The sequence below is a fragment of the Pseudomonas sp. R3.Fl genome, from assembly GCF_023516765.1.
Lineage (GTDB): Bacteria > Pseudomonadota > Gammaproteobacteria > Pseudomonadales > Pseudomonadaceae > Pseudomonas > Pseudomonas citronellolis.
Genome location: NZ_JAMGSO010000001.1, coordinates 7,229,723 through 7,286,152, shown reverse-complemented (window position 1 = coordinate 7,286,152; position 56,430 = coordinate 7,229,723). Strand labels below are relative to the sequence as shown.

The 56,430-nt window shown below is 67.0% G+C and carries 50 protein-coding genes (1 of these 50 running past the window's edge); 24 read left to right on the top strand and 26 right to left on the bottom strand.

Features of this window, described 5'->3' with window-relative positions:
• The 3 genes from M8R19_RS32155 to tpx all read right to left on the bottom strand — a co-directional run.
• Positions 1–157, bottom strand: the 5' portion of a protein-coding gene (locus M8R19_RS32155) for an MdtB/MuxB family multidrug efflux RND transporter permease subunit (protein WP_249920024.1). 2,969 nt of this gene lie to the left of the window's left edge; 157 of the gene's 3,126 nt are visible here — the first part of the coding sequence; the start codon lies at positions 155–157; its stop codon lies off the left edge, out of view.
• Positions 154–1,464, bottom strand: coding sequence for an MdtA/MuxA family multidrug efflux RND transporter periplasmic adaptor subunit (locus M8R19_RS32150; protein WP_074980909.1), 1,311 nt, complete (start codon positions 1,462–1,464; stop codon positions 154–156). Before M8R19_RS32150 ends, M8R19_RS32155 begins: the two co-directional genes overlap by 4 nt.
• Positions 1,465–1,784: 320 nt before the next feature.
• Positions 1,785–2,285 (bottom strand): thiol peroxidase, encoded by a 501-nt coding sequence (gene tpx / locus M8R19_RS32145; RefSeq protein ID WP_009621821.1) that lies wholly within the window; start codon positions 2,283–2,285, stop codon positions 1,785–1,787.
• A 1,343-nt stretch (positions 2,286–3,628) separates the two neighbouring features.
• Between tpx and M8R19_RS32140 the strand changes: the two genes are divergently transcribed.
• On the top strand, positions 3,629–4,102 hold the full coding sequence (locus M8R19_RS32140) for a thermonuclease family protein (RefSeq protein ID WP_249920023.1): 474 nt from the start codon (positions 3,629–3,631) through the stop codon (positions 4,100–4,102).
• A 51-nt stretch (positions 4,103–4,153) separates the two neighbouring features.
• Here the strand turns inward: M8R19_RS32140 and M8R19_RS32135 are convergent, their stop codons facing one another.
• Positions 4,154–4,762 carry an FMN-dependent NADH-azoreductase gene (locus M8R19_RS32135; RefSeq protein ID WP_009621819.1) on the bottom strand — a complete coding sequence of 203 codons (609 nt, stop codon included), beginning with the start codon at positions 4,760–4,762 and terminating at the stop codon, positions 4,154–4,156.
• Between the two features lie 114 nt (positions 4,763–4,876).
• On the opposite strand from M8R19_RS32135, the gene M8R19_RS32130 reads away from it, so the two are divergent.
• Positions 4,877–5,782: a LysR substrate-binding domain-containing protein gene (locus tag M8R19_RS32130; RefSeq protein WP_249920022.1), complete on the top strand. Its 906-nt coding sequence runs from the start codon at positions 4,877–4,879 to the stop codon at positions 5,780–5,782.
• Positions 5,783–5,788: 6 nt separating this feature from the next.
• Here M8R19_RS32130 and M8R19_RS32125 read toward each other — a convergent pair whose 3' ends face one another.
• The 3 genes from M8R19_RS32125 to M8R19_RS32115 all read right to left on the bottom strand — a co-directional run bounded on the left by M8R19_RS32125 (position 5,789) and on the right by M8R19_RS32115 (position 7,883).
• Positions 5,789–6,475, bottom strand: a complete 687-nt coding sequence (locus tag M8R19_RS32125) for a DUF1294 domain-containing protein (protein ID WP_181926013.1) — start codon at positions 6,473–6,475, stop codon at positions 5,789–5,791.
• A gap of 16 nt (positions 6,476–6,491) precedes the next feature.
• Positions 6,492–7,322, bottom strand: coding sequence for an undecaprenyl-diphosphate phosphatase (locus tag M8R19_RS32120; RefSeq protein WP_074980912.1), 831 nt, complete (start codon positions 7,320–7,322; stop codon positions 6,492–6,494).
• Positions 7,323–7,535: 213 nt separating this feature from the next.
• Complete coding sequence (locus tag M8R19_RS32115) at positions 7,536–7,883, bottom strand: hypothetical protein (protein WP_135499776.1); 348 nt, start codon at positions 7,881–7,883, stop codon at positions 7,536–7,538.
• 47 nt (positions 7,884–7,930) lie between these two features.
• Between M8R19_RS32115 and fapA the strand changes: the two genes are divergently transcribed.
• The 6 genes from fapA (at position 7,931) to fapF (ending at position 12,878) form a co-directional block, all read left to right on the top strand.
• A complete protein-coding gene (gene fapA, locus M8R19_RS32110) occupies positions 7,931–8,377 on the top strand; it encodes a functional amyloid chaperone FapA (protein WP_074980913.1) in 447 nt (148 codons plus the stop codon).
• Between the two features lies 1 nt (position 8,378).
• Complete coding sequence (gene fapB / locus M8R19_RS32105) at positions 8,379–8,954, top strand: fibril amyloid subunit FapB (protein WP_116424435.1); 576 nt, start codon at positions 8,379–8,381, stop codon at positions 8,952–8,954.
• Between the two features lie 52 nt (positions 8,955–9,006).
• Positions 9,007–10,029 (top strand): amyloid-like fimbrin subunit FapC, encoded by a 1,023-nt coding sequence (gene fapC, locus M8R19_RS32100; RefSeq protein WP_116424434.1) that lies wholly within the window; start codon positions 9,007–9,009, stop codon positions 10,027–10,029.
• Between the two features lie 75 nt (positions 10,030–10,104).
• Complete coding sequence (gene fapD / locus M8R19_RS32095; protein WP_074980916.1) at positions 10,105–10,785, top strand: fibril amyloid maturation endopeptidase FapD; 681 nt, start codon at positions 10,105–10,107, stop codon at positions 10,783–10,785.
• Positions 10,786–10,828: 43 nt separating this feature from the next.
• Entirely contained in the window at positions 10,829–11,563 is a 735-nt protein-coding gene (gene fapE, locus M8R19_RS32090; protein ID WP_074980917.1) for a fibril amyloid subunit FapE, read from the top strand.
• A gap of 55 nt (positions 11,564–11,618) precedes the next feature.
• A complete protein-coding gene (fapF, locus tag M8R19_RS32085) occupies positions 11,619–12,878 on the top strand; it encodes a fibril amyloid transporter FapF (protein WP_249920021.1) in 1,260 nt (419 codons plus the stop codon).
• A 54-nt stretch (positions 12,879–12,932) separates the two neighbouring features.
• On the opposite strand, the gene M8R19_RS32080 is transcribed toward fapF, so the two are convergent.
• The 3 genes from M8R19_RS32080 to M8R19_RS32070 all read right to left on the bottom strand — a co-directional run bounded on the left by M8R19_RS32080 (position 12,933) and on the right by M8R19_RS32070 (position 15,500).
• Complete coding sequence (locus M8R19_RS32080) at positions 12,933–14,270, bottom strand: sigma-54 dependent transcriptional regulator (protein WP_249920020.1); 1,338 nt, start codon at positions 14,268–14,270, stop codon at positions 12,933–12,935.
• Positions 14,271–14,528: 258 nt separating this feature from the next.
• Complete coding sequence (locus tag M8R19_RS32075; protein ID WP_074980918.1) at positions 14,529–14,963, bottom strand: carboxymuconolactone decarboxylase family protein; 435 nt, start codon at positions 14,961–14,963, stop codon at positions 14,529–14,531.
• A gap of 108 nt (positions 14,964–15,071) precedes the next feature.
• Complete coding sequence (locus M8R19_RS32070) at positions 15,072–15,500, bottom strand: Lrp/AsnC family transcriptional regulator (RefSeq protein ID WP_064583129.1); 429 nt, start codon at positions 15,498–15,500, stop codon at positions 15,072–15,074.
• A 265-nt stretch (positions 15,501–15,765) separates the two neighbouring features.
• Between M8R19_RS32070 and M8R19_RS32065 the strand changes: the two genes are divergently transcribed.
• Together M8R19_RS32065 and M8R19_RS32060 are read left to right on the top strand one after the other, a co-directional pair.
• Positions 15,766–17,448 carry a flavin monoamine oxidase family protein gene (locus M8R19_RS32065; RefSeq protein ID WP_249920019.1) on the top strand — a complete coding sequence of 561 codons (1,683 nt, stop codon included), beginning with the start codon at positions 15,766–15,768 and terminating at the stop codon, positions 17,446–17,448.
• 16 nt (positions 17,449–17,464) lie between these two features.
• The gene (locus M8R19_RS32060; RefSeq protein WP_249920018.1) at positions 17,465–18,253 is read left to right on the top strand and encodes a carbon-nitrogen hydrolase family protein; all 789 of its coding nucleotides are present in this window, start codon (positions 17,465–17,467) and stop codon (positions 18,251–18,253) included.
• Positions 18,254–19,180: 927 nt separating this feature from the next.
• Here the strand turns inward: M8R19_RS32060 and fusA are convergent.
• A complete protein-coding gene (gene fusA / locus M8R19_RS32055; RefSeq protein ID WP_116424429.1) occupies positions 19,181–21,289 on the bottom strand; it encodes an elongation factor G in 2,109 nt (702 codons plus the stop codon).
• A 251-nt stretch (positions 21,290–21,540) separates the two neighbouring features.
• Here fusA and M8R19_RS32050 point away from each other — a divergent pair, with 251 nt between their 5' ends.
• The 3 genes from M8R19_RS32050 (at position 21,541) to M8R19_RS32040 (ending at position 25,551) form a co-directional block, all read left to right on the top strand.
• Positions 21,541–22,044: a sigma-70 family RNA polymerase sigma factor gene (locus M8R19_RS32050; RefSeq protein ID WP_249920017.1), complete on the top strand. Its 504-nt coding sequence runs from the start codon at positions 21,541–21,543 to the stop codon at positions 22,042–22,044.
• A complete protein-coding gene (locus M8R19_RS32045; RefSeq protein WP_249920016.1) occupies positions 22,044–23,018 on the top strand; it encodes a FecR domain-containing protein in 975 nt (324 codons plus the stop codon). Before M8R19_RS32050 ends, M8R19_RS32045 begins: the two co-directional genes overlap by 1 nt.
• A gap of 124 nt (positions 23,019–23,142) precedes the next feature.
• Positions 23,143–25,551: a TonB-dependent receptor gene (locus M8R19_RS32040; protein ID WP_116424427.1), complete on the top strand. Its 2,409-nt coding sequence runs from the start codon at positions 23,143–23,145 to the stop codon at positions 25,549–25,551.
• 36 nt (positions 25,552–25,587) lie between these two features.
• Here M8R19_RS32040 and M8R19_RS32035 read toward each other — a convergent pair whose 3' ends face one another.
• Together M8R19_RS32035 and M8R19_RS32030 are read right to left on the bottom strand one after the other, a co-directional pair.
• Positions 25,588–27,078 (bottom strand): AbgT family transporter, encoded by a 1,491-nt coding sequence (locus M8R19_RS32035; protein WP_249920015.1) that lies wholly within the window; start codon positions 27,076–27,078, stop codon positions 25,588–25,590.
• Positions 27,079–27,207: 129 nt separating this feature from the next.
• Positions 27,208–28,368, bottom strand: coding sequence for a M20 metallopeptidase family protein (locus M8R19_RS32030; protein ID WP_249920014.1), 1,161 nt, complete (start codon positions 28,366–28,368; stop codon positions 27,208–27,210).
• 135 nt (positions 28,369–28,503) lie between these two features.
• Between M8R19_RS32030 and M8R19_RS32025 the strand changes: the two genes are divergently transcribed.
• Both M8R19_RS32025 and M8R19_RS32020 read left to right on the top strand, forming a co-directional pair.
• A complete protein-coding gene (locus tag M8R19_RS32025) occupies positions 28,504–29,391 on the top strand; it encodes a LysR family transcriptional regulator (protein ID WP_249920013.1) in 888 nt (295 codons plus the stop codon).
• 445 nt (positions 29,392–29,836) lie between these two features.
• Complete coding sequence (locus M8R19_RS32020; protein ID WP_249920260.1) at positions 29,837–30,496, top strand: DsbA family oxidoreductase; 660 nt, start codon at positions 29,837–29,839, stop codon at positions 30,494–30,496.
• Between the two features lie 349 nt (positions 30,497–30,845).
• Here the strand turns inward: M8R19_RS32020 and M8R19_RS32015 are convergent, their stop codons facing one another.
• From M8R19_RS32015 to M8R19_RS32000, 4 genes are all read right to left on the bottom strand, one after another.
• Positions 30,846–31,181, bottom strand: a complete 336-nt coding sequence (locus tag M8R19_RS32015; protein WP_009620390.1) for a ribonuclease E inhibitor RraB — start codon at positions 31,179–31,181, stop codon at positions 30,846–30,848.
• 150 nt (positions 31,182–31,331) lie between these two features.
• On the bottom strand, positions 31,332–33,590 hold the full coding sequence (locus tag M8R19_RS32010) for a xanthine dehydrogenase family protein molybdopterin-binding subunit (protein ID WP_249920012.1): 2,259 nt from the start codon (positions 33,588–33,590) through the stop codon (positions 31,332–31,334).
• Positions 33,591–33,601: 11 nt separating this feature from the next.
• Positions 33,602–34,060: a (2Fe-2S)-binding protein gene (locus M8R19_RS32005; RefSeq protein ID WP_043272645.1), complete on the bottom strand. Its 459-nt coding sequence runs from the start codon at positions 34,058–34,060 to the stop codon at positions 33,602–33,604.
• A 753-nt stretch (positions 34,061–34,813) separates the two neighbouring features.
• Positions 34,814–35,833 carry a zinc-dependent alcohol dehydrogenase family protein gene (locus M8R19_RS32000; RefSeq protein ID WP_074986385.1) on the bottom strand — a complete coding sequence of 340 codons (1,020 nt, stop codon included), beginning with the start codon at positions 35,831–35,833 and terminating at the stop codon, positions 34,814–34,816.
• Between the two features lie 293 nt (positions 35,834–36,126).
• Between M8R19_RS32000 and M8R19_RS31995 the strand changes: the two genes are divergently transcribed.
• A complete protein-coding gene (locus M8R19_RS31995) occupies positions 36,127–37,044 on the top strand; it encodes a LysR family transcriptional regulator (RefSeq protein WP_074986388.1) in 918 nt (305 codons plus the stop codon).
• A 73-nt stretch (positions 37,045–37,117) separates the two neighbouring features.
• Positions 37,118–37,684 carry a TetR/AcrR family transcriptional regulator gene (locus M8R19_RS31990; protein ID WP_249920011.1) on the top strand — a complete coding sequence of 189 codons (567 nt, stop codon included), beginning with the start codon at positions 37,118–37,120 and terminating at the stop codon, positions 37,682–37,684.
• Positions 37,685–38,130: 446 nt separating this feature from the next.
• Here M8R19_RS31990 and M8R19_RS31985 read toward each other — a convergent pair whose 3' ends face one another.
• On the bottom strand, positions 38,131–38,925 hold the full coding sequence (locus tag M8R19_RS31985; protein ID WP_074986394.1) for an SDR family NAD(P)-dependent oxidoreductase: 795 nt from the start codon (positions 38,923–38,925) through the stop codon (positions 38,131–38,133).
• 80 nt (positions 38,926–39,005) lie between these two features.
• On the opposite strand from M8R19_RS31985, the gene M8R19_RS33615 reads away from it, so the two are divergent.
• A complete protein-coding gene (locus M8R19_RS33615) occupies positions 39,006–39,392 on the top strand; it encodes a PSPA7_2676 family Cys-rich small protein (protein WP_502943041.1) in 387 nt (128 codons plus the stop codon).
• A 44-nt stretch (positions 39,393–39,436) separates the two neighbouring features.
• On the opposite strand, the gene peaD is transcribed toward M8R19_RS33615, so the two are convergent.
• The 5 genes from peaD to ccsA form a co-directional block, all read right to left on the bottom strand.
• Positions 39,437–40,558, bottom strand: a complete 1,122-nt coding sequence (gene peaD / locus M8R19_RS31980) for a quinohemoprotein amine dehydrogenase subunit beta (RefSeq protein WP_249920010.1) — start codon at positions 40,556–40,558, stop codon at positions 39,437–39,439.
• 29 nt (positions 40,559–40,587) lie between these two features.
• Entirely contained in the window at positions 40,588–40,911 is a 324-nt protein-coding gene (gene qhpC, locus M8R19_RS31975) for a quinohemoprotein amine dehydrogenase subunit gamma (RefSeq protein WP_009620363.1), read from the bottom strand.
• A 1-nt stretch (position 40,912) separates the two neighbouring features.
• The gene (gene peaB / locus M8R19_RS31970; RefSeq protein WP_249920009.1) at positions 40,913–42,343 is read right to left on the bottom strand and encodes a quinohemoprotein amine dehydrogenase maturation protein; all 1,431 of its coding nucleotides are present in this window, start codon (positions 42,341–42,343) and stop codon (positions 40,913–40,915) included.
• A gap of 77 nt (positions 42,344–42,420) precedes the next feature.
• On the bottom strand, positions 42,421–43,944 hold the full coding sequence (gene peaA, locus M8R19_RS31965) for a quinohemoprotein amine dehydrogenase subunit alpha (protein WP_502943080.1): 1,524 nt from the start codon (positions 43,942–43,944) through the stop codon (positions 42,421–42,423).
• A 244-nt stretch (positions 43,945–44,188) separates the two neighbouring features.
• The gene (ccsA, locus tag M8R19_RS31960; RefSeq protein ID WP_249920007.1) at positions 44,189–46,378 is read right to left on the bottom strand and encodes a cytochrome c biogenesis protein CcsA; all 2,190 of its coding nucleotides are present in this window, start codon (positions 46,376–46,378) and stop codon (positions 44,189–44,191) included.
• Positions 46,379–46,755: 377 nt separating this feature from the next.
• On the opposite strand from ccsA, the gene M8R19_RS31955 reads away from it, so the two are divergent.
• Both M8R19_RS31955 and M8R19_RS31950 read left to right on the top strand, forming a co-directional pair.
• The gene (locus M8R19_RS31955) at positions 46,756–48,432 is read left to right on the top strand and encodes an MFS transporter (RefSeq protein ID WP_009620356.1); all 1,677 of its coding nucleotides are present in this window, start codon (positions 46,756–46,758) and stop codon (positions 48,430–48,432) included.
• A gap of 209 nt (positions 48,433–48,641) precedes the next feature.
• Positions 48,642–50,135, top strand: a complete 1,494-nt coding sequence (locus M8R19_RS31950) for an aldehyde dehydrogenase family protein (protein ID WP_061561665.1) — start codon at positions 48,642–48,644, stop codon at positions 50,133–50,135.
• 163 nt (positions 50,136–50,298) lie between these two features.
• Here the strand turns inward: M8R19_RS31950 and M8R19_RS31945 are convergent, their stop codons facing one another.
• From M8R19_RS31945 to M8R19_RS31935, 3 genes are all read right to left on the bottom strand, one after another.
• Positions 50,299–50,529, bottom strand: a complete 231-nt coding sequence (locus M8R19_RS31945) for a DUF7683 domain-containing protein (protein WP_009620352.1) — start codon at positions 50,527–50,529, stop codon at positions 50,299–50,301.
• Entirely contained in the window at positions 50,526–51,806 is a 1,281-nt protein-coding gene (locus M8R19_RS31940; RefSeq protein WP_249920006.1) for a colicin E3/pyocin S6 family cytotoxin, read from the bottom strand. The genes M8R19_RS31945 and M8R19_RS31940 overlap by 4 nt, the downstream gene beginning before the upstream one ends.
• Positions 51,807–52,045: 239 nt before the next feature.
• The gene (locus tag M8R19_RS31935; RefSeq protein WP_249920005.1) at positions 52,046–52,672 is read right to left on the bottom strand and encodes a TetR/AcrR family transcriptional regulator; all 627 of its coding nucleotides are present in this window, start codon (positions 52,670–52,672) and stop codon (positions 52,046–52,048) included.
• A 95-nt stretch (positions 52,673–52,767) separates the two neighbouring features.
• On the opposite strand from M8R19_RS31935, the gene M8R19_RS31930 reads away from it, so the two are divergent.
• The 4 genes from M8R19_RS31930 (at position 52,768) to M8R19_RS31915 (ending at position 55,502) form a co-directional block, all read left to right on the top strand.
• Complete coding sequence (locus M8R19_RS31930) at positions 52,768–53,433, top strand: O-methyltransferase (protein ID WP_249920004.1); 666 nt, start codon at positions 52,768–52,770, stop codon at positions 53,431–53,433.
• Between the two features lie 98 nt (positions 53,434–53,531).
• The gene (locus tag M8R19_RS31925) at positions 53,532–53,999 is read left to right on the top strand and encodes a GNAT family N-acetyltransferase (RefSeq protein WP_249920003.1); all 468 of its coding nucleotides are present in this window, start codon (positions 53,532–53,534) and stop codon (positions 53,997–53,999) included.
• Between the two features lie 383 nt (positions 54,000–54,382).
• Complete coding sequence (locus M8R19_RS31920) at positions 54,383–54,673, top strand: LasR-specific antiactivator QslA (RefSeq protein WP_009620344.1); 291 nt, start codon at positions 54,383–54,385, stop codon at positions 54,671–54,673.
• A 337-nt stretch (positions 54,674–55,010) separates the two neighbouring features.
• Positions 55,011–55,502 (top strand): HIT family protein, encoded by a 492-nt coding sequence (locus M8R19_RS31915; protein ID WP_074986414.1) that lies wholly within the window; start codon positions 55,011–55,013, stop codon positions 55,500–55,502.
• Positions 55,503–56,430 lie beyond the last annotated feature (928 nt).

Genomic DNA, 56,430 nt, shown 5'->3' with positions numbered 1-56,430 from the left:
CGGGGTACAGGGTGACCACCTGGATGGTCGGGTAGTCCACCTCCGGCAGCGCCGAGATCGGCAGGAAGCGGTAGGCGATGATGCCCGACAGCAGGATCGCCACCATCAACAGCGTGGTGGCGACCGGCCGCAGGATGAACAGGCGCGACGGGTTCATTCGCTCTTACCGCTGTCCTGGGCCGGGGAGCCCGAGCCGAAGGGTTTCGGCGAGGCCGCCTCGCCCTCCTCGGTGGCGGCGGCGCGGGCCTGTTCGTCGCTGGCGACTATGTGCAGGAGGGTGCCGTCGCGCAGGCGGTCGGTGCCCTCCACCACCACGCGCTGGCCTTCCTTCAGGCCCTCGGTGATGACCACCCGCTCGTTCTCGCTGGTGCCCAGGCCGACCAGCTGGCGCTTGGCCTTGTTCCCGGCGTCGGCGATGTACACGTAGGTGCCGTCGTTGCCGCGCTGCACGGCGTTGGCCGGGATGGTCAGCACGCCATGCAGGGTTTCGGCGAGCAGGCGCACGTTGACGAACTGGTTGGGGAACAGCTTCTGGTCGGCGTTCTCGAAGGCGGCCTTGAGCTTGACCGTGCCGGTGGTGGTGTCGATCTGGTTGTCGAGGGTCTTGAGCACGCCGCTGGCGAGGGTCAGGTTCTGGTTGCGGTCCAGCGCCTCCACCGGCACCGGCTGGGAGCCGGAGAGCTGGCGGGCGACGGTGCCCAGCTGCTGCTGCGGCAGGCTGAACACCACGGAGATCGGCTTGACCTGGGTGATCACCACCAGCGGCGTGGTGTCGCCGGAGGTGACCAGGTTGCCGACGTCCACCTGGCGCAGGCCGACGCGGCCGGAGATAGGCGCGCGCACCTGGGTGAATTCGAGGTTGAGCTTGGCGTCGTCGACCTGGCCCTGGTTGGTGCGCAGGGTGCCCTCGTACTGGCGCACCAGGGCTTCCTGGGTGTCGAGGGTCTGCTTGGCGATGGAGTCTTCGGCGTACAGGCCTTTGTAGCGCGCCAGGTCGATCTGCGCGTTCTTCAGCTGCGCCTGGTTCTGCTGCAGGGTGCCCACCGCCTGGTCCAGCGCCGCCTGGAAGGGCCGCGGGTCGATCACCGCGAGGACGTCGCCGGCCTTGACCTGCTGGCCTTCCTGGAACGGCACCTTGACCAGCTGGCCACTGACCCGCGCGCGCACGTTCACCGTGTTGTAGGCAGTGACGGTGCCCAGCGCATGGTAGTGCACCGGCAGGTCGCCCTTGGCCACCGGCGCCACGCTGACGGTGATGGCCGTGCCGCCACCCTGCCCGCCCGGCCCGCGCCCGGCCATGGCCGCTCCGCGTCCGCCGCGCCCGCCGCCGGCCTGGGGCTCCGGCGCCGAACTGGTCTTGTGCAGCCACATGCTCAGCCCCACCACAGCGGCGAAGACGGCGGCGGTGATCAGCCAGGGGCGCAGCTTGCGGAGTTTCGAGGGCGTTCCATTGCTTGGAGTCATAGCGGTCATCAGGCGGCCAAAGGTTTGGATGATAACGAGGCGCAAGGCAAAGCGCCGCATCCACGACGCGGCGTCCACACTTCTATACCTTCAGGGTCGAACGATAAGCACAGCAAGGCGCCGGGCAAAGTCTCTTTACCCGCTATTTACCTTTGTTTTACCGAGAGTTACGGCGCCTGGGCGAGGTTGCGCCGCAACTGTTCACACAGCAGCAGGGCCTGGGCTGCTGCTCCCTGCACAGCGCCAAAAACGAAGATGCCGCCCGGCCATTGGGCGGGGCGGCATCCGGGGCCTGCGGCAGCCGGGGCTGCGGCGGGCGATCAGCTCAGCGCGGCGACGGCGGCGGCGTAGTCGGGCTCGTCGGCGATCTCACCGACCAGTTGGCTGTGCAGCACCTGGTCGTTCTCGTCCAGCACCACCACGGCACGGGCGGCCAGGCCGGCCAGCGGGCCGCTGGCGATGGCCACGCCGTAGTTGGCCAGGAAGTCGGCGCCACGCATGGTCGACAGGTTGACCACGTTCTCCAGGCCTTCGGCGCCGCAGAAGCGCTTCTGGGCGAACGGCAGGTCGGCGGAGATGCACAGCACCACGGTGTTGGCCAGTTTGCTGGCCTCGACGTTGAACTTGCGCACGGAGGTGGCGCAGGTGGGGGTGTCGACGCTGGGGAAGATGTTCAGCACCTTGCGCTTGCCGGCGAAGTTCTCCAGGGTCACGTCGGCCAGGTCGCCGCCGACCAGCTTGAAGGCCGGGGCCTTTTCGCCTTTCTGCGGCAGTTTGCCGTCGACGTTGATCGGGGAGCCCTTGAGGGTGACTTGAGCCATTGCGGTATTCCTTCTATCGAGGGGATGGCCCCGCCGGAGAGGCCGGCGGGGCCGGGGATTTCGGGGCCGGGCGTCATCCTAGCATGAACTTGTCCGAGCGAATCTGTCGGGAATGACTTACGCGAGGTTGAATGACTTACGCAAGGTTGTAGGAGCGAGCTTGCTCGCGAACCTTTGTTCCGCGCTCCGATCCTCACCCCTGTCATTCCCGCGAACGCGGGAACCCAGAGACTTTTGGGTTGGGCTCGGTGTAACGCGCCGCACCGAGTCTGCGGAGATTTTTTGTTTCGCCCCCTCGGGCGAGTCCCTTTTGTCAAACGCCACAAAAGGAACCAAAAAGGCTTGCCCCAACATACGGGCCCGATAAAGCCGGGCTACCCTCACGAATTCCCCCGCCACGGAGGCCCGCCCCGAGGGTACGTCCCTGTAGCCCGCGGGGCTCTCGCGACATCCATGTCGCATGACCTCCTGAGCGGGGGTTTCGTTCGGCCTTCTGAAGGGGCGTTTCGGAGTGCACGGAGGTTTCTCTGGAAATCCAGGAGCCAAAGCCAGAGCAAACGCGCTTTTGCTCTTCGTAGGAGCGAGCTTGCTCGCGAACCCCGCAGTCTCTGGGTTCCCGCGTTCGCGGGAATGACGGGGGATGGTTAGGCGTCCCAGGATGACTCAGGATTCTCCCCCCACTCCGAACAGCCCCCTCTCCCTTCAGGGCGGGGCGCGCAGCCGAGGGTTGGGGAGAGGGCGCTCTTGAACCCAGCACCTACACCACCGGGAAATCCCATTCGCGAGCAAGCTCGCTCCTACAGTTCCATGAAGGGCATCGGCGCTCCGGCCAACGGCGTATAACCGCGAACGGTTATACGCCCTACGAACCTGCCGGCTAACACTGTGTCATCCCCCCACGCCAAACGGCCCCTCTCCCTCTGGGAGAGGGCTGGGGTGAGGGGACGGACTCCGCCCACCGCCGCCCCCCTGTACTCCGCTCCCCCTCCCTAACCCTCCCCCGCAAGCGAGAGAGGGAACCGTTCGGCATGAAGCGCAATCACCAGGCTCCCTGAACCACAATGCGCAAACCGCAGGCGAACGGCTCCAGGAAAGCACGGTCGTAGGAGCAACTGTCTTGCGGGCCGCACCGGGGCGCTCTTCGTAGGATGGGTTGAGCTTGCGAAACCCATGCGGTTGCGGTGATGGGTATCGCTTCGCTCAACACCATCCTACGAAAAGCCATGCTCACTCATGCGGTAGGAGCGGACTCCGTCCGCGATCGCCCCACCAACCGCACCGGACCATTCGACGACACAGCCCCCCTGCGACGCTATCCTGCAACGACACCCTCAGGAGGCTCCATGCGACCGCTTTATCCCGCCCTGCTCCTCGCCCTCGCCCTCCCCGCCCTCGCTCAGACCGACGGCCCCTGCCAGATCACCGCCGTCACCAGCGGCGATCGCCTGACCTGCCGCCTGGCCGAGCGCAGCGTCGATGTGCGTCTGCGCGGCATCGAAGCGCCCAGGGCCGGCGAACCCTATGCCCAGGCTTCGCTGGACAACCTGCGGCGCCTGGCCGAAGGCCGCAACGCCACCCTGGTGTTGCCGCGCGAGGAAGCCGCCGGTGCGCTCAGCGCCGCGGTGTGGGTGGAGCCCGCGGACTGTCCGGGTTGCGGGCATACCCTGGATGTCGGCCGCGCGCAGCTCGCCGTGGGCATGGCGCGCTGGCGGGTGGACGATCCCCAGGGCGAGGAAGAGCGCGCCCAGTACAACTTCGAGGAACAGGAGGCGAAGGCGCGCAAGGTCGGCCTGTGGCGGCCGGCGCGCACGCCCTGAAAGCACGAAGCCCCGGCACTGCCGGGGCTTCGTCGCTCTACTCGCAGCGAATCAGGCGCTGGCGAAGGCCGAGGCGATCTCCGCGCGGGCGCCCTTGATGGCGTTGGCGCGCGGTTCCTCGCCGTAGGCCAGGCCCTCGGCGCGGATCACTTCGATGTCGGTGATGCCGAGGAAGCCCAGCACCAGCTTCAGGTAGTCCTCGTGGGCGGCGCCGCTCGGCTGGCCGGCGTGCAGGCCGCCGGCGGTGGAGACGATGATCACCTTCTTGCCGCCAGCCAGGCCCTGCGGGCCGTTCTCGGTGTAGCGGAAGGTCTTGCCGGCCACGGCGATGCGGTCGATCCAGGCCTTCAGCTGGCTGGGCACGGTGAAGTTGTACATGGGCGCGCCGATGACGATGGCGTCGGCGGCGAGGAATTCCTCGATGCTGTTCTCGCCCAGGGCGGCTTCGTGCTTCTGCGCGGCGTCGCGCAGTTCCGCCGGGGTGCCGGCGGCGACCAGGCTGGCGGCGGACAGGTGGCTGATGGCGTCGGCGGCCAGGTCACGGTAGGTCACCTGTACGCCCGGCTCGGCGGCGGCCCAGGCCTGGACCACTTCCTGGCTGAGCTGGCGGGAGGCGGAGGCGTCGCCGAGGATGCTGGAATCGATGTGCAGAAGTTTCATGGGGTGGCTCCTGTGAATGGGGGTAGAAAGCGATGGGACGGATGCTACGCATGTAGCCAATGAGCGATAAGTCGGCAAAAATGCGATGAATCGTCCCACCAGCAGGACAATCCCATGCAGGACCTCAACGATCTCTTCTATTTCGCCAAGGTGGTGGAAGCCGGTGGCTTCGCCGCCGCGGGCCGCGAACTGGGGCTGCCGAAGTCGCGGTTGTCGCGGCGCATCGCCGAACTGGAGGCGCGCCTGAACGCGCGCCTGCTGCAGCGCACCACGCGCAAGCTGGCGCTCACCGACATCGGTGAGCGCTACTACCGGCACTGCCAGGCGATGCTGGTGGAGGCGGAGATGGCCGACGAGGTGGTCGCCCAGCTCAGCGCCGAGCCCCGCGGGCGGGTGCGCCTGTCCTGCCCGGTGGCGATGGCCGAGACGTCGCTCAACGCCATGCTGCCGGGCTTTCTCGCCGGCTATCCGCAGGTCAACCTGGAGCTGCTGCTGACCAACAGGCGCGTCGACCTGGTCAACGAAGGCGTGGACGTGGCGCTGCGCGTGCGCGCCCCCGGCGACGAGGACCCGTCGCTGGTCACCCGCCGCCTGCGCCCGGCCGCGGCAGTGCTGGTGGCCACACCGGAGCTGCTGCGCGGCCGCCGGTTGCAGGGCCCGGACGACCTGGCCGGGCTGCCGGTGCTGGGCGCTATCGGCAACGACCGCAAGGTGCACCTGCAGTTGCACGGCCCCGGCGGCGAAGTCCGCGAACTGGCCCTGGAGGCGCGCCTGGCCGCGGAAGACTTCAACCTGCGCAAGAACGTGGCGCTGGCCGGCCTGGGCATCACCACCCTGCCCCTCTATTACTGCCTGGAAGAACTGGCCAGCGGCCAACTGGTGCGGGTGCTGCCCGACTGGCAGGAACCGGCGGCCTTCCTCCAGGCGGTGTACCCGCACCGGCGCGGGCTGCTGCCGGCGGTACGGGCGCTGATCGATTACCTGGCCGAGGGCTTCGGCCGCAGCGACGAACCGCTATAAGGCGGCTCAGAACGCCGGCAGTACCCGCGCCAGCAGCACACCACCGAACAGGCGGTCCAGCCAGAACACCTGGTGCAGCAGCACTATCGCCCAGAACACCAACTGGTAGCTGGGCTTGCGCGTCTTGTGGCGCAGCAGGCGCTGGGCCAGGAAGGCGCCTGGCCAGCCGCCCAGCAGTTCCAGCAGGTGCAGGGTCTGTTCCGGCGTGCGCCAGGCGCCCTGCTCGGCGCTGCGTTTGTCGCGCCAGTAGGCGAAGAAGGCGACCAGGCTGAACAGCGGGTAGGCCAGCAGCCACCAGGGTGCGGCGCCGGCGAGCAGCAGGCGGCCGGCGCCGACCGCAGGCAACAGCAGCAAGGCGGCGAGCCAGCCCAGCGCCCTGCCCCAGCCGTTCGGCCGGGACGGCTCGGCGATCTGCCGGCCGCTGCGGACCTTGGCGCGGGTGGCAGGCGCCGCCGGCTTGCGGCGGATCTCGGGCAGGTCCACGGCCAGCCCGGCCAGGCGCGCATGTTCGGCGCGCGGGCGGCCCTGGCGATCGGAACCTGCGACGAAGCGCACCGCATCGCCGGCCTGGGGCCGGCGGTCGCCGCGGAATGCCGAGATGTGCAGGAAGAGTTCCTCGCCGCCGGCGCGCGGGCGGATGAAACCGAAGCCCTTGTCGTCGTCCCAGCGGCTGATGACGCCGTCCTTTTCCATGTTCATCCGCGCGGCCTCAGGGAGCGGCGCTGCTCCAGTCGATCAGGCTGAACTGCCAGGTCGCCAGGATCAGCAGGCCGAAGCCGATGCGGTACCAGGCGAACATCGCGTAGCTGTGGTTGGCGATGAACTTCAGCAGCCCGCGCACGGCGATCATGGCGAAGATGAAGGAGGTGACGAAGCCCACGGCGAACACCGGCAGGTCGCTGGGCTGGAACAGGTCGCGGTACTTGTAGCCGGAATAGACGGCGGCGCCGACCATGGTCGGCATGGCCAGGAAGAAGGAGAACTCCGTGGCCGCCTTGCGCGACAGGCCGAACAGCAGGCCGCCGATGATGGTGGCGCCGGAACGCGAAGTGCCGGGGACCAGCGCCAGGCACTGGGCGCAACCGACCTTCAGGGCGTCCTTCCAGGTCATGTCGTCGACGCTCTCGGCGCGGATGCGGTGCTCGCGCTTTTCCGCCCAGAGCATGACCACCCCGCCGACCACCAGCGCCGCCGCCACCGTGATGGGGTTGAACAGGTAGTGGTGGATCAGGTCGGCGAAGGCCACGCCCAGCACCACGGCGGGGAAGAAGGCGACCAGCAGGTTGATGGTGAAACGCTGTGCGCGAGGCTGGCTGGGCAGGCCGCAGATGACCTCGAGGATCTTGCCGCGGAACTCCCAGACCACCGCCAGGATGGCGGCCAGCTGGATGATGATGTTGAAGGCCTGTGCCCGCTCACCGACGAACCCCAGCAGGTCGGCGACTATGATCTGGTGTCCGGTGCTGGACACCGGCAGGAACTCGGTCAGCCCCTCGACCACTCCCAGGACGAACGCCTGAAAGGCACTCCAAAACTCCATACTGCTTCCCCCGAAGGCGCATTTCTTTTCGTGTTCTTCTGTTTTTCCGTGCAACCGTCGAGCACCCGCTGTGGGGCCCGACGAAAGGCTGGGCATGCTACTGCATTGCGCTGCCGCGGGTCAGTGTGTAACGAAAATTTCTCGCATCCACGCCATCCAGCGTCCGGCCATGGCCGCAAGCAGGCGGTGGGATGAGACACCCGGCCCCGGCGATCATTCCCTTAACACTTCCATTCCCGTCGCTAAGCCCTTGAAATAAAACGTGCACATTCGTACCAAAAGCAGGCTTTCCTGGCCATCATGTATCACCTCTGAAACAGCCGCAGGCCGCCAAGCCTCAGGAATGACGCAGACATCGATGGCATCACGGAAAACTGTTTCAGCGCTGATACGCCTATACGCAAAGCCCCATTCCAGAGCACTTGCCCCACTTTTGGTGGGGATGGCCACCCGCCCTTCTGTCTCAACGGCGAAACAGGTTTCTCTCAGGGGTTTCTGACAGTCATTCGTAAGCCCATGAATTTCAAGCGATAAGCAAAAGCGGCACGGCTTCTGCTCCATCCCGGTACTGCTGTTTAGGGCACAGCGCACCAGAAGGGATCGCCATCATGGGGAACATCGACTCAAGGATCGTCGGACTGCTCGCCTCCCTCGCCTGCATGACCGCTGCTGCGTTGCCGTCAACGGTTCAAGCGGGTGACGGCACCATCGTCATCCAGCGCACCGTACAGCCACGGGTCGCCACCCGCCCGACCATGGTGCCCGATCCGAATCCGATCACCGTCAATCCGAACATCTCCGCCCAGATCAACCGCCAGGTCGGCAACGCCGAACTGGATGACGCCGAGTTCGCCCGCGTCACCAGCGGTTCGAGCCTGTCCCAGCGGATTCTCCCGGGCGGCAACCTGGTGGGCATGGACAACGGCGCCAACCAGACGCTGCAGTCCGGCAGCCTGGGTGGCGGCGGCGGCAGTGGCGCCGGCATCTCCAACTCGGTCAATCGCACCGTGCAGCAAGGCCTGTCGCCGCTGCGCATGCTGACGGGAGATCGCTGACATGAAAGCACGCCTGACCCTTCTCGCCCTGCTCTGCTGCACCAGCGCCTTCGCCGCCGACCCGCAGCTGGTGAACAACGCCAGCATCGACAACGCCGGGCGCAGCTACAACGGCGTGGCCAGCGTCAACCAGGCCGCCGGCGACGAGCAGCAACAGGCCAACGGCCGCGCCATCGCCATCGGCACCAGCGGCGGCGCCAGCACCCAGTTCCATCAGACCGTCATCACCACCGCCGACCCGAGCCAGGCCGCCAAGGCCTCGATCACCGGCAACTCATTCTCCAACGGCAGCGGCGCCCTGGGCGTGAACCAGGCCGCCGGTACCGCCAACCAACAGGTCAACGCCATGAGCATCAGCGTCACCGCGGTGCCTCAGAGCGTCGACGACAACGTGCTGTCCCAGCAGAACATCACGTTGTCCCAGAACTCCGGCCCAGCCGGTTCCACCATGGGCAGTCGGCAGGTCGTCACCAGCGACCAGGCATTCGCCGGCAGCCGGGGGGTGGTCCAGGTGAGCCAGAGTGCCGGTATCGGCAATCGCATTGCCAATACCTTGAGCATCCGGGTCGCAGATTGACCCACGCCAACAACCAGAAACACTAAGCACACTAAATGCAAGGAGATACACCATGAAACCTACAATGGCCCTCAAGCCTCTGGTTTTCGCTGTTACGGCAGTCATGGCTGTAAGTGTTTACGCAGGCAATGATCGCGGCCCCCGTCACGGCCATGATCACGACAACCACCATGGCCAACAGCAGTACGATCCGTACAAGGATCCGCGGATTCCGGCCGGTGCCAGCGCTACCGTCATCGATAGCCAGTCCAGCTACAGCAACAACGTCATCAACCAGGGGACCAAGAACACCGCAGGTGTCAGCAACTCCCTGGGCGGCGCTTCGGGCAACGTCGGGGCCAACGTCGCCGCTGGCGACATGAACCAGCAGGCCAATGCCGCTGCGCTGGCCACCGCGGATGAACAGTTCATCTTCGGTTCCGCCTATGCGGCCACCTCGGTGACCCAGACCAACACCAGCAACACTGCCTGGAACTTCTCCACCGCCAACAACGCCGCTCTGAACAGCTCGGCCAACGGCGCCTCGGGCAACGTCGGCATCAACATCGCCGCCGGCAACTACAACCAACAGAAAAACGACATGGCCGCCGCCGTTTCCGGTGGGCGCCTGGCCGGTGCCAGCAGCGGCGCCAGCCAGACCTCCAGCGGCAACAACGTAGCCAACCTGGGCATCGCCACCTTCGACACCAAGACCCTCAAGTCCAGCTTCTACGCTCATGGCACCTATCAGGGCCATGGCTCGGGCGTAGTGCTGGATGACCCGGAGAAAGGTGGTCATCACGGCGGCTATGACAACAAAGGCAAGGGCCACGACAAGGTGGACAAGGATCCGCTGTACTTCAGCGAGTCGGGCACCATCGATCTGCGTGGCCAGGCTACCTATCAGGTCCTGGTTCCCACCGGCTGGAAGGACCCGGTCGTGAACAACGCCTCCATCAACAACTCGCTCAACGGCGTGTCGGGTAACGTAGGTGTGAACGTTGCTGCCGGCGTCGGCAACCAACAGAGCAACTCGCTGTCCATCGCCGCCGGTTGCCAGGCTTGCGTAAGCACTGGCGCAGTCACTGGCTTCTAAGCGACACCGTGCTGTACCTGGAGGCTCCGGCAACGGAGCCTCCCCTTTCTCAGCGCTGGCATAGGCGTCACGATCATGCGCACGCTCGCTTTCCTGCTCCTCGCACTCTGCTCCGGCCTGCTCCAGGCCGCGCAGCTGCCCTTCGCCATACTGCCCGGGGGCACGCTGGCCTATAAGCATGTGGAGAGCATCCGCGAACGTCGCTTCAGCAACCTGGTGGAGCAGAAGACCGACTTCAGCTGCGGCGCCGCCGCCCTGGCCACCATCCTGCGCACCGGCTACAACCTCGACGTCGACGAGGAGTTCGTCATCCGCGGCATGCTGGTCAAGGCCGACCCCCAACTGGTGCGTACCCAGGGCTTCTCCATGCTGGACATGAAGACCTACCTGGAAAGCATCGGCATGCGGGCCCGCGGCTACCGCATCCCGGTCTCCTCCCTGGAGAAGCTGACCATTCCAGTGATCGTGCTGCTGGACGTGCGTGGCTACAAGCATTTCGTCGTGCTGCAGCGCACGCACAACGGCTACGTCTACGTGGGCGACCCCGTGCTCGGCCACAAGCGCTACACGGAAGAAGATTTTCTCAAGGGCTGGAACGGCATCATCTTCGCCATCATCGGCCCCGGCTACGACAGGGCCAACGCCCTGATGAGCCCGCCGGAACCCCTGACCGCGAAGAACCGCCTCGATACCTTCCGCCCCGTCAAGGACGCGGAGCTCATGGATTTCGGATTCATCCAGAGCGACTTCCTGTGAGCCAAACGATAACGAGAGGTGGGATCCTCTCGGGGAGCGAACGATGAGAACCATTCCGCTGCTCGCCACCGCCTGCCTGGTGGCCAGCCTGCCGATCCAGGCCTCCGAGATTTTCCGGCCGATCGAGCTGCACGACCAGGAGCTGGCCCAATTGCGCGGCCGCTACGTCATGCCCGGGCGCATCATCAGCTTCGGCATCGTCATGAGCAGTACCTGGAAGAACGCCGTCGGCGACAACATCGGCGCCAAGGTGAGCATGCAGATCCAGGAATCCACCATCAAACCGCAGTTCTACGTCACCACCACCAAGGAAACCGGCAACGGCGGCACACCCTCGGCCGCGACCGGCAGCATCGTCGGTGGCGCGGGGCTCAACCAGACCCAGGGCGTCACCCAGAGCGCACGCTCGGCGGGTGACTACAACACCGCCTACAACAACGTCGGCATCAACGTGAGCGAAGCCGACCAGGCGCCCGCCGCAAGCAACCAGGGCACGCCCCTGAACGGCACGGTCAGCGCCAGCAACGGCGCCGGCACCGTCACCGTGTCCCCCGGCAGGGGGAACATCCAGTTGGCGATCAATGCCAACGGCCAAGGCTCGAGCCTCCAGCAACTGGGGGCCGGCGGCCTGGTGCAGGCCACCAACCTGCTGGGTAGCAGCAACCTGGTCAACAACCTTACCCAGCTGAACGTGGTCCTGCGTAACAACGCACCTTCCGTCGGAGCGCTGGATTGCAATCTCGACCAGCTCAAGGGCCTGCGATCCATGGGAATGTGATCTACGCTCAGTGGCGGAAGTAGTGCCCAAACGATAAAGATAGGGATAGCGCGCCATGCACCGATCGCTCACGCTTCGCACCGCAATCTGTGTATCCGCTTTGCTCCCCTCGGCCTTCGTCCATGCTGCGACGGAGGCCGAGGTGGAGGCTCTGAAACAGGAACTCATCGAGCTCAAGCAACGCTACGAGTCGCAACAGAAAGCGCTCATGGTGCTGGAGCAGCGGGTTCGCCAGGTAGAGGAACAGCCGGCGGCGACCCCGGCGCAGCCCAAACGCCTGGTCACTGCCACCAACAAGCCGACGCCGCCGGGCACCGGCAGTTCCTACGGCGAATCGCTCAAGGACGACAGCAACAACCCGCCCAAGAGCGTGGAGAACCTCTACGACGAGGCCAGCGGCTTCTTCGGCAACGGCGCCTTCAGCTTCGAGACGGGCCTGACCTACACCCACTACGACACCAAGCAGCTGATCCTCAACGGCTTCCTGGCGCTGGACACCATCTTCCTGGGCAACATCGGCGTGGACAACATCAAGGCCGACAACTGGACCCTGGACCTGACCGGCCGCTACAACTGGAACAACCGTTGGCAGTTCGACATCAACGTGCCCGTGGTCTACCGCGAGAGCACCTACTCCTCGGCCGGCGCCGGCAACTCCACCGCGCAGTCCACCGACGAGAAGGTCGACCGCGACCCGACCCTGGGCGACGTCAACTTCGGCATCGCCTACAAGTTCATGGACGAGACCGAGTCGCGCCCGGACGCGGTGTTCAGCCTGCGGGTCAAAGCCCCCACCGGCAAGGACCCGTACGGCATCAAGCTGGTCCGCGCGCCGGACAACGACAGCCTCAACGTGCCCGACGACCTGCCCACCGGCAACGGCGTCTGGTCCGTCACCCCGGGCATCTCGCTGGTCAAGACCGTGGACCCGGCGGTGCTGTTCGCCAGCCTGAGCTACACCCACAACTTCGAGCGCGACTTCAGCGACATCAGCCCGCAGCAGGGCACCAAGCTCGGCGGCAAGGTGGACCTGGGCGACTGGTTCCAGGTCGGCGCCGGCGTGGCCTTCGCCCTCAACGAGAAGACCAGCATGTCGTTCTCCTTCTCCGACCTGATCGCGCAGAAGAGCAAGCTCAAGCCCGACGGCGGCGACTGGCAGTCGATCACCGACAGCGACGCCAATGCCGCCTACTTCAACTGGGGCCTGACCTACGCCTGGAGCAACAACCTCACCATAGTGCCGAACCTGTCCATCGGCATCAGCCCCGATGCCCCGGACTTCAGCTTCAGCGTCAAATTCCCCTACTACTTCTGAACCCCGCATACGACAACGGCCCCTTTCGGGGCCGTTGTCGTTGCTGCGCCTTGCTCAGCGCAGCTGATGCTTGTGCAGCAGGCGGTAGAAGGTCGGCCGCGAGATGCCCAGCATGCGCGCCGCCAGGCTCAGGTTGTCGCCGTGGCGGGCCAGGGCGTCGCACATGGCCTGGCGCTCGGCGCCCAGCTTGTACTCCTCCAGGGTCACCAGCGGCACCTTGCCGGAGCCGCCGCGCTGGCGCTCCAGGCCCAGGTCGCGGGCCTCGATCTGCCTGCCCTCGGCCAGCACCAGGCCACGGCGCACACGGTTGGCCAGCTCGCGCACGTTGCCCGGCCAGGCGTGTTCGGCCATCGCCGCCAGGGCGTCGTCGCTGAAGCGCCGCGGGCGGCGGCCGGTCTCGACGCTATAAAGGTGGGCGAAATGGTTGGCCAGCAGCGCCAGGTCGCCATTGCGCTCGCGCAGCGGCAGGGTGGACACCTGCAGCACGTTCAGGCGGTAGTACAGGTCCTCGCGGAAGCCGCCGGTGCGGATGGCGTTCTCCAGGTCCAGGTGGGTGGCCGCCAGCACGCGCACGTCCACGGCGATCGGCTGGCTGCCGCCGACGCGCTCGATCTGCTTCTCCTGCAGCACCCGCAGCAGGTTGGCCTGCAGTTCCAGGGGCAGGTCGCCGATCTCGTCGAGGAACAGGGTGCCACCGTTGGCCTGCTCGAAGCGGCCGATCTTGCGCTGGTGCGCGCCGGTGAAGGCGCCCTTCTCGTGGCCGAACAGCTCGGACTGGATCAGGTGCTCGGGAATCGCCCCGCAGTTGATCGCGATGAACGGCCGGTTGGCCCGCCGCGACTGGCGGTGCAGGGTGCGCGCCACCAGCTCCTTGCCGGTGCCGCTCTCGCCACGGATCAGCACCGGCGACTCGGTGGGCGCGAACTTCGCCAGCAGGCGGCGCAGCTCCTGCATCGAACGGCTCTCGCCGAGCAGTTCGTGCTGGTGCTCCACGCTGTGGTAGGTGCCGCCGCGCCCGCGCAGGCGCGCCATGCCGAAGGCGCGGCCGAGGGTGACCTGCACCCGCGCCACGTCGAACGGCAGGGTATGGAAATCGAAGAACCATTCGCAGACGAAATCGCCCACCTCCTGGATGGGCAACGCGTCCGGGCTGAGCACCGCGATCCACTCGGTGCCGCTGCGGGTGATGAGGTCCTTCACCGACTCCGGGCGCTCCAGGTGTTGCGGATGCAGACGCAGCAGGCCGACGTCGCAGTTGCGTTCGCTCGCGACGTCGAGTCCGCAACTGTCTACCTCCCACCCTGCTGCCCGGAGCCCGGGCAATAATCGCTGGCAGTCATCGCAGGGATCGACCACCAGCAGGCGACGCCGTTTCGACGCTACTTCGAGCATGCTCCCTTCCTTGGCGCCATTTTTTTGAAAAACTTTATAAAACAGAAACTTGGCGCTCCAAGTTGTAAAGCTAGCAATATCTTGACGCGCCCATTGACCGTTTTCCTATAAGGCCGATGCCGAAACGATCTCAGCAGCCCGTTCCGGCCTATTGACTTATGCCGAAAGCCTCTGGGAAAGCCCTCCTTCATGCCCTTTCCACTCACCTCGCGTCGGAAAATCGTCTTTTCCGGATGACGAGAGCCCGCAGCCGGCCGCTCAGGGCACCATGGCCATGCCGACGCCGAAGCGGTTCCAAGCGTTGATGGTGGCGATGGCCAGGGTCAGGTCGACGATCTCGGTGTCGCTGAAGTGTTCGCGCAGGGCGTCGAACTGCGCCTGCGGGGCGTGCTTCTCGGCCAGCAGGGTGAGGCTTTCCACCCAGGCCAGCACGGCGCGCTCGCGGGCGCTGAAGAAGTTCGTCTCGCGCCAGACGCCGAGGGTCTGCAGGCGCGCCTCGCTCTCGCCGGCCTTGCGCGCGTCGTCGGCGTGCATGTTCACGCAGTAGGCGCAGCCGTTGATCTGCGAGGCGCGCAGGCGGATCAGTTCGAGCAGGCCATTGTCCAGGCCGGACTTCGCCAGCGCCTGCTCCAGGCCGAGCATGGCCTTGTAGGCGCTGGGGGACTGTCCGGCCCATTCGATACGTACACTCATGGTTCTCTCCAGTGGCGCCCGCCGGTTGCGGGAATGCAGATACCTTAGCCGCCGCGGCGGAGCCGCCGAATAGCCAATGCCGGGCAATAGCGGGAGTCCATTGCGGCCCTAGCGGTCGATGCGGGTGGAGAGAATGATCGACGACATGGTGCGCTCCACCCCGTCGAGCGCGCCGATGCGGTCGAGCAAGGCGTCCAGGTCGCGGATCGACAGGGCCTCGACGATGGCGATCATGTCGAACTGGCCGCTCACCGAGTGCAGCGTCTTCACCTCGGGAATCTTCTCCAGCGCCTGCACCACCTGATGCGACAGCTTGGGCAGCGCCGTCACCAGCACATGGGCGCGCACCAGCGACTGCGCGTAGCTGTCGGCCACCTTGATCGAATAGCCGCTGATGATGCCCTGCTGCTCCAGGCGCTCGATCCGGCTTTGCACCGTGGAGCGCGACACCCCGAGCTTGCGCGCCAGTTCGGAAACCGACTCGCGGGCATTGGCGCGCAGGAGGTTGAGCAGGGCCGCATCGGCATTTCTCGTCATTTTGTCGAATCCATTGGTTGAATTGCCTGGAATAGCTCCGTCATTTTGCAGATTGGCGGATTCATTTCAACGACCGGCTTTGCCACCATGTGCACCAGCGCCGGCCCGCCAGGGCCGGCCGACAAGCCTGGCCAGGCTTGCCCTCTCCGCGTGCCCGCCATCCATCGGAAGGCTGGCCGCGGAGCGCGTGCGGCGGTGCAAGAGACACCTGCCTGGGCAATGCTGGAACAAGGGCCAGGCACGCCAGAACCCTTGGGAGAGATAAATGCACAACAACCGCCACCCCCATACCCCCGGCAAGCAACCGGTGACCATCTTCGGCCCGGACTTCCCCTTCGCCTTCGACGACTGGCTGGAGCACCCGGCGGGCCTGGGCAGCATCCCGGCGCACAACCATGGCCAGGAAGTGGCCATCGTCGGGGCGGGCATCGCCGGGCTGGTGGCGGCCTACGAACTGATGAAGCTGGGCCTGAAGCCGGTGGTCTACGAGGCCTCGAAGCTGGGCGGCCGGCTGCGTTCGGAGCCCTTCGAGGGCGCCGAGGGCGTCATCGCAGAACTGGGCGGCATGCGCTTCCCGGTCTCCAGCACGGCCTTCTACCACTACGTGGACAAGCTGGGCCTTGAGACCAGGCCCTTCCCCAACCCGCTGACGCCGGCCTCCGGCAGCACCGTGGTGGACCTGGAAGGCACCAGCCACTACGCGGAGAAGATCGACGACCTGCCGCAGATCTTCCGCGAGGTCGCCCAGGCCTGGGCCGACGCCCTGGAGGACGGCGCGCGCTTCTCCGAGATCCAGGACGCCATCCGCGCGCGCGACACCGTCAAGCTCAAGGCGCTGTGGGACGAACTGGTGCCGCTGTGGGACGACCGCACCTTCTATGACTTCGTCGCCACCTCCAAGGCCTTCTCGCGCCTGTCCTTCCACCACCGCGAAATCTTCGGTCAGGTCGGCTTCGGCACCGGCGGCTGGGACTCGGACTTCCCCAACTCGATGCTGGAAATCTTCCGCGTGGTGATGACCAACTGCGACGACCACCAGCACCTGGTGGTCGGCGGCGTCGAGCAGGTGCCGCGCGGCATCTGGAACCACGCGCCGGAGCGCTGCGCGCACTGGCCGGCCGGCACCTCCCTGGCGAAGCTGCACAACGGCGCGCCACGCCCGGGGGTGAAGAAGATCGCCCGCGCCGCCAGCGGCAACCTGGCGGTCACCGACTACTGGGGCGACACCCGCGAATACGCCGCGGTGCTGACCACCTGCCAGAGCTGGCTGCTGACCACCCAGATCGAATGCGAGGAAGCGCTGTTCTCGCAGAAGATGTGGATGGCCCTGGACCGCACCCGCTACATGCAGTCGTCGAAGACCTTCGTCATGGTCGACCGGCCGTTCTGGAAGGACAAGGACCCGCAGACCGGCCGCGACGTCATGAGCATGACCCTCACCGACCGCCTGACCCGCGGCACCTACCTGTTCGACAACGGCGACGACAAGCCCGGGGTGATCTGCCTGTCCTACTCCTGGATGAGCGACGCCATGAAGATGCTGCCGCACCCGGTGGAGAAGCGCGTGCAGCTTGCGCTGGATGCCTTGAAGAAGGTCTACCCGAAGGTGGACATCGCCAGCCACGTGATCGGCAACCCCATCACCGTGTCCTGGGAGGCCGATCCGCATTTCCTCGGCGCCTTCAAGGGCGCCCTGCCTGGCCACTACCGCTACAACCACCGCATGTACTCGCACTTCATGCAGGATGACCTGCCCGCCGAGCAGCGCGGCATCTTCATCGCCGGCGACGATGTATCCTGGACCCCGGCCTGGGTCGAAGGCGCGGTACAGACCTCGCTGAACGCCGTGTGGGGCATCCTGCACCACTTCGGCGGCGCCACCCACCCGGACAACCCCGGCCCCGGCGACTGCTATGCCGAACTGGGCCCCGTGGCCCTGCCCGACTGACCAAGGAGGAAGCGCCATGCGCCTCGCCCTCTACCAGTGCCCCCCGGGGCCCGACGACCTCGCCGGCAACCTGCGCCGGCTGCGGGAGGCCGCGCAACGCGCGGCCGCCCAGAGCGCGGACCTGCTGGTCTGCCCGGAAATGTACGCCAGCGGCTACAACATCGGCGCCGAACGCGTCGCCGCCCTGGCCGAAGCCGCCGACGGCGCCATCGCCGAGACGGTGGCGGGGATCGCCCGGGAATTCGACGTCGGCATCCTCTACGGCTACCCGGAAAGCAACCCGGCCGGCGCGCCGTTCAACAGCGTGCAGCTGATCGACCGCCGCGGCGAGCGCCGCGCCAACTACCGCAAGACGCACCTGTACGGCGACCTCGACCGCGACCAGTTCAGCCCCTCGGACGAGCCGCCGGCGATCGTCGAGCTGGACGGCTGGAAGCTCGGCCTGCTGATCTGCTTCGACGTCGAGTTCCCCGAGGCCGTGCGCACCCTGGCCCTGGCCGGCGCCGACCTGGTGCTGGTGCCAACGGCCAACATGCACCCCTATGAGTTCGTCTGCCAGGTGCTGGTGCCCACCCGCGCCTACGAGAACCAGGTGTTCCTCGCCTACGCCAACTTCCAGGGCAGCGAAGGCGAGCTGGAATACTGCGGCCTGAGCTGCGTGGTGGCCCCGGACGGCCAGGTGATAGCCCGGGCGAAACAGGCCGGGGAACTGCTGATCGCCGATCTCGAGCCGGAACGCATAGCCATGGTCCGCGAGGGCTACAGCTACCTGCGGCTGCGCAGGCCGATGCTGTATCGGTCCTGATGGCGCGGCTGTAAGGTACGCCCCTCCCCCGTAGGAGCGGACCTTGTCCGCGATAGCCGGACGTTCCGGCGCGGATCGCGGATAAGATCCGCTCCTACGCCGCCCCACCCACACCACGCCCCTGTAGGAGCGCGCCCTGCGCGCGATTCGCAGGCAGGGCCTGCTCCTACAGTCCCCCGGGAGGCACGGCTTCTCGTAGGAGCGAGCTTGCTCGCGAACTGCATGGCACCGCGTCTGTTCGCGAGCAAGCTCGCTCCTACAAAGAGCACCCCGGCGCGGCCTGCAAACCCACCCACACCATTCCCATGCATGTAGGAGCGCGCCCTGCGCGCGATTCGCAGGCAGGGCCTGCTCCTACAGTCCTCTGGGAAGCACGGCTTCTCGTAGGAGCGAGCTTGCTCGCGAACCGCATGGCACCGCGTCTGTTCGCGAGCAAGCTCGCTCCTACGAAGAGCGCCCCGGCGCAGCCTGCAACCCGCCAGCACCACGCCCCTGTAGGAGCGCGCCCTGCGCGCGATTCGCAGGCAGGGCCTGCTCCTACAGTCCCCCGGGAAGCACAGCTTCTCGTAGGAGCGAGCTTGCTCGCGAACCGCATGGCACCGCGTCTGTTCGCGAGCAAGCTCGCTCCTACAAAGAGCACCCCGGCGCGGCCGGCAACCCGCCCGCACCACGCCCCTGTAGGAGCGCGCCCTGCGCGCGATTCGCAGGCAGGGCCTGCTCCTACAGTCCCCGGGAGGCACGGCTTCTCGTAGGAGCGAGCTTGCTCGCGAACCGCATAGCACCACGTCTGTTCGCGAGCAAGAACTGGGCGTCCCCCTCGCTCCTACAAAGAGCACCCCGGCGCGCGAATCGCAGTCACCATGAGGCACCGCATCCCGCCCCAATGAAAAACGGCGCCCTCGGGCGCCGTTCTTCACCCCCCAAACCTCACCCGTTGTTCTTCTTCACGATGGCATCGGCGATATTCGCCGGCGCCTCGGCGTACTTGGTGAACTCCATGGAATAGCTGGCGCGCCCCTGGGACATGGAACGCACGTCGGTGGCGTAGCCGAACATCTCGCCCAGCGGCACCTCGGCGCGGATCACCTTGCCCGCCGGGGTGTCTTCCATGCCCTGGATCAGGCCGCGGCGGCGGTTCAGGTCGCCCATCACGTCGCCCATGTAGTCCTCGGGGGTCACCACCTCGACCTTCATCACCGGCTCCAGCAGCACTGCGCCGCCCTTCTGCGAGAGCTGCTTGGTAGCCATGGAGGCGGCGATCTTGAAGGCCATCTCGCTGGAGTCGACGTCGTGGTACGAGCCGTCGTACACCGTGGCCTTCAGACCGATCAGCGGGTAGCCGGCGAGCACGCCGTTGTGCATCTGTTCCTCGATGCCCTTCTGGATCGCCGGAATGAACTCCCGCGGGATCACCCCGCCGACCACCTCGTTGTGGAACTCCAGGCCGTCCTTGCCCTCGTCGCCCGGCTCGAAGCGGATCCAGCAATGGCCGAACTGGCCGCGCCCGCCGGACTGGCGGACGAACTTGCCCTCGATCTCGCACTTGCGGCGGATCGCCTCGCGGTAGGCCACCTGCGGCTTGCCGATGTTGGCCTCGACGTTGAACTCGCGGCGCATGCGGTCGACGATGATGTCCAGGTGCAGCTCGCCCATGCCGGAGATGATGGTCTGCCCGGTCTCCTCGTCGGTCTTCACGCGGAACGAAGGGTCCTCCTGGGCCAGCTTGGACAGGGCGATGCCCATCTTCTCCTGGTCGGCCTTGGTCCTGGGCTCCACCGCCACCGAGATCACCGGGTCGGGGAAGTCCATGCGTTCGAGGATGATCGGCTTGTCGATGGCGCACAGGGTGTCGCCGGTGGTGACGTCCTTCATGCCGATCAGCGCGGCGATGTCGCCGGCGCGCACTTCCTTGATCTCCTCGCGCTGGTTGGCGTGCATCTGCACCATCCGCCCGACGCGCTCCTTCTTGCCCTTCACCGAGTTGAGCACCGCGTCGCCGCTGCTCAGCACACCCGAGTAGACGCGGGTGAAGGTCAGGGTGCCGACGAAGGGGTCGGTGGCGATCTTGAAGGCCAGCGAGGAGAACGGCTCGCTGTCGTCGGCGTGGCGCTCGTCGTGCTTCTCCTCGTCGTCCGGGTGGGTGCCGTTGATCGCCGGGATTTCCGAGGGCGCCGGCAGATAGTCGATCACCGCATCCAGCACCAGCGGCACGCCCTTGTTCTTGAACGAGGAACCCAGCACCGCCGGGACGATCTCGTTGGCCAGGGTGCGCTGGCGCAGGCCGGCCTTGATCTCCTCCAGGCTCAGCTCCTGGCCCTCGAGGTACTTGTTCATCAGCTCGTCGTTGGCCTCGGCGGCGGCCTCGATCATGTGCGCGCGCCACTCCTCGGCCAGCGCCTGCAGTTCGGCGGGGATGGGCTCCTCGCGGTAGCTGGTGCCCTGGTCGTCGTCGTTCCAGTAGATGGCCTTCATCTTCACCAGGTCGATCTGCCCGTTGAAGTTCTCCTCCGCGCCGATGGCCAGCTGGATCGGCACCGGGTTGTGGCCCAGGCGCCGCTTGATCTGCTCGACCACGCGCAGGAAGTCGGCGCCCTGGCGGTCCATCTTGTTCACGTAGGCCAGGCGCGGCACGTGGTACTTGTTGGCCTGGCGCCACACCGTCTCGGACTGCGGCTCGACGCCGTCGGCGCCGCTGAACACCACCACGGCGCCGTCGAGCACGCGCAGCGAGCGCTCCACCTCGATGGTGAAGTCGACGTGGCCGGGGGTGTCGATGATGTTGAAGCGGTACTTGTGCGGGTACTGCTTGGTCGAGCCCTGCCAGAAGGCGGTGGTGGCCGCCGAGGTGATGGTGATGCCGCGCTCCTGCTCCTGCACCATCCAGTCCATGGTCGCCGCCCCGTCGTGCACCTCGCCCATCTTGTGGTTGACCCCGGTGTAGAACAGGATGCGCTCGGTGGTGGTGGTCTTGCCGGCGTCCACGTGCGCGACTATGCCGATGTTGCGATAAAGCTCGATGGGCGTGGTGCGAGCCATGATGTGCTCCGTTTCTGCTGGATGACTTGAGGTTTCGACCGCGAACGGCAAAGCCGTCCGCCGAAGAAGGCAAACCCTCGAATTATGCATTCGGGACAGGCTCAAGGTAGCGCGTCTGCGCGGCAATTCCAGTGCCGATGACGGCGCCCGGCACATGCGCCGACCGGCTGCGGCATCGCGGCATTGCATCGCGCGACTGAACCGACATAAAATGAGAGTCATTCGCAAATGATCATCTGGCGCACGACACCGTGGCATTCGCCGAACCCTCCGCCGACCAGCACCTGCACACCCTCTACGAACGCCACCACGGCTGGCTGCAGCAATGGCTGCGCGGCCGCCTGGGCAACGCCTGGGATGCCGCCGACCTGGCCCAGGACACCTTCCTGCGCCTGCTGCGCCGGCCGCTGAGCGACGTCGGCGATCGCCCGCGCGCCCTGCTCACCCACATCGCCAAGGGCCTGCTGGTGGACCGCTGGCGCCGCCAGGAACTGGAACGCGCCTACCTCGAAGCCCTCTCCGCGCTGCCCGAGGAACTGGCCCCCGGCCCGGAAGCCCGCGAACTGATCCTGGAAACCCTGGAGTGCATCGATGCGGCGCTGGGCGAACTGCCCGCCCTCACCCGCGAAGCCTTCCTGCTCGCGCAGCTGGACGGCCTCACCTACCCGGCCATCGCCGAGCGCCTGGGCCTGTCCCTGGCGACCGTCAAGCGCTACATGCGCGCGGCCTTCATCGCCTGCCTGAGCTTGGCCTGATGCACGAGCAGACGCTGGACCCACGCATCCTCGGCGAAGCCGCCGACTGGCTGGTGCGCCTGGGCGAACGCCCGGCCAGCGCCGCCGACCTGCGGGCCATCGAGCAATCCATCGAGCAATGGCGCGGACGCAGCGCGCAGCACGCCGAAGCCTGGCGCCGCGCCGAAAGCCTGCTCGGCGGCCTGCAGCAGCTGCCGCCGGGCACGGGCCGGCAGAGCCTGCAACGCCTCGGCGAACGCGGCCTGAGCCGGCGGCAGATGCTCAACCGCCTGGGCCTGCTGCTGGCGGTGGCGCCCGCGGCCTGGCTGGGCGCGCGCCAGCTGCCCTGGGCCGAATGGAGCGCCGACCAGCGCACCGCCACCGGCGAGCGAAAGCGCGTGCAACTGCCCGACGGCAGCCTGCTGACGCTCAACACCGGCAGCGCCGTGGACATCCGCTTCAGCCCGCGGGAACGCCGCCTGCGCCTGCTCGACGGCGAAATCCTCGTCGCCACCCACGCCGACCCGGCGCCCGCGCCGCGGCCGTTCCTGGTGGAAAGCCGCCAGGGCCTGCTGCGCACCGCCGGCGCGCGCTTCGCCGTGCGCGACCTGGGCGAGGCGTGCCGGGTGGCCGTGCTCGAAGGCAGCGTCGCCGTGGAACCCTTCGCTACCGCCGCGCGCCGCCAGGTCGAGGCCGGTCAGCAGCTGCTGTTCAGCGCCAGCGCCCTGCAGGCCGTGCAGACGGCGGACGCCAATGCCAGCAGCTGGGAAAACGGCATGCTGCTGGCCCAGGACATGCGCCTGGACGCCCTGCTGGCCGAACTGGGCCGCTACCGCAACGGCGTGCTGCGCTGCGCGCCCCAACTGGCCGGGCTGCGCGTCAGCGGCGCCATCCCCCTGGGCAACGACGACGCCGGCCTGCGCCTGCTGGCCGACATGCTGCCGCTGAAGGTCAGCAGCCTGACGCGCTACTGGGTGACCCTGGAGCCCGCCTGAACCCCGCCGCTACGCCGCCCCAACGACCCCCGAAAATTTTTTCATCCGCCATGACACCTTTTTCCTGCTCGTCCGGTGAAGGAGGAAACACCCCATTCACTCCTCGCGCCGACAGGATCACCGCATGACCACCCGCCTCCGCCTGAAGCCCCACACCCTCGCCCTGGCCATCGGCCTCGCCCTGCAGGGCGCCACCCTGCCCGGCCTGGCCGCGGAAACCGCCAGCGTGCAACGCCAGTACGACATCGCCCCAGGACCGCTGGGCGAGGTGCTGGCCCGCTTCGCCGCCCAGGCCGGCGTGCCCCTGGCCTTCGAGGCCGCCACGTTGAACGCCCGCCACAGCGACGGCCTGAAAGGCAGCTACGACGCCGAGGACGGCCTGATGCGCCTGCTGGAAGGCAGCGGCTACCGCCTGGTGCGCAAGCCCAGCGGCTACGGCGTCGAAGCCATCGCCCGGGACGGCGAGGCCCTGGAGATGGGCGCCACCACCGTCAGCGCCGTGGCCCAGGCCCCCGGCGAACTGCCGCCGGTCTATGCCGGCGGCCAGGTGGCCCGCGGCGCCCGGCTGGGCATGCTGGGCAACCAGGACATGCAGGACGTGCCCTTCGCCTTCTCCAGCTACACCGCGCAGGCCATCAAGGACCAGCAGGCGCAGACCGTCGGCGACGTGCTGCTCAACGACGCCGCGGTGCGCCAGGGCAACGGCTACGGCAACTTCTCGCAGATCTTCGTCATCCGCGGCCTGCCGCTGAGCACCGACGACGTCTCGCTCAACGGCCTGTACGGCGTGACGCCGCGGCAGATCATCGGCACCGAGTCGCTGGAGCGCGTCGAGCTGTTCAAGGGCTCCAACGCCTTCATCAACGGCGTGACGCCCAGCGGCAGCGGCATCGGCGGCGCGGTGAACCTGCAGACCAAGCACGCCGAGGATGTCCCCACGCGCAGCCTGAGCCTGGACTACGGCAGCGACAGCCAGGTTGGCGAACACCTCGACCTGGGCCAGCGCTTCGGCGAGGACAACCGCTTCGGCGCGCGGCTCAACCTGGCCCAGCGCGAAGGCGACAGCGCCATCGACGACAACGCCCAGCGCTACAAGCTGGCCAGCGTCAACCTCGACTACCGCGGCGAACGCCTGCGCCTGAGCAGCGACTTCGGCTACCAGAAGCAGCGCATCAACCAGGGCCGCCCGGTGGTCTACGTCGGCAGCGGCGTCACCAGCATCCCCCACGCGCCCGACGCCGACAGCAACTACGGCCAGGCCTGGAGCTACTCGCAGCTGGAAGACACTTACGGCATGTTCCGCGGCGAATACGACCTGAACGACAACTGGACGGTCTACCTCTCCGGCGGCGCCAAGCACACCCGCGAGAACGGCAGCTACTCCTCGCTGACCCTGAGCGACAACGCCGGAACCGCCGGCGGCGGCACCATGGACGCCACCCACGACGAGGACAACAAGAGCGCCATGGCCGGCCTCAACGGCCGCTTCCACACCGGCCCGGTGAGCCACCAGCTGAACTTCGGCCTGGCCGGCATCTGGGCCGAGCAGCGCAGCGCCTACCGCATGGCGCTAACCAAGTACCCGGCCAACCTGTACCGCCCCGCGCAGGTCGCCAAGCCGGCCACCACCTACTCCGGCGGCGACTACAACGACCCCGGCATCGTCGGCAAGACGCGCAACCGCAGCGCCGCCGCCTCCGACACCCTGGGCTTTCTCGACGACCGCGTGCTGCTGACCCTCGGCGTGCGCCGCCAGAGCATCGGCACCGACGGCTGGAGCTACGCCGGCGTGCGCAACGCCGACTATCGAGAGTCCATCACCACGCCGGTGTACGGCATCGTGGTCAAGCCCACCGAGTACCTGTCGCTGTACGCCAACCGCATCGAAGGCCTGGCCGCCGGCCCCACCGCGCCCTCCACCGCGGTCAACGTCGGCGAGGTGTTCGCCCCGCAGCGTTCCAAGCAGATCGAAGTGGGCGCCAAGCTGGACTTCGGCAGCTACGGCGGCAACCTGGCGTTCTACCGCATCGAACAGCCCACCAGCGTCACCGACCCGGACACCAAGGTCTTCAGCGTCGACGGCGAGCAGCGCAACCGCGGCGTCGAGCTGAACCTGTTCGGCGAACCGCTGCAAGGCCTGCGTCTGCTGGCCGGCGCCACCTGGATCGACACCGAGCTGCGCAACACCGCCGGCGGCGCCAACGACAGCAACCGCGCCATCGGCGTGCCGCGCTTCCAGTACAACCTCGGCGCCGACTGGGACGTGCCCGGCCTCGACGGCCTGGCGCTCAACGGCCGCCTGCTGCGCACCGGCGGCCAGTACCTGGACCAGGCCAACAACCTGAGCATCCCGGCCTGGACCCGCGTCGACCTGGGCGCCCGCTACCGCTTCAAGGTCGAGCAACGCGACGTGATCCTGCGCGCCAACCTGGAAAACGTCGCCAACGAGGACTACTGGGCCTCCACCATCGGCGGCTACCTGACCCAGGGCGAGCCGCGCACCCTGCGGGTGTCCGCCACCGTCGACTTCTGAAGCCGCGGGCCGGGCGCGCGCTCGCCCGGCCCCCGCTCAGTCGAGGTACAGGCCCACGCCGGGGGCGATCGGCAGCCCCAGCTCCATCCAGAGGATGAGGAACAGCGTCCAGCACAGCAGGAAGCCCAGGGCCACCGGGATGGTCATCGACGCCAGGGTGCCGATCCCGGCGTCCTTCTGGTAGCGCTGCAGGAAGGCCAGGCACAGGCTGAAGTAGGGGCTCATGGGCGTGACTATGTTGGTCGAGGAATCGGCGATGCGGTACGCCGCCTGCACGAAGGCCGGCTCGAAGCCCACCAGCATCAGCATCGGCACGAAGATCGGGGCCATCAGCGACCACTGCGCCGAACCCGAGGTGATGAACAGGTTCATCAGCGTCACCAGGCCCAGGAACGCCAGCACCAGCGGGATGCCGCCGAAGCCGCTGCTGTCGAGCAGGTGCGAGCCGCCGACGGCGATCCATTCGCCCAGGTGCGTCCACTTGAACCAGGCGAGGAACTGCGAGATGGCGAAGAACAGCACCAGGGTCGGCGCCAGCTCCTTGATCGCCTCGGCCATGAAGCCGATGGCATCGCGGGCGTCGCCGATCTTCCCCACGCTGCGGCCGTAGACCCAGCCCAGGACCAGGAAGAAGATGGCGAAGACGGCCACCGCGCTGGTGAGGAACGGCGAAGGCACCAGCCCGCCCTCGGGGTTGCGCAGCGGCGAGCCGGCCGGCAGCACCGCGGCGAGGACCAGGGCGGCCAGCACCAGCGCCGCCCAGCCGGCGCGCTTCAGCCCCTTGAGCTCCCGCGCGCTGATCGGCTGGATGTCGACCACCACGCTGCCGCGGTACGGGCCGGCCAGGGGCTCGACGATGCGCTCGATGATGAAGGCGCCGATCACCGACAGCAGCACGGCGGAACAGGCGACGAAATAGTAGTTGTCGATGGGCGAGACGTAGACCGCGGGGTCGATCGTCTGCGCGGCGCTGGTGGTGATCCCGGAGAGGATCACGTCGGTCGGGGTGATCAGCAGGCTGGCATCGTAGCCCGCCCCCACCGCGACGAAGCCGGTCACCGCGCCGACCAGGGGGTTGCGCCCGGTGGCCTGGAAGATCATCGCCGACAGCGGGATGAGGATGACGAAGGCGGCGTCGGCGGCCACGTGGCTGCACATGCCGACGAGGAAGATGACGAAGGTGGTCAGGTAGCGTGGGGCCTTCATCACGCTCACCTGCATCAGCGCCCCGACCAGCCCGGTCTTGTCGGCCACGCCGATGGCCAGCAGGATGACCAGCACCGCGCCCAGCGGCGGGAAGCTGACGAAGTTCCTGACCACCGAGGTCAGTGCGAAAACCAGGCCCTCGCCAGAAACCAGACTCCTGACCGTGACCAGGTCGCCGGTCTTGGGATGGACGCCGGACACCCCGGACGCCGCCAGCGCCCAGGACAGGAGCGCGACGCCCAGGCACAGCCAGGCGAACAGGACGACCGGGTGTGGGAGCTTGTTGCCCGCCCGTTCGATGGCGTTGAAGAAACGCTGCATGGTGAATTTTCCTTTGCCAGCCGCCGGCCGCTCGGGGCGCGGCGAAGCTGGCCTGCACGGATTGCCGGATGGCCCGCCTCGGCGCCGCCGCAGGATGGCGGCGCGGCGCGGGCCCGTGAGTGCCTTCGCTCAGGGATTGGTCCCGAGGCGCCGCTCGGCGATGGCGACGAACATGCCCGCCGCGACGGGCAGGATTTCGTCGCGATAGTCGTAGTGCGGATGGTGAAGGTAGGCGCCGTCCTCGCCGTTGCCGACGAAGAAATAGCAACCCGGCACTTTCTCCAGGTAGAAAGCGAAATCTTCCGCCCCCATGGTCGGAAGCTGGTGCATGTAGCCCGCCTTGTCCGCGCCGAGGGCGTCGATGGCGGTTTCCACCACGAAGGCGGTTTCGTCGGCGTCGTTGACCAGCGCCGGGATGCGCATCGTCCGCACCAGTTCGGCGCTGGCGCCATGGGCCTGGCAGACCCGGTCGACGACGCGGCGCAGCGTCTCGTCGATCACCGCGGCGGCTTGCGGCGAGCCGTCGCGGGTGTTGATCATCAGCGTCGCCTGGCCGGGGATGACGTTCTGGCTGTTGCCGCCATGGAACTGCGTGACCGTCACCACCCCGGACTCCAGCGGCGACAGGCGGCGGCCGACCACGCCCTGCAGCGCCTGGACCACCGCCGCGCCGACGAAGATCGGGTCGATGGCCAGGTCCGGGCGCGAGGCATGGCCGCCCTTGCCGCTGATGGTGACCTCATACAGCGAGCTGCCGCCCATGCTCGGCCCGGCCTTGGCGAACACCCGGCCCAGCGGATAGCCCGGGCGGTTGTGGTAGCCGAAGATGGCCTCGACGCCCTCCAGCGCGCCCTCCTCGATCATCCGTTCGGCGCCCAGGCCGCCTTCCTCCGCGGGCTGGAACAGCAGCTTGATGCGCCCGCGAAGATGGTCGTGATTCCGGGCGAGCCGGCCGGCGGCCAGCAGCAGCGAGGCGGTGTGCCCGTCGTGGCCGCAGGCGTGCATCTTGCCCGGCGTGCGCGAGGCATAGGGCAGCTCGGTGTCCTCCAGGATCGGCAAGGCATCCATGTCGGCGCGCAGGCCGATGGTGGGGCCGGGGCGGCCGGTGTCGAGCAGCGCGACGACGCCGGTCCCGGCCACGCCGGTGCGCACTTCGTAGCCATGGCGGCGCAGGAAGGCGGCGACGAGGTCGGCGGTGGCGTGCTCTTCGTACTTGAGTTCGGGATGGCTGTGCAGTTGCTGGCGGATGGCGGTGGCCTCGGCAATCGCCTCGCCGGTGAATACGGACATCGATGATCTCCCAGAGGGGTTTCGTTGTTGTTGTTCTGCCCGGTCTGTCGGCGAGGATTGTTAGCAGTCCGCGCGCGATGCCACAATTTCATTAATTCGCAGCCACCCTTGCCTTTTATGCAAAGCACAACCGCCATGCAGCATCTAGCCCTGCGTTACTTCCTGGAAGTGGCCCGCAGCGGCTCCATCACCGAGGCCTCGGCCCGATTGCACGTCTCCGGCTCCGCGATCAGCCGGCAGATCGCCCGCCTGGAGCAGGAGCTGGGCGTCGAGCTGTTCGAACGGCGGCCGCGCGGCATGCTGCTCAGCCCGGCCGGCGAACTGCTGGCGCAGCGCGCCCGGCGCATCGCCCTGGACACCGAAAGGGCCCTGGCGGACGTGCGCGAACTGCAGGGCCCGCAGCGTGGCCTGGTGCGCCTGGCGGCCTACGAGGGCTTCGCCATCGACTGGCTGCCGCGGATACTCGCGGACTACCGCCGCACCTACCCGGGCGTGCGCTTCCACGTCTGGGTGGGCAACTCGGCGGACATCTGCGCGCGCGTCGGCGACGGCAGCGCCGACATCGGCATCACCTACAGCTATTCCGCGCCGGCCGGGGTGAAGGTGGAACGCATCGTGCGCCGGCCGATGCACGTGCTGGTGCCGCGCGACAATCCGCTGGCCACGCGGGAACAGGTCACCCTGGCCGACCTGGCGTCCGAGCCCATGGCCCTGCCGGACCAGCAGCGCACGCAACGCCAGCTGGTCGACACCGCGCTGGCCACCCAGGGGCTGTCCATGGAGCCGGTATTCACCACCAACTCCATGGCAAGCCTGAAGGCCTTCGCCCTGGCGGCCGGGACGCTGATGTTCATCAGTTCCCTGGGCAGCCGGGGCGGCAACCTGCCCGAAGGCGTGGTCGCGGTGCCGGTGGCGGACGACTCCATGCAGGCCAGCGTGCTGCAGATCGTCACGCTGCAGGGGCGCCATCTGCCTGCCGCCATCGTCGAATTCCTGGGTTGCCTCGATCGGGCGATCGAGTGAGGGCGGGTTGCCGGGGCGTGGGCGGGACAGCTAGCAAACCTCGAAAATAATTCCATTATTTTCAGTAGGCTGCATGTCATTTCTAATGTCGAATATACGATTTCCGGTAGGAATAACCTGCGCATTCGCATGATAAATTATTGAATATCAATAGCTTATGATTGATATAGAGAAATAGTCTCACGCCCAGTCACTTCCTCCGCATCCCGCCATCGCGCCGGAGCCCAGGCAGGGCAAGACCTGTAGCCTGTACCTGGGCAGCTGGAAGCATGCCTGAGTTAAAGCCATTTCTATAATATAAATATTCCTTATATATCAAATAGATAAAAATAAAACCTAAAGTCATCAGGAAGAAGTAGCTACGCCACGCCCCACCGGCACTGGATCACCCAGGGCAAAAAGGTCCATGCTTGAACACCGAAACCCCAAGGCGGAGATCGCCCGTATGCGCGAAGCCATCACCCTCGATTTCGTCTCAGACGTGGTCTGCCCCTGGTGCGCCATCGGCCTTTGCGGATTGCTCGAAGCCATCCAGCGCGTCGACGGCGAGATCGACGTCGAGCTGCGGATCAAGCCCTTCGAACTCAATGCCGACATGCCCGCCGAAGGCGTGGACCTGGTCGAGCACCTACAGCGCAAGTACGGCAGCAGCGCCGAAGACATCGCCAGCAATCACAAGCGCATCCGCGACTTCGGCGAGGAAGTCGGCTTCCACTTCGACCTGCACAAGCGCCAGCGCATCTACAACACCTTCGACGCCCACCGCCTGCTGCACTGGGCCGCCGAACAGGGCCGCGACCTTGCGCTGAAGCAGGCGCTGCTGCACGCCTACTTCGGCGAAGGGCGCAACATCAGCGACAACGAGGAACTGCTGGACCTGGCCACCAGCGTCGGCCTGGACCCGGTGCGCACCCGCGAGATCCTCGACAGCGACGCCTATGCCAGCGAAGTGATCGAGGAAGAGGAATTCTTCACCAGCCACGGCATCCGCGCCGTGCCGGCGGTGATCATCAACGGCCGCCAGCTGATCTCCGGCGCGCAATCGGCCGACTACTACGAAAAGGCCCTGCGCCAGGTGGCCGAGAAATCCGAGCCGGTGCCGTAAGCCGGCTACGCCAAGACGCTCTTCGTAGGAGCGAGGGGGACGCCTAGTTCTTGCTCGCGAACAAACCCGGTGCCATGCGGTTCGCGAGCAAGCTCGCTCCTACGAGAAGCAATGCTCGCCTGCTACGTAGGAGCGGACCTTGTCCGCGATGGCCGGACATCCCGGCGCGATTCGCGGATGAGATCCGCTCCTACGCCGCCCCACCCGCGCCATTCCCATTGTAGGAGCGCGCCCTGCGCGCGAATCGCGGGCAGGGCCCGCTCCTACAGGTAATGCCCAATCGCGGATAAGATCCCGCGCCCACAAAAAAGCCGGGGCCCTGCCCCGGCTTTTTTCACCACATCCCGCCTCAGAGCGCCGACCAGCCGTCGGTCTTGCCGCCCAGCGGTTCGGAATGCTCGGCCAGCAGTTCCTCGTAGCCGCTGATGCTCTCGTGGGTCGGCTCCATCACCGGGTAGGCCAGGACCTGCCAGGGGTTGGCCGGGTCGCCGTCGTACTCGGAATAGGCCACCTTCTGGCCGTTCTGCAGCAGGAGGATGGCGAAATCCAGCGCCGCCTGCTCTTCCGGGAAGATCACGGCGAATTCCACCTCACGCTCGAACGAAAGGTCCTCGCCGTCTTCCTGCAGGGCCCACAGGGCGTCACCGATCTCGTCGTCGGGGAAGAGTTGCTTGTCGCGGGTCATGTCACAGCTCCAGTAGAAAGGGGCATCCGGGCGGACGCCTGCCGACAAGGATACCTGCCTTGGCGCGGCCGCGCCGGAAATATCGGGTGCCGGCCGCGGAAAAGACAACGGCCCGCAGCACGAGGCAACGGGCCGCCCTCAGCACCGGCCTCAGGCCTGCAGCTGGTTGCCGATCGGCAGGTTGCGGATGCGCTTGCCGGTGGCCGCCGCCAGGGCATTGGCCAGGGCCGGCGCCGCCGGCGGCACGCCGGGCTCGCCGACGCCGGTGGGCGCCTCGCTGGACGGCACTATGTGCACCTCCACCGCCGGCATCTCGTTGATCCGCAGCACCTGGAAGTCGTGGAAGTTGGACTGCTCGACCACGCCCTCCTTGAGGGTGATGGCGCTGTGCAGGGCCATGGCCAGGCCGTAGCCGATGCCGCCTTCCATCTGCGCGCGGATCACGTCCGGGTTGATCGCCAGGCCGCAGTCCACGGCGCAGACCACGCGGTCGATGCGGAAGCTCTTGTCGGCCTTCACCGTGACTTCCACCACCTGCGCCACGAAGCTGCCGAAGGACTCGTGCACGGCGATCCCGCGGCCGCGCTTCTCGCCTTCCCCGCCGGCCTTCAGCGGCTGCTTCCAGCCGGCCTTGTCGGCCACCAGATCGAGCACGCCCAGGTGCCGCGGGTGTTTTTCCAGCAGGGCGCGGCGGAATTCGTAGGGGTCCTTGCCGGCGGCCACCGCGGCTTCGTCGATCAGCGTTTCGGTGGAATAAGCCGTGTGGGTGTGGCCCACCGAGCGCCACCACTGGGTCGGCACCTTGACCTCCGGCACCAGGGTCTGCTCCACGTGCAGGTTGGGCACCGCATAGGGCAGGTCCGCTGCGCCCTCCACCGCCACCTGGTCGATGCCGTCCTTGACCATCACCTTCTCGAAGGCCGTGCCGACCATGAACGACTGCCCCACCAGATGCTGCTCCCAGCCCACCAGGTTGCCCTGCCCATCCAGCGCCAGGCGCGCGCTGTGCAGGAAGGCCGGGCGGTAGTAGCCGCCGCGGGTGTCGTCCTCACGGGTCCAGACCATCTTCACCGGCCCCTTGTGGCCGTGCTCGCGGGCCGCCTTGGCGATCGAGACGGCCTCCAGCACATAGTCCGAGTGCGGGTTGGCGCGGCGGCCGAAGCTGCCGCCGGCGTACAGCTGGGTGATCGAGACCTTCTCCGGGGCGATGCCCAGCAACTGCCCGACCGCCATCTGGTCGCCGGTCTGCCACTGCTCGCCGTTCCAGATCTCGCAGGCGCCGTCGGAGAGCTTGACCACGCAGTTCAGCGGCTCCATGGAGGCATGGGCCAGGAATGGGAACTGGTACTGCGCCTCGATCAGCTTGGCCGGCTTGTCCAGCGCCTTGGCGATGTCGCCCTCGTTGCGCGCCACCACGCCGGGCTTGGCCGCCAGTTCCTGGTACCTGGCGAAGATTTCGGCGCTGCCCATGCGGAAGGCGTTGCTCTCGTCCCACTCCACCTGCAGGGCGTCACGCCCCTGGCGCGCCGCCCAGGTGTTCTTCGCCAGCACGGCGACGCCGGCGAAGCGCGAGTCGCTGCCCGGGAACTGCACCACCGCCACCACGCCGGGCACGGCCTTGGCCTTGCTGTCGTCGACCTTCGCCGGCACCCCGCCGAAGCGCGGCGGGTGCGCCACCACGGCCACCAGCATGTCCGGCAGGTGCACGTCCTGGGTGAAGCGCGCCTGGCCGTCGGTCTTGTCCTGGCTGTCCTTGCGCGGCAGTTTCACCTGGCCGATCAGCTTGAAGTCCTCCGGCGCCTTGAGCTTCACCTCCGCCGGCACCGGCTGTCTGGCCGCCGCCTCGGCCAGTTGGCCGAACCCGGCCTTGTGCCCGGAAGCCTTATGCTCGACCACGCCGTCGTGCACCTCGATCTGCTCGGCCGGCACCTTCCACTGCTGCGCCGCCGCTGCCACCAGCATGGCCCGGGCCGTGGCCCCGGCCTTGCGCATCTGCTCGAAGGAGTTGGCCATGGCGCTGCTGCCGCCGGTGCCCTGCAGGGTGCCGAAGGCCAGGTTGGCGTAGCGCTTGGCGTCGGCCGGGGCGCCTTCGACGCGGACCTTGCTCCAGTCGGCGTCCAGCTCCTCGGCCAGCAGGGTGGCCAGGCCGGTGTAGCTGCCCTGCCCCATTTCCACGTGCTTGGCGATCACCGTTACCGTGCCGTCCGGGGCGATACGCACGAAGGCGTTGGGCTCGAAGGCCTTGGCCGCGGCGGCCTGCGGGTCGCCGAAACGGCCCAGCAGCGGCGCGAAGTAGATGCCCAGGGCCAGGCCGCCGGCGCCACGCAGGAAATGCCGGCGGCTGACGTTGAGGATGCCGTCGCCGGCGTCTTCCGGCTCACGGCTGGCTCGTTGCTGCAGGTCTGCCATGTCGCGCCTCCTCAGGCCAGGTTCTGTGCGGCTTCGTGGATGGCCGCGCGGATGCGTACGTAGGTGGCGCAGCGGCAGATGTTGCCACTCATGGCCGCGTCTATGTCGGCGTCGCTGGGGCTCTTGTTGCCGGCCAGCAGCGCCGTGGCCGACATGATCTGGCCGGACTGGCAGTAGCCGCACTGCACCACGTCCAGCTTGCGCCAGGCCTCCTGCACCGCCTTGCCGGCGGCCTGCTCGGCCACCGCCTCGATGGTGGTGACCTGCTTGCCGGCCACCGCCGCCAGGGGGGTCACGCAGGAGCGCGTGGGCTGGCCGTCGACGTGCACGGTGCAGGCCCCGCACAGGGCCATGCCGCAGCCATACTTGGTGCCGGTGAGCAAGGCGACGTCGCGCAGCGCCCAGAGCAGGGGCATTTCCCCGGGCGCGTCGAATTCGTGGTCCTTGCCGTTGAGTTTCAGCTTGATCATCAGGCGCTCACCTCTTTGTTCGGGTGATGTGGAAGTCCGGAGCCAAGGCCGCTCCGTGGGGAATGGATTCAGCCTAGGCGCTTCCCTGGCCGAATGCCGCGACGATACGGGAAAACCCCGCCCAGTGGCTTGCCCGGTCCTGCGCAGGCTTGCCCGATCCTGCGCTGGATGCGGCCCACCCACGCCATTCCTTGCAGGAGCGGACCTTGTCCGCGATAGCCGGAGGTCCCGGCGCGATTCGCGGATGAGATCCGCTCCTACAGGTTGCTTCGCGCCGTGCCCCTTGTAGGAGCGCGCCCTGCGCGCGAATCGCGGGCAGGGCCCGCTCCTACAGGTCTCCGGGAGGCACAGCATGTCCCCGTAGGAGCGGACCTTGTCCGCGATAGCCGGAGGTCCCGGCGCGATTCGCGGATGAGATCCGCTCCTACGGGTTGCCTCGCGCCATGCCCCTTGTAGGAGCGCGCCCTGCGCGCGAATCGCGGGCAGGGCCCGCTCCTACAGGTCTCCGGGAGGCACAGCATGTCCCCGTAGGAGCGGACCTTGTCCGCGATAGTCGGAGGTCCTGGCGCGATTCGCGGATGAGATCCGCTCCTACGGGTTGCCTCGCGCCGTGCCCCTTGTAGGAGCGCGCCCTGCGCGCGATTCTCGGGCAGGGCCCGCTCCTACAGGTTTGGCGCTCCTACGAAAAACGGGGACGCAGAAACACCGAAGCCACTCCGGGGAGTGGCTTCTGGCATCGCGCGGGCAGGCGGGTCAGTCGGCGACCTTCATCACCACCCGGCCGCCGCCGGGGCAGCTTTCCATGTAGTTGCTGGCCTCGCGGAACTTGGCGAAGTCGAAGACCTTGTCGATGCTCGGCTTGAGCAACTGGTCGGCGGTCATCTGGTTGATCGCCTGCAGCGCCCGCTGCACCGCCTCGTCGTTGCGCGTCAGGCCGATTTCCGGCTGGCCGGTGAAGTCCAGCACGCAGTGGCGGTAGAACTGCAGGTGCTTCTTGAAGGCCGCGCAGGCCGGGAAGGTGGCGTCGTTGCCGCCGTTGATACCGTAGAGGATCAGCTTGCCGCGCGGCGCGGCGACGTCGCCCAGCAGCTTCATCTGCGGGCCGGCGCACTGGTCCAGGACCACTTCCACGCCCTTGCCGTCGGTGAAGCGCTCGACTTCCAGCACCAGGTCCTGCTCCTCGGTGTAGATCACCTTGTCGGCGCCCAGGCTGCGGATGAAGTCGCGGGTGTTCTCGTGGCTGGTGGTGGCGATGACCTTGGCGCCCAGGGCCTTGGCCAGCTGGATCGACTGCGGCGCCAGGCAGTGCCCGGCCTCGGTGATCAGTACGTGCTGGCCCGGCTGCAGCCTGGCCAGCTCGACCAGGGCGAAGTAGGCGTACAGCAGGCCGGTGTAGTGCACCGCGGCCTCGACGGGGCTCAGGTTGTCCGGGTAGCGCGTCAGCGAGGTGCGCGGCATCACCACGTAATCGCCCCAGGCCGGGTACTGGTTCGGCGAGTCGGCCGGGAAGCTGGCCACGGCCATGCCGGGCGCAAGATCGGTGACGTTCGCGCCCACCGCCTCGACCACGCCGGCCAGTTCGTAGCCGATCCCGGCGGGCAGCTGGGCCTGGTCGGGCGCCAGGTTCTGCCGCCAGAGCACGTCGCGCCAGCTCACGCCCAGCGCCTGGGTGCGGATCAGGACTTCATCCGGCCCCGGTTGCGGGGTCGGGACTTCCTCGAGTTTGAGTACCGAGGCATCACCGAACTGGTGGAATCGGATCATGCGGGACATCACATACCTCGCCTTTGATGCTTTATAGCCACGGACTCTATCCGGGCTTTCTTGTGCTTGCTACCCACCGCTATCGATAGTCGACATAAATGCCGATGATTCCGCAGGCATATCGATCGCGCAGGCCGGAGCGCCAGGCAACGCCCGAAAAATACGGCTGCGCAGTAGGGAAGGATAACGGCAATGAAGCGTCTTGCTAAGGAAGAATGCGGAAAATGATCAAGGACTTATCCGTCAGACCTTGACGCCAGACGCGCCGCGCTTCACTTTTCCCCCATCGTCAGGGAGCCCCCATGAACCGCAACGACCTCCGCAAGGTTGACCTCAACCTGTTGATCGTCTTCGAAACGCTGATGCACGAGCGCAGCGTGACCCGCGCCGCCGAGAAGCTGTTCCTCGGCCAGCCGGCGATCAGCGCGGCCCTGGCGCGCCTGCGCAACCTGTTCGACGACCCGCTGTTCGTCCGCACCGGCCGCAGCATGGAGCCCACCGCGCGGGCCCAGGAGATCTTCGGCCACCTGTCGCCGGCGCTGGACTCCATCTCCACCGCCCTGAGCCGCGCCGCCGACTTCGACCCGGCCACCAGCAAGTCGGTGTTCCGCATCGGCCTGTCCGACGACGTCGAGTTCGGCCTACTGCCGGCGCTGCTGCGCCGGTTGCGCTCCGAGGCGCCGGGCATCGTCCTGGTGGTGCGCCGCGCCAACTACCTGCTGATGCCGCAGTTGCTGGCCTCCGGCGAGATTTCCGCGGGCGTCAGCTACACCGACGAGCTGCCGGCCAACGCCAAGCGCAAGACCCTGCGCCGCAGCAAGTGGAAGGTGCTGCGCGCCGACTCGGTGCCCGGCCAGCTGAGCCTGGACGACTACTGCACCCGGCCCCACGCCATGGTGTCCTACGCCGGCGACCTGGAGGGCTTCGTCGACGAACAGCTGGCGACCCTCGACCGCAAGCGCCAGGTGGTGCTGGCGGTGCCGCAGTTCAACGGCCTGGGGGCGCTGCTCGCCGGCACCGACCTGATCGCCACCGTGCCGGACTACGCGGCCCTGGCGCTGACCGCCGCCGGCGGCCTGCGCGCCGAGGAACCGCCCTTCACCCCGCGCCCGGCGGAGCTGTCGATGGTCTGGCGCGGCGCCCAGGACAACGACCCGGCCGAACGCTGGCTGCGCTCGCGCATCAGCATGTTCGTCGGCGATCCCGACAGCCTTGTCTGAAGTCCTACGACGCAGGATCGGTCCTGGGGGTTAGAATGACGACCGACATGTCATTCAGCCCGGGAACACGCCCATGCGCTACTCCGAAGACCACAAGGCCCAGACGCGCCAGCGCATCATCGACGAGGCCTCGCGGCGTTTCCGCAGCGAAGGCGTGGAAGCCACCGGTCTGCAGACGCTGATGAAGGCCCTGGGGCTGACCCACGGCGGCTTCTACGCGCACTTCAAGTCCAAGGAAGAACTGGTGGAGATTGCCCTGCAGGCGGCCTCCGAGCAGCTCGCCGAAGTGGCCGGCAAGACCTTCGGCGGCCCGGACGCGCTGGCGAACTTCATCGACGACTACCTCTCCGAGCAGCACCGCGACCACCCCGAGCGCGGCTGCCCCTTCCCCACCCTGAGCGCCGAACTGGGCGCCCGCGGCAAGCCCAGCCCGACTACCGACCTGGCCCTTATCCAGCGCCTGGAGCGTCTGGAGAAGGTTCTGCCCGAGGGCCATGAGCCGGACCAGGCGGTGGCGACACTGGCGACGCTGGTCGGCGCACTGCTGCTGTCGCGCAGTGTGGCCGATCCGGCGTTGTCCGGGCGCATTCTGGAAAGCACCAAGCGCTATCTCAAGCGCGATGTTGCAGGCGAACTGTAGGAGCGGATCTCATCCGCGAACCGCGCCGATATGTCCGGCTATCGCGGACAAGGTCCGCTCCTACGGGAAACGCGGTGTTCTCGGCCAGTGTAGGAGCGGGCCCTGCCCGCGATTTCGCGCGCAGGGCGCGCTCCTACAGGGGAATTCGCCGGCAGCGTTGGCGCCTCGGGTTGACTCCGCTCCCTCTCCCCAACCCTCGGCTGCGCGCCCCGCCCTGAAGGGAGAGGGGGCTTGTCCGTGCCGAGAAAAGATTTGGTGTCAGCCGGCAACTCGGTACAAGCCGGCTAACGCCGAACTATCAGCATCTGCCCAACGGTCCCCTCTCCCTTCAGGGAGAGGGTTAGGGAGAGGGCGTTCTCAAGCCCCGCACCCGCAACGCCAGGCAAAACACCGTTCGCGAGCAAGCTCGCTCCTACGAAAAGCCGCGCGCTCCGGAATGCCCCGGCTCAATCCACCTGCACCCCATACCGCTCCGCCGGCAGGCGCCCGGAGAGCAATGGCGCCAGGTTCTGCCGGGCGCGGGTGTAGGCTTCGAAGTCCTGCATGTCGGGCAATGCCGGGATGGTGATGACCTCGCCCTGGGCCAGGCCGGCCAGGGCGGCGTCGACCATGTGGCCGACTTCCATGAGGATGTCTTCCGGCACGTCGGTGCCCGAGCGGTCCCAGATTTCCGTGCGGGTCGCGCCCGGCAGCACCGCCTGCACGCGCACGCCCAGGGGCGCCAGTTCCTGCTGCATGGAGATGCTCAGGTTGAGCAGGAAGGCCTTGGTGCCGCTGTACACGCCGTTGAACTGCTCCGGCGCCAGGGCCAGGATCGAGGTGAGGTTGATGATGGTGCCCCGCCCCTTCGCGGCGAAGGCCTTGGCCGCGCAGCCGGCCAGGCGCGCCGAGGCCAGCACGTTGAGGGTGATCATCTGTTCCAGCTGGTCCAGCCCCGCCTCCACCATGCTGCCCTTGACCGCCATCCCGGCGTTGTTCACCAGCATGTCGATCTCGGCATCCGCCACGAGGCGCGTTTCCACCCGGGCGCGTTCCTTCGGCTGGGTCAGGTCCGCCGGCAGGATGTCGACGTCCACTCCGTACTCGGCCTGCAGGCAGGCGGCCAGGGCCATCAGGCGCTCGCGGTCGCGAGCCACCAGCAGCAGGTCGTGGCCCCGCGACGCCAGGCGCTGGGCGTAGGCCGCGCCTATGCCGGCGGAAGCGCCGGTCACCAGCGCGCGGCCGTTCTTGTTCTTGCTCATTGCTTCACCCCGGGCCCTCGTGGCCCCCATCGTTCGAAACCTGGCGCCCGCACCGGGTGCGGAACCGCCGCCACCCCCGGATGCTAGGGATATACCTCGGCGGGTCAATCGACCGAAAAGGCGACACCAGTTGGAGCGATAGGGCCGCGCAGCCCCGTCCCACGGGCCCTGCGACGATTAGATTGCCCATTCTAGAGCGCCGGGCGGATGCTGGCCGCGACCGTCGCCAGACAAGAACAAGCCGGGACGATCCGAACCCACGCTGCCTGTTCTGCGGTCGGGAGCCATTCCCGACGGGAGGTCTCATGCGATTACGTTGCTTTTTCCTGGGCTGCCGCTGGAGCGAAGGCGTGCCCACCCGAGTCGGCGAGGTGCTGATGCTCTATCAGCGCTGCAGCCATTGCGGCGCACAACGCTACCTGAGCGCGGAGGAAGAGGAGCCGGAGGTCGTCGACCCCGGCGCCTGAAAAAAGCCCGACCAGGCGCCGCCAACAGGCGGCGCCCGGCGTTTTCAGCGGATGAAAGCCTGGCTGGTGGTGATCGCCATGTCGCCGCCGGGCAGCTTCAGGTCGCCGATGCGCTCCAGGCTGTCAGCGTCGAAGATCGCCACGTCGTTCAGGGTGCCGGTCAGGTACAGCTTGGTGCCGGCCTTGTTGGCGGTCAGGCAGTAGTAGGAGTGGTCGAGGCTGGCGGCCTTCTCCAGCTTCTGCGCCTTGATGTCGTACTTGACCAGGCGGTTGAGCACGCCATACATCACGTTGCGGTCCTTCGGCGAGCGGATGCCGCTGAAGTACACCTCGGTGACCGGGCCGAAGTCCACGGTCTCGGTCTTGCCGGTGGCCAGGTCGATGTTGAAGAAGCCGTACAGGTAGTCGGCGGTGGCCGGGTCCTGCTTGGCGTCCTTGAACTTCGCGGTGGTGTACAGCAGCGAGAAATCACGCGGGTAGGTCTGCTGGTTCCACACGTAGAGCACGTCCGGCGGCGCGTAGTTCGGGCGCTTCCAGTTGCGGCTGGGGATCAGCACGTCGAACTTGCCGGTCTTCACGTCCACCTTGTAGATGTCCGGGCCGGCCACGTACAGGGTGCCATCGTCGCCGGTCTGCATGATGGTCAGCTGGCGCGGCGCCGGGAAGGTGCGGATCGGCTTGGCGTCCATGCCACCGTCGGCGGCGTAGACCTGCAGGCGCGGCTGCTGCACCTCGTAGTGTTCGGCGAGGATCAGCGTCGGGTTGGCGATGGCGTAGATCTCCTTGCCGTCGTGGCTGACGGTCATGGAGAACATCGAGCGCGCGTTCTCGCCCGCCTTCTGCGCGATGGTGGCGTGGAACACCGGCTTGCAGTCGTCCAGCTGCAGGCCGTAGATGTCCGCGTAGTGATTGCTCAGCACGTAGGCGATCTTGCGGTCGGGCGACAGCTGGATCATGCCCGGGCCATAGGCGCCGGGAATGGTGCAGGTCTTGTAGAGCTTGTCGGTCTGCATGTCGATGACGTGCAGGTTGTTCGGGTAGTTGGTGGACACCAGGTACTCGTGGCCACTTTCCAGGGCCTTGTCCTCGTTGGCGGCGGCTGCGGCGTGCAGCGCGCAGGCCAGCGAGAGGCCACCGAGGACGGCGGCGAATGCTTTTCTGGACATGCAGTGCTTCCTCTTGTTCTTCTGTCCGCTCATTTGTCGTCCGGGAATACGGTGCCGAGGTTGCGCCAGTTCTCCGCGGAGGCCTGCGCGTCCTTGTTCCAGTCGGGGTAGGTGCTCATCATGTCCGGCACCTGGGCCGGCCACCAGCAGGGGTCGGAGCAGCCGTAGAGGTCGGCTTCCATCGGCTGGCACAGCGAGGAAACCCCGCCGAACACGTCGATCTCCCAGCCCGGGTCGGTGGTGGAGGCGCAGCCGGCGACCGAGTTCATCGCCACCACGTCCTCGATGCGGTCCTCGGCGGCGGCCTGCTCCAGCTGCTGCGCCTTGTTGTTGATCGCTTTGAGATGTTTCATGTCAGTGCGCCTTCCGCGGAGTGATGTGGCGGTCGATGAAGCTGGGGTTCGAAGCCATGATCCGGCTGTAGACCTCGATGCCGAAGTCCACCCAGTCCCTCATCAGTTCGCAGTAGTGGTAGGTGGGGTGCGCCGGGTCGCCATAGCGCGCGTAGCTCTCGTGGTAGCAGCCGCCGGAACACAGGTTGCGGATGCGGCAGCTGGCGCAGCCGGTGTCGGTGCGATCCAGGCGCTGGGAGAGGAACTCGTTCAGCTCGGCCTGCTTCACCCCGTTGTGCACGTTGCCGAAGGTCGGCAGCGACGAGCCGGTGAAGCGGTGGCACAGGTTCAGCTCACCCTTGTGGTCCACTGCCAGCATCTTCAGCCCGGCGCCGCACGGCAGGGCCTTCTTCTGCCCCTCGTGGATGTCGGTGATCAGCTGGTGCAGGTTGGAGAAGCCGATGTTGCGCCCCTCCAGCGCCTCCGCCAGGTAGCGGCGGCCCAGGGCCTTCATGTTGACGAAGACCTGCTGCAACTCCTCGCTGGTGAGGTTGTAGCTGCTGATGTCGCCCGAGGTCACCGGGGCGAAGCCGACTTCGGCGAAGCCCATCTCGTTGAACAGGTGGTTCCAGATGGTCTCGACGTCGGTGACGCCGGTGGTCAGGGTCACCCGCGCGCCCACCGGGCGGCTGGTGTAGCGCGACAGCAGCATGTCGGCCTTGCGCCGCACCACGTCATAGGTACCCTGCCCGCCCACTGTGATGCGGTTGCGGTCGTGCACCGTCTTGGGCCCGTCGATGCTGATGGAAAGCCCGAAACGGTGGGCGTTCAGCCAGTCGGCGATTTCCTCGGTGAGCAGCGTGGCGTTGGTGGTCATGACGAAATCGACCTGCTTGCCCAGCTCGCCGAAGCGGCGCTCGCAGTAGGCCACCATGTGCTCGATCAGCGGGCGGTTGGACAGCGGCTCGCCGCCGAAGAACACCACGGTGTAGCGCTTCTCGTCGGGCGATTCCTTGAGCAGCATCTCCACCGAGGCTTCGGCGGTTTCCGCGCCCATCTTCTTGCCGGCCGAGGGCTTGTCCAGGTCTTCCTTGTAGCAGTAGGTGCAACTGAGGTTACAGCCAGTGTTGACGTTCAGCACCACGGTGTTTAGCGCCGTGCGATCAACTTTCTTGATGCCAATTTCAGGGGTGAGCGGCGAGCCGTCGCTGACCAGCTCCAGCGCGATCAGCTCGCGCAGGGTCTCGTCGATCTCGTTGGCTTCGAAGCGCCCGGCCAGGCGCTGCGTCAGCTCGTCCGGCGAGCAGGCATGCCCACGCAGGGCATCGATGATCCCGCCGGTCAGTTCGTCGCTGGCGAACAGCGACGAACTGGGGATGTGGAACAACAGGCGGTCGGCGTCCACCCGCACTTCGTGCAGGTTGCGTTCGACCAGATTCAAGATGGCGCCCATGGCGACCTCCCGGAACTTGCTTGGTACGCCCCGCCCGCGGGCGGGGGTTCATGCGTTCAGTTCATCCCACCCCGGCTCTACGGGATCGGCGGGTTGTTCCAGCGCTGCACGGTGACGATCATGTGGCCTTCGCCCTGGTGCGTCTTGCCGGCGTCGTCCACGGCGGCGATCACCTTCAGGTTGCCGGCGTTGTTGGTCATCATCTTGCGCTCGGGGTTGGGACCGGCGTCGCCCGGGGTGAAGATGCCGGTGTCGGCGTCCATCACACCTGCGAACTTGACGTCCTGGTCTTCCTTGGCGCGGTCGTCGAAGGGCTCCACCGACCACTTGGCCGGGAACACGCCGATGCGGAACGGCTTGCCGTCGGCGCCCTTGCCCCAGGCCTCGGCGTCGAAGCTGCCCTTCACCTTGGGCGTGGAACCGCCGTTGCCGCCGATGCGCGAGACGGAGAACTCCGGCACCACCTTGACCTCGGCTATGTCCTGGTAGACCGCCAGGCTGCCGCCCTTGGCGCTGCCGACGCTGACTTCGCGCTCGCCGGCCGCGGCCGAGGCGTCGGCCTTGACCTTCACGGTCACGCGCTCGGGGGTTTCCGACACCACGGAGACCACCTCCACGCCCTTGCCGAACGACGGCTTGCCCTTCAGGCCGCTGCCGATGACGCGCACCTCGGCCTCGCTGCCAGCCTTGAGGAACGCCGGCTGCACGCCCAGCACGTGGCTGGTGCCCTTCTGCGAGGCGACGAAGTCCAGGCCGCGCTCGTCATGGGCCTTGTCGAACATGCGGCCCTGCATCTGGCCCTTGAGCGCAGCGAACACCTGACGCAGGGTCACGTCGCCCACGGTGACGTTGCCGCGCCACTCGTAGCCGTTGTACAGCACCGCACTGCCTTCGCCGTTGAACGGCGTGCCGTCGGCGTACTGGCCCTTGACGCTGACCTTGAACTGGTCGTCCGCGCCGCCGGAAACGCTCATGGTGCCGGCCACGTCGCCCTTGCCCGGCATGTGCCCGGCGAAGCTCCACTCCCCGGCCAGGGACTCGGCCTTCGGCCGGCTCTTCTGCCAGTCGTTCCAGGCCTTGGTGTCCAGCGGGTAGCGCTTGGCCAGCTCGGGGACCATCTCCTTCTTCGCCAGGTCGAACCAGTCGCGGTCGCGGGACAGCGCCTGGTACTCCAGCGACGGCCAGCGGCCCAGGTGGAAGTTCACCAGCTTCTCCCACTCCGCCGCCGGGCGACGCTGCAGGGCGATGCGCGCGGCCGAGTGGCAGCGGGCGCACATCTGCTCGAAGTTGCTATCGAAGTGCTCGACGGTGTTCAGCCGGCGCTCCAGGGCGTAGCGCACGCCGTCGGTCTCGCTGGGCGCCAGGCCCTGCTTGTCGGCGAGGAACTTGACCACCGCGCGGCGATCCTCGTCGCTGATCTTCAGCCCGTACATCACCTGCATCCGCGCGATGCTCATCAGCCAGCCCTCCGGCGTCTTGCGCTGGTGGCTGATGCGGCTCAGGGAATTGTTGCCCTCAGGGGTGTGGCACGCCATGCACTTGGCGTTGATGATGGTCTGGCCATCGGCGGCGTGGGCCGGCTGCTGCAGCGCCATGGCCATTGCGGCCAGGGTTCCGGCGCCCAGGTAGTGCCGAAGTCGTGTCATCTTCAAGATCAGGCCTCCTCGGTGTTTCTTGTTGAAATTGTTCTGTGCCCACCGCTGGGCGAACAGCTGGTTCCGTCTAGCTCTCCAGCTGTTTAGCAGGTTGTGTGCCACTACTTTGGAGGCCCCGTCGAATCAGGCTTTCGACGGGTTTCCGGGCCACCCTGCGACAAGTTGGCACGTCTAATTTCGCGATTGCTGTCTAACTCTGAGACAAGCCCTCAAGACGTGCCTGGGATGCAGTATGGACGCGCTTGCGCGATACGCCCGCGCCGGGCAGCAGCAGGGCGCCGAGCAGCATGCAGGCCAGCCCGAGCCAGACGAACGACAGCAGCGGGTAGCTGCGGATCACCACCAGGCTCTCGATGGCGTCGCCCGCCTGCCCCATCAGCCGCGGCGAGGCCGGCACCCACACCTGCAGGTCGCCCAGCCAGCCGCGGATGATGAACGGGTGCAACACGTAGCCGCGGTCCGAGGCGAAGCGCGCGTAGTGGTAGTCGAGGATTTCGCACAACTGGCGCACCGGGCCCTGGTAGGCCGGCGGGTTGCCGCGGCTGTCCTGGAACAGCGCGTGGCCCTCCAGCTGGCGGCCGCCCTCGCGCAGCTCCACCCGCGCCACCGAGTGGTAGCCGGCGCGGTCCGCCCGGGTACTGTCGGGCAGCACCCGCAGTTGCATGCCGTTGGCCAGCGCCTGCCACTGCTCGAAAGAGGCGCCGGGCGGGATGGTCACCTGCAGGTAGGTGTTCAGCGCCGTGGCCGCCAGCCCGCCGACCAGGGCGACCACCGCGCCGCCGTGGATCAGCGCCACCCCGCCGCTGTAGCGCAGGTTGCCCAGGCGCCGGCTGCGCCACAGGGCGAGCACGCACCAGAACGCGCAGCTGGCCAGCAGGAAGGCCCCGCCCAGCAGCGCCGCATCCAGCCAGGGCAGCACCACCACGACGTTCTGCGAAAGCATGCCCTGGCCGCTGTAGCTGGCGCTCAGCCAGCCGCCGTGCCAACCCACCAGCAGCATGGCCACGGCCATCGCCAGGCTCGCCAGCAGCGCCAGCTTCGGCCAGCCGCTGCGGCGCAGGAAGCTGTAGCCGCCGACCAGGCCGAGCAGGCCCAGCAGCGGCAGCAGCCAGCGCACCAGGCCGTAGCCGTCCACGTCCCACTGGTCGAAGGCGCGGCGCAGGCCGTTCATCTCGTCGGTGGTGGCCCAGGCGGTGAGCGTCTCGAAGAACGGCTTGAGATCGCTCGGCCGCTCCAGCCCCAGCCATTCGTAGAGGTGCGCCTGCAACAGCGCGCCCAGGGCCAATAGCGCGCTGCCGGCGAACAGGTAGATGGCCAGGTCCATGGTCCAGTCCGAACGCGTCTTGCGCCCCGCCGTGCGCCGCGCCCGTAGCGTCGCCCAGCCGGCCAGCACCAGCAGGGCCGCGGCCAGGCCCAGGTGGGCCAGCCAGGACGTGGTGCCTATGTAGCGGTGCGAGCTGGCCAGCACCGTGCTGCGGGTAACGGCCAGGGCGCCACAAGCCATGGCCGCCGCCAGCAGGCTGAGCAGCGGCAGCAGGCGCCGGTTGGCCCCGTCCGGGCGCCAGCGCCGCGCGCCGTGCAGCACCGCGCCGAGCAGCGCCCAGACCACGAAGGCCGAGGTCTGCACCGGGTCCCAGTGCCACAGCTGGCCAAAGGTGAAGTCCTCCATGGCCCAGGCCATGCCCGCGCCGATGCCGGCGCTGAGCACCAGCCAGGCGCGCCGGCCGTAGCGCAGGGCCACGGCGGCGTAGGCCTCGCCACCACCGCCCAGGGCATCCAGCGCCGCCCCGGCCGGCGCCAGGGCCCAGGCGTAGGCGGCCAGCACCAGGGGCGCGTGGAAGGCCATCCAGAAGGTCTGCAGGTGGGCATTCATGCCCTGGCTGGGTTGCGCCGCCAGCCAGTCCGCCGGCGTCGCGGAAAAGGGCCCGAGCCAGGCCGCGGTGGCCACGTACCAGGCGGCCACCAGCGCCATCCCGCGCCCGGCCCAGCCGGCCTGGCGCGCCTGGCCGGCGGTGATGCCCGTGCAGAAGGTCGCCAGTAGCAGCACGGTGCCCTCGTCGCCGCCCCAGAGGTTGGCCATCTTCAGGTAGCCGGGCAACCCGGCGCTGCTGTAGAGCCAGGCATAGCGCAGTTGGAAATGGTCGGCCAGCAGGTGCAGGGCCAGCGCCAGGCAGGCGCCGCACAGCGCCCCCAGGGCCAGCGGCCAGGCCAGGGAACGCCACCGGGGCCGCGCGGCGCCGAGGACGATGAGCACGGCGGCGATCCACAGCCAGGCGTTGCCCAGCAACGGCAGGAACCAGAGCAGCAGGCAGGTGGCGACAAAGGCGCCAAACCCGGGCAACACGGGCAACACGGGCAACGGAGTGAACGTCCTCTTCAAATCGGGCCTCCTTGGAATGTCTCCCGCTTGTGTCCGCGGGATTGCGCATCCGGGCCTCTACATATTGTGTGCCAGCGCCGAAAACACCTTGCGCGACAGTTGCTTGGCGCAAAGCCAGAGGCGGTGCGGCGTTGCAATTCGCGACAGCCATTGCAGCCTGAGACAGCTCCCTTAGTTCTAGCCGATCCGCCGCGGCTGGATATCTGGAAGATGGCGTTTATGCTTCTAGATGGCCCGCACGCCTTGCCGGGCCAGCCTGAAGCCTGTCTGCAGTCTCGCTTCGACTATCCGTGTTCCGCTGCATCAACCCCATGGCCCGAGTGCGGCAACGGTGGTTAAGGACTCCGGCCCATCACAAGAACAAGACGGAGAAGAACATGGCGCAGACCTACAGCCCGACCGCGGGCAACACACCCCACAACGGCATCACCCGGGAGGAGCGCAAGGTCATCTTCGCCTCCTCCCTCGGCACCGTCTTCGAGTGGTACGACTTCTACCTCTACGGCTCGCTCGCGGCGATCATCGCCAAGCACTTCTTCGCCGGGGTCAACGAGACCACCGCCTTCATCTTCGCCCTGCTCGCCTTCGCCGCCGGCTTCGCGGTGCGCCCCTTCGGCGCCATCGTGTTCGGCCGCCTGGGCGATTTGGTCGGGCGCAAGTACACCTTCCTCATCACCATCGTCATCATGGGCATCTCCACCGCCGTGGTGGGCATGTTGCCCAGCTACGCCAGCATAGGCGTGGCGGCGCCGATCATCCTCATCAGCCTGCGCCTGCTGCAGGGCCTGGCGCTGGGCGGCGAGTACGGCGGCGCGGCGACCTACGTGGCCGAGCACGCGCCCAAGGGCAAGCGCGGCTTCTTCACCTCGTGGATCCAGACCACCGCCACCCTCGGCCTGTTCCTCTCGCTGCTGGTGATCATGGCCTGCCGCACCGGCCTGGGTAACGAGGCCTTCGAGGACTGGGGCTGGCGGATCCCCTTCCTGCTCTCCATCCTGCTGCTGGCCATCTCGGTGTACATCCGCCTGCAACTCTCCGAGTCGCCGGTGTTCAAGCGCATGAAGGAAGAAGGCAAGGCTTCCAAGGCGCCGCTGACCGAATCCTTCGCCCGCTGGGACAACCTCAAGGTGGTGATCATGGCGCTGCTCGGCGGCACCGCCGGCCAGGCCGTGGTCTGGTACACCGGGCAGTTCTACGCGCTGTTCTTCCTGCTGCAGACGCTGAAGATAGACGCGCAGACCGCCAACCTGCTGATCGCCGGTTCCCTGTTGCTGGGCACGCCCTTCTTCGTGTTCTTCGGCAGCCTGTCCGACCGCATCGGGCGCAAGAAGATCGTCATGGCCGGCTGCATCCTCGCGGCCCTGACCTACTTCCCGATCTTCAAGGGCCTGACCGAGTTCGGTAACCCCGAGGTGTTCGCCGCCCAGGAGAAGAACCCGGTCACCGTGGTCGCCGACCCGTCCGCCTGCGCCTTCCAGTTCGACCCGGTGGGCAAGGCCAGATTCACCAGCTCCTGCGACCAGGCCAAGAGCCTGCTGGCGAAGAAGGCCATCCCCTACGAGAACGTCAAGGCCGAAACCGGCGCCGTGGCCCAGGTGCACATCGGCGACAAGGTCATCGCCAGCTTCGAGGGCGGCAGCCTGCCCGCGGCGGACTTCAAGGCGCAGTCCGAAGCCTTCACCGCGCAGATGAGCGCCGCGCTCAAGGACGCCGGCTACCCCGAGAAGGCCGACCCGGCCAAGACCAACCACCTGGCGGTGCTGTTGCTGCTGACCGTGCTGGTGATCTACGTGACCATGGTCTACGGCCCCATCGCCGCCTGGCTGGTGGAGCTGTTCCCGGCGCGCATCCGCTACACCTCCATGTCGCTGCCCTACCACATCGGCAACGGCTGGTTCGGCGGCTTCCTGCCCACCGTGGCCTTCGCCATGGTGGCGGCCACCGGCGACATCTACTACGGCCTCTGGTACCCCATCGTCATCGCGGTGATGACGGCCATCCTCGGCACCTTCTTCCTCCCGGAAACCAAGGACCGCGAAATCCACCACGCCTGAGCCGCGCCCGCCTCGCGAAACAGCCCGCCCTGCGCGGGCTGTTTCGTTGGTGGTTGTCTCAGGGCTGTCGCAAGCTGCGACAGCGGGGCGCGGAATTGCTCGTCCCTCTTTCGATTAAATCGTTTTGATTCAATAAGTTGAATGACATTGACCGGCTTGGCATAGCGGTTGCGATAGCCGCCTGGACAACTCAACAAGAGGCAACCGCAATGCTCGCTTCCCTGCCCATCAAGCCCGAATCCCGCGCCTTCCTGCAGCGCGCGCCGAAGATGCTCATCGGTGCCGATTGGACCGGTGCCGCCGATGGCGCCCTCATGGACCTGCGCAATCCGGCAACCGGCGAAGTGCTCTGCCAGGTGCCCTCCGCCAGCGCCGCCGACGTCGACCGCGCCGTGCGCGCCGCCCGCCAGGCCTTCGACGATTCGCCCTGGAGCCGCATGCGTCCGCGCGAGCGGCAGAACCTGCTGTGGAAGCTCGCCGACCTGATGGAACGCGACGCCGACCTGCTGGCCGAGCTGGAATGCCTGAACAACGGCAAGAGCGCCGCCGTGGCGCGCGTGATGGACGTGCAGCTGGGCATCGACTTCCTGCGCTACATGGCCGGCTGGGCCACCAAGATCGAAGGCTCCAGCGTCGAGGTGTCCATGCCGCTGATGCCCAACGACGACTTCCACGGCTTCATCCGCCGCGAGGCCGTCGGCGTGGTCGGCGCCATCGTCGCCTGGAACTTCCCCCTGCTGCTGGCCTGCTGGAAACTCGGCCCGGCGCTGGCCACCGGCTGCAGCGTGGTGCTCAAGCCCGCAGACGAAACCCCGCTCAGCGCCCTGAAGCTGGCCGAGCTGGCCCTGGAGGCCGGCTACCCGGCGGGCGTGTTCAACGTGGTCACCGGCACCGGCGTCAACGCCGGCGCCGCCCTCACCCACCACCCGCTGGTGGACAAGCTGACTTTCACCGGCTCCACCGCCGTGGGCAAGGAAATCGGCAAGGCGGCCATGGACAACATGACCCGCGTGACCCTGGAACTGGGCGGCAAGTCGCCGACCATCGTCCTCGCCGACGCCGACCTGAACAGCGCCGCCGCCGGCGCCGCCCAGGCCATCTTCTTCAACCAGGGCCAGGTGTGCTGCGCCGGCTCGCGGCTGTACGTGCAACGCAAGCACTTCGACAACGTGGTGGCCGACATCGCCGGCATCGCCAACGGCATGAAGCTGGGCAACGGCCTGGACCCGAGCGTGGACATGGGCCCGCTGATCTCCGCCCGCCAACAGCAGCGCGTGCACAACTACATCGAACTGGGCCGCGAGAAAGGCGCCACCATCGCCTGCGGCGGCGAACAGTTCGGCCCCGGCTACTTCGTGAAACCGACAGTGATCGTCGACGTGGACCAGAAGAACCCGCTGGTGCAGGAAGAAATCTTCGGCCCGGTGCTGGTGGCCATGCCCTTCGACGACCTCGACGAAGCCATCCGCCTGGCCAACGACAGCCCCTACGGCCTGGGCGCCAGCATCTGGTCCAACGACCTGGGCGCGGTGCACCGGATGATCCCGAAAATCAAATCCGGCTCGGTCTGGGTCAACTGCCACAGCGCCCTTGACCCGGCCCTGCCCTTCGGCGGCTACAAGATGTCCGGCCTGGGCCGCGAAATGGGCGCCGCCGCCATCGAGCACTACACCGAGGTGAAATCGGTGCTGATCAAGCTGTAAGGCAAAAGGTCCTACCGCGTCCGGCGCGTTACCCCCTGCGCCGGCGTTTTCATCCCCCGGCCGCGCGAGTGGTCGGGGGATTTTTTTGCCCGCGGCGCGTAGGGCGTATAACCGTTCGCGGTTATACGCCGATACACCGCGTCCTCATGAACTCCGAGCAGCCTCACCCATTGCAAGTCAACTGAAAGGTATACCCAGGATCGCGCAGGGTTCTTCCTACAATCCCTTCAATGGCGAGCAACTGCTGCTCAGTGAGATCGTACCCTTCGATTCCGTGTTGAACCTCTGTCCAACCCATTATCTTCGCCAGGTCGCCTGCATAAGACTCCGAGACTTCAATCTTGAACAGCAGAAACTCGGTTTCATTATCGAAAGCCTCCAGGAAGTACCTCATGGCTCTACTCTCCGCACTGGATCAGCATCTTTGTTCTTTTCGCCGGTAACAGGGTTGAACTCTCCCAGATGCCTTCCCCTCCTGTCATATTTTTCAACCGCGCCATGAGCAGAATCCCACTCATAGATATAGCCCTCGTCATCCTTCCAGCGCTTTCTCTTGCCGCCGCCACCTGAAATAGGCGTTTTCCGCTTGGCCTCCTTCGCCGCTGGAAAGGCCAGCAGGTGGTCTGGTGGCGGCTGGTAGTGCGAATGCGGTATGGCGTAGGCGATATACAGCGACTTCATCCCGCTGTCGGCAGGAAACGTCAGAATGAAATCGTCGGTAGTGATGTCCTCGCTGCCCGGGTATATCTCGATCTGCGAGTCGGTATCGGTCGCAATCGGGTGCACCAGGATATTGTCGATCCGCTCGCCCGTATGTTCCGGATGAATCAGAGGTGGAATGGGCTGTGAGCCCTTGTTGGGAATCCAGAGAATGGTCAGGCCGTTGACGTGCGCCTCCATCGTACGACGGTCGTCACGCCAGATAGCCTTGACCGTGCGTACAGCGTCATCGCCATCGGGATGGGCATGGATACCATAGACCTGCAAGCCACCATGGGCATCGCGGCGAATCTGGAAACGTACACGGGTCGGCACCTGCTCCAGGTCACGCAACCGGCTGTCGGTGTACAGGGCGCCGTCACCCAGGCGCGTAGGCAGCAGGCCAAGGAGGAACAGGCTGGCCGGATTGCTGGCCACACCCGGCCCACGTAGCGCCCAGGTGAAGCCGTGCTGCATGATGCCGCCGCCAGCGATGCGTACCAAAGCCGCCTCCGCGCCAGCATTGAGCGCAGTGGTCGCTGAAACCGGCAACGCCATCGCCCCGGAAAGCATGACGTTGCCGAAGCGCGAAGCGGGTTCCACTTCGACGCCGGGCCGGGTCCGGCCCCAATTGTCCGGGCGGCAGGACTTGGCGAATACCAGGTCCTCGCGCACCTTGGGTAGCGGCCAGCGGTCTTCGAAGATATAGGCTCGCGGCGGCGAGGACTCACTCCCCGGCAACAGGCCGCTGGCGCTGGCCGAAGCCACCTCATCCGCCACCAGCAGCCATTCGCCACGGCGTACCGCTTCGACGATGTCGGCGTCGCGCACGATATGGGACATACGTTGGAGCGCTTCCAGCCCCTTCAACATATGCCGCCCCTGGGTCAACGCATTGCTGACCAACCCCTGGGCAAAATACGGGTCCTCCGCACACTGCGCGTCGGGGGCGGTATTGGGGATGAGGCGCATGGGCTCTCCAGACCGGAAGCATCAGTGCGGCCGGAGTATGAGAGCGGCGAGAGCGCCGTTTTAGAGGGCAGGAACTGCTTCGGAAACTACCGACACCCTATACATGTTTTTTGAGCTGTTATCTGTCAGAACAGGCATGAATCCACGTCCTAGGCGCCTGCCGGTTCGATGTCCAGCTAGTCGGGCTGCTCCCGCTCCTGCTGCGGGCCAAGCACAACGACCAGCGGGTCTGAGCACCCTCAGCCAATAGCCTTCAGATAGGCACAGAACATGTCCGCCATCGCCCCGGCATAACGCTCGATTTCCTCCTCCGTGCGCGGCGCTTCGGAGAACTGCTTGCCCACCGCGCTGAGCGTGGTGGTGACCAGGTCCACCGCCAACGCCCGCGCCTCGTTCGTCGCATCGGGCAGCACCTCCACCATGAAGACCTGGAAGATGCGCTCGCCGGCCGCCTTGGCCTCCCGCGCCTCGGGGGCGTCGCGGTACAGCGGCGCGGCGTCGCTGAGCGCGGTGCGGACTGCCGCTTCCTCGCATTCCGAGCGGACGAACGCGTGCACCAGCGTGCGCAGGCGCGCCAGGGGCGGTTGCCGGGAGTCTTCGAGGATGCCGCGCAGCATCTCGCCGGTCTGGCGCCACTCGTCGCTCTGCAGGCGGAACAGGATCGCCGCCTTGTTCGGGAAGTACTGGTACAGCGAACCAACGCTGACGCCGGCCCGCTCGGCCACCCGCGCGGTGGTGAAGCGCTGCGCGCCCTCCTTCGCCAGAACCTGAACAGCGGCGTCGAGAATGGCGGCGACCAGCTCGGTCGAGCGGGCCTGGCGCGGCTGCTTGCGCGAGGCAATCCGCGGGCTGCGGCGTTCGCTCATGGGGTGCTCCGGGAATGCGAATAGTGAAACCTGACGAATTCGTCGCATTCTAGTCGGGCGCCCTGGAGCGCTCAACCAACCTTCGGAGTCCCCGCATGAGCACCCTCACCACCGCCCCCGTCGCCCCACTGCTGGAACGCCTGTTCGCCGAGGCCGATGCCAGCGAGCCGGGCAGAAGCCCCGCCGTCACCGGCCTGTCCGGCGAGGAACTGGCGCGCCTGATGGCCAGCAAGACCGAGTACCGCGACCTCTACGGCCGCCTGAAGGACCTGCCGCTCCCCGTCTCGCGCGCCACCGGCGTGCTGCTCTACATACTGGCGCGCAGCTGCCAGGCACGCAGCATCGTCGAGTTCGGCACCTCCTTCGGCATTTCCACCCTGCACCTCGCCGCGGCCCTGCGCGACAACGGCGGCGGCCGCGTGATCGGCAGCGAGTTCGAGGCCTCCAAGGTGTTGCGCGCCCAGGCCAACCTGAACGCCGCCGGCCTGGCCGACCTGGTGGAGATCCGCGAGGGCGATGCCCTGCAGACACTGGCGCGCGACCTGCCGCAGCGCATCGACCTGCTGCTGCTCGACGGCGCCAAGGCGCTCTACCCGGAAGTCCTCGCCCTGGTGGAAAGCCGCCTGCGGCCCGGCGCGCTGATCGTCGCCGACAACGCCGACCACAGCCCGGAATACCTGGCGCGGGTACGCGATATCGGCAACGGCTACCTGTCGGTGCCCTTCGCCGAAGACGTCGAGCTGAGCCTGCGGCTTGGCTGAGCGACCGCTGCGCCCCGCCGGCCCATGGCCGGCGGGAAGCCGGGGAACGGCGAATCCGCTAGAGTGCCCTATCCGCCAGCCATGACCAGGCACAGACAATGGACGCAGCAGAAATCCGCCAGGCCGCTCCCGACGACGCACCCGCCATCGCCCGGCTGGTGGACGAGGCCTACAGCCCCTATATCCCGCGCATCGGCCGCAAGCCCGCGCCCATGCTCGACGACTACCGGCAGGTGCTCGCCGAAGCCGATGCGTTCGTGTGCACCCGCAATGGCGAAGTCGCCGGCGTGCTGGTGCTGCGCCCCCAGGGGCCGGCATTGCTGCTGGAGAACATCGCGGTGGCGCCGGCGTTCAAGGGCCAGGGCATCGGCAAGGCGTTGCTGGCGTTCTGCGAGGAACGTGCGCGGGCCCAGGGCTTCCAGGCCATCGAGCTGTACACCAACCAGCTGATGATCGAGAACATCGCCCTCTACACGAAGTTGGGCTACCGCGAAACGCACCGGGCCACGGAGAACGGGTTTGCGCGGGTGTTCATGCGCAAGGTCGTTGCGGGCCCGGCGCTGTAGTTCTTTCTTCCTACACTGCTTCCCTTCTTCCGCATCGGTGCCCGTTGCGGGAAATATCCGATACTCTCCTGCAGCGTGTTTCTGCCCTTGTTGCGCTACCGGCCGGTTCCTAAGCTGCGCCGGTCGCGGCTCATCCGCGACCGGGTTTGACAGCCTGAAGAAACGGCGCGATTGCCCTCCGAGGTGCATGCGAAAGCGGCGAACGCTTTTTGCAGGCCCTCTCGTGTCCGCGGTTCGTACCGCAAGTGTCATGGCAGATCGCGCGGGGAGACCTTCGGGTCTGCCGGCTCCGTTTCCCGGTCTGTCAACCCCGCGCGGTCTGCCTCCATTGGTTGACAGCTTTGGCGGCAGCTCCTGAATCCAACGAAACGGAGCAGCTCTAGATGACCAATTCCAACAACCTGATCGTCCTCCCCAGCAACACCCATCCCGTTGAAATCCCCGCCGCCGACGGCCAGCCCGGCCTGACGCTGACCTGGCCGATTCCCACGCAGCCAGCCGCCGACCAAGGCATTCTCCTGGCCGAAAGCTGGCTGGCCGGCGAAGCCGACGGCTACCTGTGGACGCGCCTCGTCCATGGGCGCATAGAGCACATGGACAACTGGCGGCGGATGGCCTTCGAGATCGGCTTCCTGACGCGTCTGCAGCAGCGGCTGGGGCGAATGCCGGAGTAAGGTGCTTTTCGTAGGAGCGAGGGGGACGCCTAGTTCTTGCTCGCGAACGGGGTTTCCCGGTGGCTTTGAGTGTTGGGGTTGAGAGCGCCCTCTCCCCAGCCCTCGGCTGCGCGCCCCGTCCTGAAGGGAGAGGGGGCCGTTCGGCACAGACGGGAGATTCGGCGTCAACCTGTAGGAGCGGACTCTGTCCGCGATGTCATGCGCGCCGGCCCTGTCGGCGGAATCGCGGATGAATCCGCTCCTACGGGGAAATGCCGTGCTTCACGGCCAACTCGCGTCTGGAATGGCGGGGCCGGGGCTTGTTACCCTGCCCAGCCCGAACAGCCAGTCGAATTCGATGGACATTCCAGCCCACCTCATCGTCCACCAGACGCAGCACTGGATACTCAACCACCACCTGACCTCGGCCCTGCCCGGCTACCTGATGCTGGGCTCCCGGGCCCCGGCCGGCTCCCTGGCCGACCTGCCCGCGGCCGCGCTGGCTGAACTCGGGGAGCTGCAGGGCCTCACCCAACGCATCCTGGAAGAACAGCTGCAGCCGAAGTGGCTGTACATCGGTCGTTTCGGCCACTCACCGGGTTTCCCCATCCATTTCCACTTCATTCCGGTCTACTCCTGGGTCGAGGACGCCTTCTGGGCAGACGAGCGCTATCGCGTGCTGCAGCGCTTCGGCGACTCCAGCCTTGGCGGTACCGATGGCGCCGAGCTGACGTTGTTCATCTGGCGGGAGTTTGGTGAGGCGGAGCAGGCGCCGGTTATCCATGGGCCTGGTATCGATGGCGTGATTGCACGTCTGCGCGAGGCCTTCGGTCAGGTTGCTTGCGGGTGACCATGAAGGCGTTTTTTTTGGTTTAAGGGAGGTGCTTGATTCTGGGTCCGCCCCCTCACCCCAGCCCTCTCCCGGAGGGAGAGGGAGCCGTTCGGCGTGGGCGGATAATGCAACGTCAGCCGGCGAGTTCGTAGGGCGCATAACCGTTTGCGGTTATGCACCGCTGGCCTAAACACCGATGCCTGACGATTCTGGAACCGTAGGAGCAACTGTCTTGCCGACTGTGCCGAGATGCGCCTCAACGGATGGGTTGAGCTTGCGAAACCCATGCGGCCGCGGTGATGGGTATCGCTTCGCTCAACACCATCCTACGGGGTGGTTTGCCGGCGGGGGTAGGAGCGGACTCCGTCCGCGATGGGTTTGGCTGGAAGGGGGTGGAGTCAGGGAGCTTCGGTGCCAAGACCGAGAGCGCCCTCTCCCCAGTCCTCGGCTGCGCGCCCCGCCCTGAAGGGAGAGGGGGCTGTTCGGAGTGGGGGGAGAATCCTGAGTCATCCTGAAACGCCTATCTATCACCGTCATTCCCGCGAACGCGGGAATCCAGTGACTGCGGGGTTCGCGAGCAAGCTCGCTCCTACGGAAAGCAAAAGCAAAAGCGCGTTTGCTCTTGGATTTCCAGAGAAACGTCCGAGCGCACCGGAACGCCCCTTCAGAAGGCCGAGCGAAACCCCTGCTCAGGAGGTCATGCGACATGGATGTCGCGAGAGCCCCGCGGGCTACAGGGACGTACCCTCGGGGCGGGCCTCCGTGGCGGGGGAGTTCGTGAGGGTAGCCCGACTCCGTCGGGCCCGTATGTTGGGGCAAGCCTTTTTGGTTCCTTTTTGCGGGGGTGGCCTTCCACCGTTTGACAAAAGGGACTCGCCCGAGGGGGCGAAACAAGAAACATCCGAACACTCGGTGCGGCGCGCTACACCGAGCCCAACCCAAAAGT

Coding starts and splice junctions, on each gene's coding strand:
- M8R19_RS32150 (WP_074980909.1), bottom strand. CDS start 1,464: ATGACTCCAAGCAATGGAACGCCCTCGAAACTCCGCAAGCTGCGCCCC.
- tpx (WP_009621821.1), bottom strand. CDS start 2,285: ATGGCTCAAGTCACCCTCAAGGGCTCCCCGATCAACGTCGACGGCAAA.
- M8R19_RS32140 (WP_249920023.1), top strand. CDS start 3,629: ATGCGACCGCTTTATCCCGCCCTGCTCCTCGCCCTCGCCCTCCCCGCC.
- M8R19_RS32135 (WP_009621819.1), bottom strand. CDS start 4,762: ATGAAACTTCTGCACATCGATTCCAGCATCCTCGGCGACGCCTCCGCC.
- M8R19_RS32130 (WP_249920022.1), top strand. CDS start 4,877: ATGCAGGACCTCAACGATCTCTTCTATTTCGCCAAGGTGGTGGAAGCC.
- M8R19_RS32125 (WP_181926013.1), bottom strand. CDS start 6,475: ATGGAAAAGGACGGCGTCATCAGCCGCTGGGACGACGACAAGGGCTTC.
- M8R19_RS32120 (WP_074980912.1), bottom strand. CDS start 7,322: ATGGAGTTTTGGAGTGCCTTTCAGGCGTTCGTCCTGGGAGTGGTCGAG.
- M8R19_RS32115 (WP_135499776.1), bottom strand. CDS start 7,883: ATGGAGCAGAAGCCGTGCCGCTTTTGCTTATCGCTTGAAATTCATGGG.
- fapA (WP_074980913.1), top strand. CDS start 7,931: ATGGGGAACATCGACTCAAGGATCGTCGGACTGCTCGCCTCCCTCGCC.
- fapB (WP_116424435.1), top strand. CDS start 8,379: ATGAAAGCACGCCTGACCCTTCTCGCCCTGCTCTGCTGCACCAGCGCC.
- fapC (WP_116424434.1), top strand. CDS start 9,007: ATGAAACCTACAATGGCCCTCAAGCCTCTGGTTTTCGCTGTTACGGCA.
- fapD (WP_074980916.1), top strand. CDS start 10,105: ATGCGCACGCTCGCTTTCCTGCTCCTCGCACTCTGCTCCGGCCTGCTC.
- fapE (WP_074980917.1), top strand. CDS start 10,829: ATGAGAACCATTCCGCTGCTCGCCACCGCCTGCCTGGTGGCCAGCCTG.
- fapF (WP_249920021.1), top strand. CDS start 11,619: ATGCACCGATCGCTCACGCTTCGCACCGCAATCTGTGTATCCGCTTTG.
- M8R19_RS32080 (WP_249920020.1), bottom strand. CDS start 14,270: ATGCTCGAAGTAGCGTCGAAACGGCGTCGCCTGCTGGTGGTCGATCCC.
- M8R19_RS32075 (WP_074980918.1), bottom strand. CDS start 14,963: ATGAGTGTACGTATCGAATGGGCCGGACAGTCCCCCAGCGCCTACAAG.
- M8R19_RS32070 (WP_064583129.1), bottom strand. CDS start 15,500: ATGACGAGAAATGCCGATGCGGCCCTGCTCAACCTCCTGCGCGCCAAT.
- M8R19_RS32065 (WP_249920019.1), top strand. CDS start 15,766: ATGCACAACAACCGCCACCCCCATACCCCCGGCAAGCAACCGGTGACC.
- M8R19_RS32060 (WP_249920018.1), top strand. CDS start 17,465: ATGCGCCTCGCCCTCTACCAGTGCCCCCCGGGGCCCGACGACCTCGCC.
- fusA (WP_116424429.1), bottom strand. CDS start 21,289: ATGGCTCGCACCACGCCCATCGAGCTTTATCGCAACATCGGCATAGTC.
- M8R19_RS32045 (WP_249920016.1), top strand. CDS start 22,044: ATGCACGAGCAGACGCTGGACCCACGCATCCTCGGCGAAGCCGCCGAC.
- M8R19_RS32040 (WP_116424427.1), top strand. CDS start 23,143: ATGACCACCCGCCTCCGCCTGAAGCCCCACACCCTCGCCCTGGCCATC.
- M8R19_RS32035 (WP_249920015.1), bottom strand. CDS start 27,078: ATGCAGCGTTTCTTCAACGCCATCGAACGGGCGGGCAACAAGCTCCCA.
- M8R19_RS32030 (WP_249920014.1), bottom strand. CDS start 28,368: ATGTCCGTATTCACCGGCGAGGCGATTGCCGAGGCCACCGCCATCCGC.
- M8R19_RS32025 (WP_249920013.1), top strand. CDS start 28,504: ATGCAGCATCTAGCCCTGCGTTACTTCCTGGAAGTGGCCCGCAGCGGC.
- M8R19_RS32020 (WP_249920260.1), top strand. CDS start 29,837: ATGCGCGAAGCCATCACCCTCGATTTCGTCTCAGACGTGGTCTGCCCC.
- M8R19_RS32015 (WP_009620390.1), bottom strand. CDS start 31,181: ATGACCCGCGACAAGCAACTCTTCCCCGACGACGAGATCGGTGACGCC.
- M8R19_RS32010 (WP_249920012.1), bottom strand. CDS start 33,590: ATGGCAGACCTGCAGCAACGAGCCAGCCGTGAGCCGGAAGACGCCGGC.
- M8R19_RS32005 (WP_043272645.1), bottom strand. CDS start 34,060: ATGATCAAGCTGAAACTCAACGGCAAGGACCACGAATTCGACGCGCCC.
- M8R19_RS32000 (WP_074986385.1), bottom strand. CDS start 35,833: ATGTCCCGCATGATCCGATTCCACCAGTTCGGTGATGCCTCGGTACTC.
- M8R19_RS31995 (WP_074986388.1), top strand. CDS start 36,127: ATGAACCGCAACGACCTCCGCAAGGTTGACCTCAACCTGTTGATCGTC.
- M8R19_RS31990 (WP_249920011.1), top strand. CDS start 37,118: ATGCGCTACTCCGAAGACCACAAGGCCCAGACGCGCCAGCGCATCATC.
- M8R19_RS31985 (WP_074986394.1), bottom strand. CDS start 38,925: ATGAGCAAGAACAAGAACGGCCGCGCGCTGGTGACCGGCGCTTCCGCC.
- M8R19_RS33615 (WP_502943041.1), top strand. CDS start 39,006: ATGCTAGGGATATACCTCGGCGGGTCAATCGACCGAAAAGGCGACACC.
- peaD (WP_249920010.1), bottom strand. CDS start 40,558: ATGTCCAGAAAAGCATTCGCCGCCGTCCTCGGTGGCCTCTCGCTGGCC.
- qhpC (WP_009620363.1), bottom strand. CDS start 40,911: ATGAAACATCTCAAAGCGATCAACAACAAGGCGCAGCAGCTGGAGCAG.
- peaB (WP_249920009.1), bottom strand. CDS start 42,343: ATGGGCGCCATCTTGAATCTGGTCGAACGCAACCTGCACGAAGTGCGG.
- peaA (WP_502943080.1), bottom strand. CDS start 43,944: ATGGCCATGGCGCTGCAGCAGCCGGCCCACGCCGCCGATGGCCAGACC.
- M8R19_RS31955 (WP_009620356.1), top strand. CDS start 46,756: ATGGCGCAGACCTACAGCCCGACCGCGGGCAACACACCCCACAACGGC.
- M8R19_RS31950 (WP_061561665.1), top strand. CDS start 48,642: ATGCTCGCTTCCCTGCCCATCAAGCCCGAATCCCGCGCCTTCCTGCAG.
- M8R19_RS31945 (WP_009620352.1), bottom strand. CDS start 50,529: ATGAGGTACTTCCTGGAGGCTTTCGATAATGAAACCGAGTTTCTGCTG.
- M8R19_RS31940 (WP_249920006.1), bottom strand. CDS start 51,806: ATGCGCCTCATCCCCAATACCGCCCCCGACGCGCAGTGTGCGGAGGAC.
- M8R19_RS31935 (WP_249920005.1), bottom strand. CDS start 52,672: ATGAGCGAACGCCGCAGCCCGCGGATTGCCTCGCGCAAGCAGCCGCGC.
- M8R19_RS31930 (WP_249920004.1), top strand. CDS start 52,768: ATGAGCACCCTCACCACCGCCCCCGTCGCCCCACTGCTGGAACGCCTG.
- M8R19_RS31925 (WP_249920003.1), top strand. CDS start 53,532: ATGGACGCAGCAGAAATCCGCCAGGCCGCTCCCGACGACGCACCCGCC.
- M8R19_RS31920 (WP_009620344.1), top strand. CDS start 54,383: ATGACCAATTCCAACAACCTGATCGTCCTCCCCAGCAACACCCATCCC.
- M8R19_RS31915 (WP_074986414.1), top strand. CDS start 55,011: ATGGACATTCCAGCCCACCTCATCGTCCACCAGACGCAGCACTGGATA.